A 56086-nucleotide genomic window follows, 5' to 3' on the forward strand; every position below is an offset into this window, starting at 1 on the left:
ACCGGCGTACCGGTGAGTACTTCCACACCCAGTTTTTCGAGCTGGCGGCGCGCCTTCAACGACAGCACCTCGGGGAAGGTCGACAGCACGCGCGGGCCGGCTTCCACCAGACGCACCTTGGCGCTGGCCGGATCGATGTGGCGGAACTCGTTGCGCAGGGTATGCCGGGCGATCTCGGCCAGGGTGCCGGCCAGTTCCACGCCCGTGGGGCCGCCGCCGACCACCGCGAAGCTGAGCCAGGCGGCCTTGCGGGCGGGATCGGGCTCGGCCTCGGCGCGCTCGAACGCGAGCAGCAGCTTGCGGCGCAGCGCGATGGCATCGTCCAGGGTTTTCAGCCCGGGCGCATCGGCGGCCCATTCGTCGTGGCCGAAGTAGGCGTGGGTGGCGCCGGTGCAGAGCATCAGCGTGTCGTAGCCCAGGTGGCTGCCATCGGCCAACGTGATCTGCCGGGCCTGCTTGTCGATCGAGGTCACTTCGCCCAGGCGCACTTCCACGTTGCGCTGGTCGCCCAGGATGTGGCGCAGGGGCGCGGCGATATCCGGCGCCGACAGCCCGGCGGTAGCCACCTGATACAGCAGCGGCTGGAACAGATGGTGGTTGCGGCGGTCTACCAGGGTGATGCGCACGCGCGCGCTGGCCAATGCCCGGGTGGCCCAGAGGCCGGCGAAGCCTCCACCGATGATCACCAGGTGGGGCAGGGTATCGCGGGTCATGCAGGGACTCCTTGGCGGGGGCCGGCCGTCCGGCCCATGGGTTCATGGTCGACGCGGCATATCGTCGCACGTGAAGCACGATGTTCACGCGGATGACAGATACTGGGTTCAGGGGCCGTCGCGCTGGCGCATGGCCGTGGTCGCATCGCTGTGGAGGCTGACATGACCGAACCGGAAAAGCGCATCGCCCTGCTGATCGATGCCGACAACGCGCCGTCGTCGAAGATCGACGTGGTGCTGGCCGAGGTGGCGCGCTATGGCGTGGCCAACGTGCGCCGTGCCTATGGCAACTGGAAGAGCCCGGCGCTGAAAGGCTGGGAATCGGTGCTGCATGCCTACGCCATCCGCCCGATCCAGCAGTTCGCCTACAGCCGGGGCAAGAACGCCTCGGACATGGCCATGGTGATCGATGGCATGGACCTGCTGTACGCACGCAACCTGGATGGGTTTGCGATCGTCTCCAGCGATGCCGACTTCACCCCGCTGGTGATGCGCCTGCTTACCGACGGGGTCAAGGTGTACGGATTCGGAGAGAAGAAAACCCCCGAGCCGTTCGTCAATGCCTGCTCCAAGTTCACCTACCTGGAAGCGCTGGGACAGGACCTGGCCGCCGACCCCGAGGTGGAGCACGGCAACGAGGAAACCCGGCCGCGCAAGAGCGGCCCCGAGCTGCGCAGCGACACCCGTCTGGTGCAGATGCTGCGCAGCGCGGTGGCCTCGGCCGAAGCCGACGATGGCTGGTCGCACCTGGGCCCGGTGGGCAGCCAGATCGGCAACCAGGCCTCGTTCGATTCGCGCAACTACGGCTACGGCAAGCTCAGCGAACTGCTGGCCGCCACCGGCTTGTTCGAGATGAAGAAGGACGGCAAATCCACCTACGTGCGCGCGCTGCCGAAGAAGGGCGCGGCCAAGGCGGCCAAGTGATGCAGGGCGAGGTGCCGGTCAGTGCGTGGCGTGCACCACTGACAGCGTGCGCGCGTCGGACTGCTGGTAGCCGTCGATGACGCCGCGGCCAAAATCCTGCAGCGTGCCGAACGACATCAGCACCAGCGCGGCGGCCAGCATCAGGTTGCGATGATGACGGCGGTAGCCCACGACCAGCAGCACGATACCCAGGCACAACAGACTGACTTCGAGGATCTGCGCAAACATTGCATTTCGTCCATGAGGTGACGGCCACGCCGCCGACCGGCGTATCGTAGCGCCACTGCGCGGTGCTGTGGCACCGCTTCTGTCCGAACCGGGAAACCAACCATGCTGAAGATCTGGGGCCGCCACAATTCGAGCAACGTGCGCAAAGTCCTCTGGTGTGCCGAGGAAATCGCCGTGCCCTACGAGTCGATCCAGGTCGGCGGTGCGTTTGGCGGCACCCAGTCGCCGGAGTACCGGGCGATGAATCCCAACGGCCTGGTCCCGTTGATCGAAGACCATGGCCTGCCGCTGTGGGAATCCAACACCATCGTGCGTTACCTGGCCGCGCGCTATGCGCTGGGCACGCTGTACCCCGAAGACGTGGTGGCGCGCGCGCAGTCGGAGAAGTGGATGGACTGGACCACCTCCGCCTTCTCCGGCGTATTCCGCGACCTGTTCTGGGGCACCCTGCGTACCGCCCCGGCCGACCGCGATGAAGCGCGCATCGCTACCGCGCTGGTGCGCTCGGGCGACCTGCTGGCCATGGCTGACGACGCGTTGTCGCGGCAGCCGTGGCTGTCCGGCGATGACTTCGCCATGGGCGATATCCCGCTGGGCGCCTTCATCTATGCCTGGTTCGAAATGCCGATCCAGCGCCCGCAGTTGCCGCACCTGGCGGCCTGGTACGAGCGCCTCAAGCAGCGCCCGGCGTACCAGCGCGGCGTCATGACCGCGTTGACCTGACGCACCATGCCGACCAGCGGTCGGCGGCGGTAAGTGGTAGGTGCGGACCGTTGGTCCGCACGTGGCCCGCGCATGCGATGCAACGAAGGCGGACACGGCGCACCGACCCGGTCGGAGGCGGTACGTGATAGGTGTGGACCGTTGGTCCGCACATGGCCGTCGCATGCGCGATGGCGAACGCGCCGTGCCCACCAGCGGTCGGCACCTACCTAGTAGAGATCCGTCGGATCCACATCCAGCGACCAGCGCACCTTGCGTGCCTGCGGCAGCGCGTGGATCTGCGGGGTGATCAGGTCCAGTACGCCGTGCAGCGGTCGGCGTGCGGGCGCTGACAACAACAGCTGCGTGCGCTGGTACCCGGCGCGGCGCGGCATGGGGGCCGGCATCGGGCCGTAACGCTCCACCGCGGCATCGTCGGGAATCAACCCGCGCACCGCGCTGAGCATCGCGTTGGCATGCTCCACCTGCTGCGACTCGGCGCGCAGCAGCGCCAGGTGCGCGAACGGCGGAAAGCCGGCCGCTTCGCGCTGCTGCAACTCCGCTTCGGCAAAGGCGTGGTAGCCACCATTGACCAGCGTTTCCAGCAACGGGTGCCCGGGGTGGTGGGTCTGCAGCCATACCTCGCCCGGATCGGTGGCGCGCCCGGCACGCCCGGCCACCTGGATCAACTGCTGGGCCAGCTTCTCGCTGGCGCGGAAATCGGCCGAGAACAGGCCCTCATCGATACCCACCACTACCACCAGCGTCAGCTTGGGCAGGTCGTGGCCCTTGGCCAAAATCTGCGTGCCCACCAGGATCCCGGCGCGGTCGCCCAGCGCCGCCAGTTGGGTTTCCAGCGCGTCGCGGCGGCTGGTGGTGCCACGGTCGATGCGGATCACCGGGTAATCGGCGAAGGCCTCGACCAGATGTTCTTCCAGGCGCTCGGTGCCAATGCCCTGCGGCTGCAGCGCCAGGCTGCCGCAATCGGGGCAGGCCAACGGCGCGGACTGGCGCGCGCCGCAGTGGTGGCACTGCAGGCGCCGGCCGCCGGCGTGCACGGTCATCGGTGCGTCGCAGCGCTGGCACGGCGCGGTCCAGCCACAGTCGTGGCACAGCAGCACCGGCGCATAGCCGCGGCGGTTCTTGAACACCAGTACCTGGTGGCCGGCCTGCAGGTGCTCGGCAATGCCCTGCAGCACCTCCGGCGACAGCCCATCACGCAGCGGCCGCTTGCGCACGTCCAGCACGCGCACCCGCGGCGGGCGCGCATCGCCGGCGCGTACCTTCAGGCGCAGGTGGGTGTAACGGCCGGCTTGCGCGTTGTGCAGCGATTCCAGCGACGGCGTGGCGCTGCCCAGCACCACCGGCACATCCAGCGCCTTGGCCCGCACCAGGGCGAAATCGCGCGCGTGGTAGCGGATGCCATCCTGCTGCTTGTAGCTGCCGTCGTGTTCTTCATCCACCACGATCAGCCCGGCGTTGGGCAACGGGGTGAAGATCGCCGAGCGCGTGCCCACGATCACCTGCGCCTCGCCGCGCGCGGCCGCGGCCCATACGCGTGCGCGTTCGTTGTCGTTCAAACCGGAATGCAGCACGTGTACCGGAATGCCCAGGCGGGTGCGGAAGCGCGACAGGGTCTGCGGGGTCAGGCCGATTTCCGGCACCAGCACCAGCGCCTGTCTGCCGCGTGCCAGGCAGTCCACGATCGCCTGCAGGTACACCTCGGTCTTGCCGCTGCCGGTCACCCCGTCCAGCAGATAGGCGCCGAAGCCACGGGCACCGGTGATCGCCGCAATCGCGGCGGCCTGCTCGGGGTTGGGCGGCGGTCCGTCGCTGGCCTGCGCAACGGGCACCTGATGGTCCAGCGCGATCCGTTCGACCACGCCGCGCTTGGCCAGGGCACGGGCCGCGCTGCGCCAGTCCTCCATGCGGGCGTCCAGCACGTCTTCATCCACCACGCCCTCGGCCAGCAGCGCGCCCAACCGCTGCGGGCGGGTGCCGGCACGCAGGCGCGCGCGCTGCGCGTGGCCGTCGGCGGTCAGCTGCCAGCCCCAGCGGTGGGTGGCGGGTACCGCCTCGCCACGCCGCAGCGGTGCCGGCAGGGCGGTGCTGACCACCTCGCCGAGCGGGGCATGGGTGTAGCGCGCCAGCCACTGCAACGAGGTCCACACCTCGCCGCCCAGCAGCGGTTCGGCATCGATCCAGTCCAGCGCGGTGCGCAGCGTGCCGCCATCGGCCACCACGCCGATGCCCGCGACTACCCCGACCAGCTCGCGCGAACCGAACGGCACCCGCACCCGGCGCCCGACCATGCCGGCATGCGGCGGCTCGCCCGGCGGCGGGGCGTAATCGAACCACTGGGGCAGGGGCAGTGGCAGCGCAACCTGCACGGTCGGCGCATTCAGCTGGGGAGCGGGGCCACCGGTCAGCGACAGGGTGGGGGCCGGATCGGAACTGGGCATCGCAGCAGTGTAGCGGCCCGCCCACGCCCCGGCAGCGACCGTGAACACGCTTGCGGATCTCTCGGCGCGAACCTAAATAGCGGCTAAATATCTGTCCCGTCGAGAGATTCAGGCTTATCCACATCTTCTGTGGATAAGTCTGTGCGCCACTCTTGATCTCCGGGCCGTGCGTCAGGAAGTTCCGACCTCTCCCTCAACTTGGTCAAAAAATAGCCACACAACAATATCCATTAAATTCAACTAGATAGCTGTGAAACAAAGCTGAAACATGCATCTCATGGCTATCACACCCCGTTGTACCCGGGTTTTCCTTGATGCTGTGCACAACCTGCGCCCATGACAGCGGCAATCTGGCTGCCCCGTCTTCACACGCTGCCCATATCGGCACGCCGGATCGGCCGCGCAATCGCTATCATTTCCGCAAATGATGGAGTTGCTATGACGGCTGCGACGGCCCCCCTCTCTTCTACCGCAGCCGGCGCGCTGTCGGCGTTCCTGCGCGGCGTTGAACGCCGTGCCCTGGTGGTGGCCGAGCTGCAGTGCGGTGACCCGGCCGTGGCCGAACAGGCCCTGGTGGCCGTGATGCGGGCATTCGCCGGTATCGCCAGCGACGTGCCGATGGCGCAATGGCCCGACCGTTTCTGGATCCTGCTGGCCCACCGCACCCCCATCCGCATGCCGGCCGAGGGCGGGCGCTGGGAGGCAGGGCTTGGCCACCTGCAGGCCCTGCCGCCGCCAGCACGGCTTGCGCTGCTGCTGCGCATCGGCGGTGGGCTGGACGAAGCGGCTGCCGCGCAGATCCTCGACCTGCCCGTGGCCGACTACCAGCAGGCACTGGCCGACGCCTGCCCGCGCGATGCGCACGGCCATCCCGACGCGGCCGGCTGGCGCGCGCTGGCCGAACAGGTGCAGCAGCGCCTGCGCGACCTGCCGCTGTCACGCCTGCAGAAGCTGCAGCAGCCGGTGGCCGCGCCGCCCCCGGCCAACCACGATGCCGCCTCCTGGCGCACCCCGCACAAGGCCGACGCCACGCCGGCCCGTGCCCGTGCGCGCCGCAAGGGCGGGCGCCGGCTCCCTTGGAAGGGGCTGTTGATCGTGGCGGTCACCGCCGGCGTACTGCTGGGCGGGGCAGCCTGGTGGAAACATGCCCGCACCGCGACCGACCCGGCCGCCAGCGCACCCGACGGCGCTGTTGCAGACGCCGGCCCGGTGCAGGTGGAAGCCCTGCCGGCCGACGACGTGCCCGTGACCGCGCCGGCCGACCCGGCCCATGCCGCCACCGACGCGGCCATGCTGGCCGACCCGGACCTGCCGCTGGCGCGCGATGCCGACCTGTATGCCTGGTCGGCCGCTGGCGGCCCGGTGCCGGTGGATGAATCACAGCCGCAGCCCAGCCGCCCGGAAGCGGCGGCGGCCGGGTTGGAGACCAGCACCGATGAATAAACTCCTCCTGCGCGTGGCGCTGCTGCTGGCCTTGCCCGCGTTGGCCAACGCCGCCTCGCAACCGCTGCCGTTGCCCGACCGCGACACGGCGGCGCCGGCCGTCGCCACGCCAGCCACCGCGCCGGCCATTCCGACCACCCGCGCCGCGCTCGACCCGGCCCAGCTGCAGGAGCTGCGCCGTCGCTACGCCGCCTGGCAGGGCCTGCCGGCGGCGGAGCGGGCGCGCATCCGCGATGCCGCGCAGCGCATGGCCGCCTTGCCACCGGCCCAGCAACAGGCGTTGCGCGCGCGTTTCGACGCGCAGGACCAGCGCTTCCGCGACGGCTGGCTGCTGGGACCGCAACTGGGCCAGGCCTTCCCCAAGCTGCAGGGATTGTTCGGCTACCTGCCGGCCGAGCAGCGCGAACCGGCGTTGGCCATCCTGCGCCAGCTCAGCCTGGACCAGCTGGCCCAGCTCAGCCTGGTGGCCCAGCGCACGCCGCCGCAGGAGCGCGACCAGGTCCGCAGCCAGTTCCTCGCGCTCGCCCCCGGCGCCCGCGACGCGTGGTTGAAGCAGAACGTCGGGCATTGAGCGCATTCCCGCCGCCGCGCATCGCCAGGTGCGAGCGTGGCGGCGGCGCCATCGTGTCGCAAACCGCACATTCACCCCCGGTCGTGGGTTTTGCCGTGCCACGCGCGTAAGATGACCGGCCGCAACCCGGTGCCTGTGCCCTCCGCGCGCTGCCGCAGTTGCCGTACGTGATCCCCATGTCCATCGCTTCTCCTACGCCGCGCCTTTCCCAGGAAGTGCGCGCCACCGGCCTGCTCGCGCTGCCGCTGGTGCTGGGCCATGTTTCCACCGGCCTGATCTCCTTCGTCGACAACGTCATCGCCGGCCACCACGGCACCCAGACGCTGGCTGCCGTCACCATCGGCACCGCGCTGCTGTGGCTGCCGATGCTGATCCCGATCGGCACCCTGATCTCGCTCACCGCCTCGGTGTCGCAGCTGCATGGCGCTGGGCGTGAGCGCGAGATCGGCCCGCTGTTCCGCCAGGCACTGTGGCTGGCGCTCGGCCTGGGCCTGATCATGTTCACCTTCCTCACGGTGGTGCCGCCGCTGCTGCCGGCCTTCGGCATCGCCCCGGACATCGTGCCCGGTGCCACCGCGTTCCTGCATGCCGTGCGTTGGGGCGGTCCGGCGCTGACGCTGTACTTCTGCATGCGCTACCTCAGCGAGGGCATGCACTGGACGCTGCCGACCATGATCCTGGGCTTCGGCGGCCTGGTGATCCTGGCGCCGCTGGGTTACATCCTCTGTTACGGCAAGTTCGGCTTCCCGGAAATGGGCGCCGAAGGGCTGGGCATCGCCTCGGCAACCATGATGTGGATCCAGGCGCTGTGCTTTGCCGGCTACCTGTGGAAAACCAAGCGGTTCGCGCACCTGCACCTGTTCTCGCACTTCGAGCCGCCGCGCTGGGCCGCGATCTGGGACCTGCTGCGCACCGGCCTGCCGATCGGCATCACCGTGCTGATGGAAGGCGGGCTGTTCATCGTCACCGCGCTGCTGATCGGTCGCCTGGGGGCCACCGAAGCGGCCTCGCACCAGATCGCCATCAACGTGGCGCAGCTGTGCTTCATGATCCCGATGGGCGTGGCCGAAGCCACCACCGTGCGCGTGGGCCATGCGGTGGGCAGCGGCAACGGGCTGGGCGTGCGCCGGGCGGCGATTGCCGGGCTGGTGATCATCCTGGGCACCCAGACGCTGTCGGCCCTGGTGCTGCTGTTCGGCCATGACGCCATCGTCGGGGTGTACACCGCCGACATGGGCGTGGCCGCGCTGGCCTCCACGCTGCTGCTGTACGCCGCGGCGTTCCAGTTCCCCGATGGCGTGCAGGTGCTCTCGGCCGGCGCGCTGCGCGGGCTCAAGGACACCCGCGTGCCGATGTTCATCGCCATGTTCTCGTACTGGGGCCTGGGCATGCCGCTCGGTGCCGGTCTGGGCCTTGGCCTGGGCATGGGACCGCAGGGCATGTGGCTGGGCCTGATCCTGGGCCTGACCGCCGCCGCCATCCTGATGGCCTGGCGCCTGCGCGTCAGCAGCCGCCGGGTCGGCCTGGCGTTGCCGCCCGCCGCCTGACGACCCCCTTACTTGTGTCCGATGCCGGTCTGCCCGGCACCGGCTATGCTGGCATTACGGCAAGAAGCCAACTGGAGTTTTCCCCATGAACCAACCCGCGCGTCGCAATCCCGTCGCCAGCTTCTTCATCGGGCTGTGGGATGTGATGAACTTTACCCGCAGGCTGATCCTCAACCTGGTCTTCTTCGGCCTGCTGTTGTTGATCCTGATCCTGTTCGTCGTGGCGATGGGCAAGGGCGCCAGCTCTGGCAACGCATTGCAGGACCGCACCACCCTGGTGATCGCGCCGGAAGGCCGGCTGGTCGAGCAGTTCAGCGCCGACCCGGTCAGCCGCGCGCTGTCCAAGGCGATCGGTGACAACAGCGCCGAGGAAGTGCAGCTGCGCGACCTGATCCGCGCCCTCGACGCGGCCCGCACCGACAAGAAGATCGAGCGCGTGGTGCTGGAGCTGGACAAGCTGCAGCCCAGCGGCTTTGCCTCGATGCGTGAAGTGGCTGGCGCACTGCAGGAACTGCGCGCCGCCGGCAAGCAGGTGGTGGCCTTCAGCGAGAACATGAGCCAGTCGCAGTACCTGCTGGCCGCGCAGGCCGATGAGGTCTACCTGGACCCGATGGGCGGCGTGGTGCTGGAAGGCCTTGGCCGTTACCGCCAGTACTTCCGCACCGGCCTGCAGGACAAGCTCGGTGTGGACGTGCATCTGTTCAAGGTGGGCGAATACAAGTCCGCCGCCGAGCCGTACGTGCTCGACGCCGCCTCGCCGCAGGCCAAGGAAGCCGACCTGTTCTGGATGAACGATGTGTGGCAGCGCTACCTGGCCGACATCGCCAAGGCGCGCAAGCTTGATGCCGCGCAGCTGGCCGCCGGCATCGACACCATGCCCGAAGGGATCGCCGCCGCCGGTGGCGACCTGGCCAAGTTCGCCCTGCAGCAGAAGCTGGTGGACGGGCTGAAGACGCGCGAGGAAGTGGAAGACCTGCTTACCGATCGCGGCGTTGCTGACGAAGACGCGGATGGCGGCTTCCGCAGCGTGAACCTCGATGCCTACCTGTCCGCGCTGGACAGCCGCCGCTCGCCGGTGGATTCGCGTCCGCAGGTAGCGGTGATCGTGGCCGCCGGTGAAATCGCCGGTGGCGACCTGCCGGCCGGTCGCGTGGGTGGCGTGTCGACCTCGGCCCTGTTGCGCGAAGCCCGCGACGACAAGGACGTGAAGGCGGTGGTGCTGCGCGTGGATTCGCCCGGCGGTGAAGTGTTCGCCTCCGAGCAGATCCGCCGCGAAGTGGTGGCGCTGAAGGCGGCCGGCAAGCCGGTGGTGGTGTCGATGGGCGACCTGGCTGCCTCCGGTGGTTACTGGATCAGCATGAACGCCGATCGCATCTACGCCGATCCGTCGACCATCACCGGGTCGATCGGCATCTTCGGCATGATCCCGAACGTGGCCCGTTCGCTGGACAAGATCGGCGTGCACACCGATGGCGTGGGCACCACGCGCTTCGCCGGCGCGTTCGACATGACCCGTCCGATGGACCCGGCCGTGGGCCAGGTGATCCAGTCGGTGATCAACAAGGGCTACGCCGATTTCACCGGCAAGGTGGCCGATGCACGCAACAAGCCGGTCGAGGCGGTCGATGAAGTCGCCCGCGGTCGCGTGTGGAGCGGTGCGCAGGCCAAGGAACGCGGTCTGGTCGACGAATTCGGTGGGCTCAAGGCTGCCGTCGCCGATGCGGCCAAGCGCGCCAAGCTGGGCGAGGTGGACAAGGTCCGCGTGCGCTACATCGAGAAGGGCGCCACGCCGTTCGCGCAGTTCATGAGCGGCTTTGCCGGCAGCCACGCCGGTGCGTGGATGCTGGGCGAGTCGGGCATGGCGCGGCTGATGCTGGCCCGTTCGATGCCGGAGCTGGATACCCAGCTGCGCTTCGTCGAAGACGCGGCCCGCGATCCGCGCGGCAGCGCACCGGTGAAGGCACTGGCGTACTGCTTCTGCGGCTTCTGATGCGCTGACGCGCACGCGATGAAAAAACCCGGCCAAGGCCGGGTTTTTTTTTGGTTCCAGACCCGGTAGAGCCACCCCATGGGTGGCTGCTCTCCGATCCGGCGCCACGCGCAGCCACCCATGGGGTGGCTCTACCGGTGTGATGCAGCGCCATGGGCAGCCACCCGTGGGGTGGCTCTACCGGTCGGCGGGGGTGTCGTCGCTGGCGGCTTCGTCGGCGGCGCGGGTGTCTGGCGCCTTTTCCAGCAGGTCGCGTGCGGCCTTGGCCTTGTCCAGCGGCTGCTGGATGGTGTCGCGCAGTGCAGTGGCCTGCGGCTCCGGGGGTTTGTCCGGCGCCGGTGGAACCGGTCGGTTGCAGCCCGCCAGGGCCAGCAGCGCGGTCAGCGGCAGGACGACACGGATGTTCATGGCAAGCGCACCTTGATGGGCCGGGGAGGACAGTGTCGCACCGTCGCCGCCGGCGTGCATGCAGGGCGGACCGCGTGCAGGGGCTGCGCTATCCTGCGTCCAGCGCACCGCATGGTGCAGTGCGCAGCATCACGGGGCAGGGTCCCCCGCAGGAGAAACAGGTGAGCGCGCAACGTTGGCGATTGGATGGGCAGACCGCCTTGATTACCGGTGCAAGTGCCGGCATCGGACTGGCGATTGCCCGGGAGCTGGCCGGTTTCGGCGCGGACCTGTTGATCGTCGGGCGCGATCCCGACGCGCTGGAAATGGCCCGCGATGAACTGGTGGATGCCTTCCCCGACCGCGAGATCCATGGATTGGCCGCCGACGTCTCCGACGACGAAGACCGCCGCGAGATCCTCGACTGGGTCGAAGACCACAGCGATGGCCTGCACCTGCTGATCAACAACGCCGGCGGCAACATCACCAAGCCGGCCACCGAATACACCGAAGACGAATGGCGCGGCATCTTCGAGACCAACCTGTTCTCGGCCTTCGAGCTGTCGCGCTACGCGCACCCGTTGCTGGCCCGGCACGCCGCCTCGGCGATCGTCAACGTGGGCAGCGTGTCCGGCCTGACCCACGTGCGCAGCGGCGCGGTGTACGGCATGACCAAGGCGGCCATGCACCAGATGACCCGCAACCTGGCCGTGGAATGGGCCGAAGACGGTATCCGGGTCAACGCGGTGGCGCCGTGGTACATCCGCACCCGGCGCACGTCGGGGCCGTTGTCCGATCCGGACTACTACGAAGAAGTGATCGACCGCACCCCGATGCGCCGCATCGGCGAGCCCGAGGAAGTGGCGGCCGCGGTGGGGTTCCTGTGTCTGCCGGCGTCCAGTTATGTCACCGGCGAATGCATCGCGGTGGACGGCGGGTTCCTGCGGTACGGGTTTTGAGGCCGATTCACGGGCGATAGTGCAGCCGACCAACGGTCGGCTCTACCGGGATGGGGTAGCGCAGCCGACAAACGGTTACGGGATGGGGCACTCGCTGCTGGCGAGGATGGCCTGCAGGCGTTCGCGTTCGGCCGCTGCCAGGGCCGCGTTTGCCGGCGTGGCGAAGCGCTCCCGTCCGCGCGCATCGCGGAAGCGCTGCTGCCAGCTGTTGCAGCGCTGTGCGTCGGCGATGGGCTCGCACGTGTCGCGGATCACTTCGCAACCGGCCGCGTTGAGCGGTGTGTTGCCGCCCAGGCCGGTGACGGTCATCAGTTCGCAGTGCGGCGGCGCCGGTTCGCGTTCGTGCAGGTAGCCGCCGCCGTCACGGCCCTGGCAGGCGTAGATCTCCGGCAGCGGCTGTTTGGCCACGGCGTCTGCTTCGGCCTGCTGCTCGGCCTGGCGGCGTACCACGTCGCTGTCCAGGATGGCCGTGCCCTCGGCCTCCACCGAGGTCTGCACATCGCCGGCCTGCAGCACTGGCAGCGGCGCGTGTGCCAGGGTGCCGGTGGCAATGGCCGGATCGGCGCTGGCTGGCACTGCGGCCGCCACCGGGGCGGGGGGCGGGGCCGCCGGTACGGCGTTGCTGGCCGGCGCGACGAAGCGCTGGATGCGCTGCTGGGTGCCCGGCGGGCAGGGTGCGTTCTGCACGGTGAGGCCGCCATCGGCGGCGGTGCACCGGAACAGCACCACGTCCTCGGCGTGCGCCGGGGCGGGCAGGCACAGCCACACCGCTAGCAGTGCCACGCCGCCGCGCGGCGCGACACGGCGCATCAAGGACGAAAGGGGCAGGGAATCGATGTGCATCAGGTCGTGGCAGCAAGCGGCAAGGCGTAGCGAAGTGCGCATTGAAGCACGTGCTAGCGGCAGTCGCGTTCCAGCCGTGCATCCACGCTGCGCTGCTCACGGTTGAGCGCGTCGCGTTGGCCCTGCAGCGCACTGTTGTACTGGCGCACCAGTTCCCAGTGACGGTCCTGCAGGCGCGCACAGACCTCCTGCTGCGGCAGGGCGTTGCACGCGTCGCGCACCAGCACGTTGCCGGTGGGCACCACGGTGTCGGTGTAGGTGCCGGGGTAGGCCTCGCGGTTGCCTTCCCAGTGCGTGCTGCCACTGCCCACGCTGAGGCTGCCGCCCACGTGCGGGCCGCCGCCGGAGATCGACAGCGAGCCGCCGCTGGCGCTCACCGAGCCCGATCCCGTGCCGGCCCCCATCGGGGCGATCGGCGGCAGGGGACGGGGCGGACGGCCGCCCCCGGGTGGGCGATGGCCGCCGCCATATGGCAGGTACACGCTGGTCCAGATCGGGACCCAGCGCGGATTGCCCTCGCCGCTGTCGCTGGTATAGCGGCTGCCGTCGTCGCGCACGCACTCGTACAGCGGCTGTGGCGGCTGCACGTAGACGTGGCGCACCTCGCGCTGCGGCGCGGCCGGTGCAGGCGTGGCAGTAGGATCGCGGTCGCTGCGCACCACGCGCGGGGCGGGGTCGCGCGGACGTTGCATGTCGCGCACTTCCTGGCGCCCGTCGCGGCAGGGCGCATCCTGCAGCGACACCGCGCCGTTGCTCCCCACGCACCGGTACACGCGCACATTGCCGGCGTCCTGCGCGGCCAGTGGCGCGCTGGCGCAGCACAACAGCAGGGTCAGGCGCAGGGCGGTTGTTCGGTGCATGGGGCCAGTGTGCGGCTTTACCGGCAGCGGCGCAAAACAGCGGGCATGGGGGCTGCTCAGCTGCGCAGGATCTGCCCGCTGAGCGCGTCGCGGATCGGGGTGGGCTGGGCCAGGCCGCCGGTGTCGCCGTCGATCAGGCCATCCAGCAGTGGCAGCAGCGCGGGGTCCAGTTCGGTCCGGGTCCGCGCCGGTGGCTTGCCGGCCACGTTGGCGCTGGTGGACACCAGCGGGCCGCCCCAGGCGCGGCACAACGCGGCCACCAACGGGTGCGCGCTGATGCGTACGGCAATGCCGCTGTGTGCGCCGGTGATCCAGCGCGGCGCGCGCGGGCCGGCCGGCAGGATCCAGGTGTTCGCGCCAGGCCAGCTGGCCAGCACCACGGCCTGGCGTTGTGCCGGCAAGGCCTGCAGGCGCACCCAGTCGTCGAGCTGGGCCAGATCGGCCGCTACCAGGATCATGCCTTTCTCGACCGGGCGCTGCTTGAGCTGCAGCAGCTTCATCACCGCCGCCTCGTGGGCCGGATCACAGCCCAGGCCCCAGACCGCTTCGGTGGGGTAAGCCACGACTCCGCCCGCGCGGAGCACGGGCAGGGCGGTATCCAGGGTGAGTTCGTTCATGGCGGCAACAGCGGGCGTGGACATAGGCCCACATTATCCGCCCGCGGCGTGGCAACTGGGTGATCCCCGCGCAGATCCACGCATGGCGTGGGCCTGCGCCGGTGGAGGCCCTCAGGCCTTCTTGGCGACCGTCTTCTTGGCAACCTTCTTGGTGGCCGCTTTCTTGGTCGCGGTCTTCTTCGTTGCCGCCTTCTTGGTGGCTGCCTTCTTGGCCGGTGCCTTCTTGGCGGCGGCCTTCTTCGGCGCGGCCTCCTTCTTCACCGTGGCCTTCTTGGCGACCACTTTCTTGGCCGCCTTCTTGCCGAAGCCCTTGCGCACCGGCTTGCCGGTTTCTTCCATCAGCTGCTGCACTTCGGCCAGGGTCAGCGACGCCGGCTCACGATCCTTGGGGATCTTGCCGTTCATCCTGCCATCGCTGATGTACGGGCCGAAGCGGCCGTTCAACACCTGGATGTCGCTGCCCTCGAATTCCTTGATGATCCGGTTGCGCGCGATCTCTTCCTTCTCTTCGATCAGGAACACCGCACGGGCCAGGTCGATCGTATAGGGGTCGTCTTCCTTCTTCAGCGAGGCATAGGTGCTGCCTCGCTTGGCGAACGGACCGAACCGGCCAATGCCGACGCTGACATCCTCGTCCTTGTCCTGGCCGAGCGCACGCGGCATCAGGAACAGCTCCAGCGCGTCTTCCAGGGAAATGGTGTGCATCGACTGGCCCGGGCGCAGCGAGGCGAACTTGGGCTTGTCTTCGGCATCCTCGGCGGTGCTGCCGATGGCCGCGTACGGCCCGAAGCGGCCCAGCCGCACGCTGACCGGCTTGCCGGTCTTGGGGTCGGTGCCGAGCTCGCGCGCGCCACTGGCTTCGGCGCGGTCGACCGACTCGTTCTTCTCTTCGACCAGCTTGCTGAAGGGGTCCCAGAAGCGGGCCATCAGCGGAATCCAGTCTTCCTCGCCACGCGACACCGCATCGAGCTCGTCTTCCAGCTTGGCGGTGAAGTCGTAATCCACGTACTGGGTGAAGTGGCTGGACAGGAACTTGGACACCGCACGGCCGACGTCGGACGGGCGGAAGCTGCGGCCTTCCATTTCCACGTACTTGCGGAACAGCAGGGTCTGGATGATCGAGGCGTAGGTCGACGGGCGGCCGATGCCATATTCTTCCAGTGCCTTGACCAGCGCCGCTTCGGTGAAGCGCGGCGGCGGCTGGGTGAAGTGCTGGTCGGCCACGATGCGGTCGAGCGGCACGCGGTCGCCGGGCTTCATCGCCGGCAGCTTGCGGCCTTCGTCGTCATCCTCGGCGCTCTTGGTGTCCTTGCCTTCTTCGTACACGGCCAGGAAGCCGGGCACCACCACGGTGGTGCCGCTGGCGCGGAACACGTGTTCGCTGCCGGCCGACAGGTCCACGCTCACGGTGTTGAGCGTGGCCGGGATCATCTGGCAGGCCACGGCCCGCTTCCAGATCAGTTCGTAGAGCTTGCGCTCGTCGTCGGTCAGGAAGCGCGCCACCTGCGCCGGGGTCCGCAGGGCCGAGGTCGGGCGCACCGCTTCATGCGCTTCCTGGGCGTTCTTGGACTTGGTCTGGTAGGTGTTGGGCTGGTCGGGCAGCGAGGCGATGCCGTAATCGCGGGCGATCACGTCGCGGATCTCGGCCAGCGCATCCTGGGACAGGTTGACCGAGTCGGTACGCATGTACGAGATCAGGCCGACGGTGCCTTCTTCCTCGCCGATGGCCACACCTTCGTACAGCTTCTGCGCCACCTGCATGGTCTTGCGGGTGGTGAAGCCCAGCTTGCGCGAGGCCTCCTGCTGCAGCGTGGAGGTGGTGAACGGCGGGGCCGGGCGGCGCTTGCGCTCCTTGCTGGCCACGTCGGTGACATGCAGCGCGCCCTGCGCGGCCTGCTGGATGCGCAGGCGTGCGGCCTCGGCGGTATCGCCGTCGGTCACGGTGAACTGTTCGAACTTCTTGCCGTCCAGCTTGGTCAGGCGCGCGGTGAACGGCTGCGAGGGATGCGCACAGGCGGCATCGATGCTCCAGTACTCGCGGGCGATGAACGCTTCGATCTCTTCCTCGCGCTCGACGATCATGCGCAGCGCCGGGCTCTGCACGCGGCCGGCGGACAGGCCGCGCTGCACCTTGCGCCACAGCACCGGGGAGAGGTTGAAGCCCACCAGGTAGTCCAGCGCGCGGCGTGCCTGCTGCGCATCGACCAGGTCGCCGGCGATCTCGCGCGGGTGGCCCATGGCTTCCTTGATGGCGCGCGGGGTGATCTCGGTGAAGACCACGCGCTGCATCGGCTTGTCCTTGACCAGCCCGCGTTCCTTCAGGATTTCGGCAATGTGCCAGCTGATCGCCTCACCCTCGCGATCCGGATCGGTGGCCAGGAAGATGTCGTCGGCGCCCTTGGCAGCCTTGACGATGGCATCGACGTGCTTTTCGTTCTTCTCGATGAGGTCGTACCGCATCGCGAAGTTGTTGTCGGGATCGACCGCGCCTTCCTTCGGCACCAGGTCGCGCACATGCCCATACGAGGCCAGGACGGTGTAGTCCTTGCCGAGGTATTTGTTGATCGTCTTGGCCTTGGCGGGCGATTCGACGATGAGCAGGTGCTTGGGCATGTCAGATTATTTCTGTGGGCAGCAGCCCGGGAGAGGGCGCTAGGGTGGAGCAAATGGCCGCATTAGTGAAGGGCAGCGGGCGATTTCCATAAACTGAACGCCCGGGTATGCGCCGGGCGTTCAGCTTTTCCTCTTATTAGAGGAATCACGACCGAGCCGCCCGTGTCAAGCGGCCCGGTGTGAGGGTGGGGTCAGGACATGGACGAGGCGATGACCCCGATCATGGCAATGCCGACGCCGATGGCGGCCACGGTGAGCAGGCCGGAAACCACCAGAATCACGATGGTGACGGTGCCCAGGGTCGGCTGCTGCAGGTGCTCGTTTTCGGTGTAGGCCCATTTGTCGACCACCACGGTGTCGCAGATCATGTCGTGCAGGGCCTGCTTGCGCTCGGTGAAGGCGGCCATGATGAAACCGATCATCAGGGTCAGGCTGCTCAGCAGGAAGCCGAAGTAGCGCCCGATGCCGCGGCCCAAGGTGAGCCGTTCGCCATTGCCGCGCACCACCTTGATGCCCACGGCCATCTTGCCCAGGGTGGCGCCACCGGCCGAGGCATGGAAGCCGGCGTAGTAGGCCACGCCCAGCGCCAGGCCGGCCACCATCGCCAGCAGGCTCATCACCAGCGCCACCGACTCGTTGCCCGACACCGCGCCGATGCCGTTGAAGATCAGGCTGATCGGAATGTTGACCACGCTCACCACCACCGAGTCGAGGAAGTAGCTGGCATAGCGCTTCCAGAACCCGGCGTAGACCACGTTGCCGCCACCGACCACTGCCGCGTTGGCATAGCCGCCGGCGGCCGGCGCGGTGTACGGCGAATGGGTGCCGCCACCGGTGCCCGGCAGCGGCGCGGTGCCGTTGTCGATGGCCGTGTAATCGCCGCGCAGGTCGAAGCCGCTGCCCAGGTTCTCCGCAGCGCTGCTCAGGTTCTGCAGCTGCAGTTCGTCGACCGCTTCGGACAGCGGTTTCCACTGCGCAAAGCCCTCACGCCAGACCAGCGTGGTCAGGCTGATCTGCGCGCGCTGGAAACGCAGGCGCATCTCGTCGGCGGTCAACGGGCCCTGGCGTTCCTGGCCATCGGCGAAATACCACTCAGTCATTGCTTCAATCCCCTTTGGGTTCATCCATGGACATGCGTCCGTTGTCAGCCGCGGCAGTGCTGCGGCAGGTACTTGTCATCCGGCTCGCCGGTGCATTCCCACTGGTGCAGCTCCGGGTCGAAATCCAGCCACAGCAGTTTGCCGTCCAGGGCCACCTTGGCGGGCACCGACAGCTCGGCTTCGATGCCGCAGTGGCTGTTGTCGAAGCGGCCGATCCGCACCGCCGACAGGTCGCCGCTGGCATAGCTTTCGGCCGGCTGGAACCCGTCGTCGTCATTGACCGGGCAGCGTCCGTGGGTCTGCACGAACTCGCTGACCTGCACCTTGATCGGGTCCAGTTCGGTGATGGCCTGCGCGGTCTTGGAGCGCAGCACATACTCCTGATAGGCGGGCAGGGCGATCGCGGCAAGAATGCCGATGAGCACCACCAGCAGCACGCCGACGATGCCGGCCACGATGCCGGCGATGGCGCAGCCGGACAGGCCCTGGCGTGGCGGTACCGGCGCGGCGGCCATCGCGGGCGCGGCAGCGGCCGTCACCGGTGGGGAAGTCACGGGCGGCACTGGGTCGGATGCGGGGCTGTCCAGGGGAATCTGCGGCGGCAGCGCAACGGCGGGCGTGTCGGTTTCGGCGGGTGGGTCGGTCACGGGTGCCGGCGGCGCAGCCAGTACCAGGCCGATCTCGTCGGCCACCTCGCGCAGCGGTTGCCACTGCGCCATGCCGTCGCGCCAGACCAGCGTATCGGCCGCAATGCGGCTGGACTGGTACAGCGCGATCAGTTCATCGGACGCCAGCGGCCCGCGCTGCTGGCGATTTCCTTCTGCATAGAACCACTGGCCCACGGCACGCTCCTGAATGCGCAAGGCACCCAGTGTACGGTCAGTGAAGCGGTTCCGGTTCGTCAATGAACATCTGCGTTTCCATCCAGGCGTAGGCGGCCTCGGACCCGGGCTGGTTGAACAGCACCATCAGCACCACCCATTTGAGGTCGTCCAGGTCCAGCTCGTCCTGGTCCAGGGCCATGGCGCGGTCCAGCACCAGCTCGCGCTGGTTGGCGTCCAGGATGCCGTGCTGCTCCAAGAACATCAGGAAGCCGCGGCCTTCAACGTCCAGCTTGTCCAGTTCCGGACCGTGGTAGATGCGCACCGGGCCATCGACCCGGGCCACGTTCACGGCCGGGCGCTGGTCGGCCAGGGCATCGAGCCAGTCGAACGCTTTCTTGATTTCGGTGGGGCTGAAGCCGGCCTGTATCAGGCTGTTCTGGAGGGTGTCGCGGTCACGGACGAGGTCCGGGTCCTCGCTGAAATAATGTTCGAACAGGTACAGCAGGACATCCAGAATGCTCTCTTTCATTGCCCCTCGGCCTGCGTCAACGACGCTGTGGAGGTGAAGAAACTAGGGTTTTCGACAGTAGCGGCCATAGGCGGCAACCACCTTTCCTTCCAGTTCCATGACCAGCAGCATGGCCGACAGCTGGGCCGTCGTCAATCCGCTGCGCTGGATCAGTGAATCCATACCCGTTGGGTTGTCATCCAGTGCCTGCCACAAGCGCTGGTAGTCCGGGTCGGGGAAGGAGGGGGCGCGCCGAGGCGCCGGTCGTGCCTGTTCAGTGGGGGCGTCCAGCCGGCTTCGCAAGGCCTGGCCCAGGGTGCCGGCCAGGGCGGTCAGCCCGGCGATCACTTCGTCGGGGTGCTCCACCAGCATCACGCCTTCGCGGATCAGGCGGTGGCAGCCGCGTGCCCGCGGGTTGCGCACCGAGCCGGGCAGGGCGAAGACCTCGCGCCCGGCCTCGGCCGCCAGCCGGGCGGTGATCAGCGCCCCGGACCGCAGCGCCGCCTCGATCACCACCGTGCCGAGGCTGAGCCCGGCGATCAGCCGGTTGCGCGCGGGGAACTGGCCGGCCCTGGCGGCGGTGCCGGGCGGGTACTCGCTGACCACGGCGCCGCGCTCTGCGATCCGCGCCTGCAGGGCCGCATGGCGCGGAGGGTAGGTGCGGTCCAGGCCGGTGGCCACCACCGCCACCGTCAGGCCGCCCGGCACCCGCAACGCCGCCTCGTGGGCGCGCGCGTCCACCCCCGCGGCCAGCCCGCTGACCACCGCCAGCCCGCTGCGCGCGAACGCGGCGGCAAATTCGGCGGCCAGCTCCGCGCCGCTGGGCGACGGCGTGCGGCTGCCCACCACGGCAACCCCGGGGTGCCACAGCGTGGCCGGGTCGCCCTGCACGAACAGCACCAGTGGCGCCTGGGGATGGTGGCGCAGCAGCATCGGGTAGTCGTCGCTGTGGATCGGCACCAGGTGATGGCCGGGGTGGGCCGCCCAGTGGTGGGCCAGCGCCAGGGCCACCGGGTCGGGGCAGGCCAGCCGCGCGCATTGCTCGGGGGTGCAGCCATTGGCGCGCCAGCTGGATGGTCCGGCACGCAGGGCGAGGGCGGGATCGGCGTGGGCCTGCAGCAGGCGCCGCCGCGGTGGCAGCGGGCCGCCGGCCAGGACCAGGCGGAGCAGGGCGTCGCGGGTGTCAAGCGGGAGGGTTTCGCACATCCGCCAAGGCTAGGCCGCATACAGCGACGGCGCCCTGGGGCGCCGTCGGAGTAGTGCGTAGGGGTTTGCGCTTACTGAGCGTCAGGGTGCTTTGCCGCGTACCCGACCAGCACCGGCTTGACCCCCTGCATCACCAGGGCATAGCTGACCTTGTCGTAGGTGCGGAACACCATCGCATGGGCAGCGTACTCGTCGGGCAGGGAGAAGCGCCCGGCGCCGTCGGTGAGCGAGTCGTCCATCCGCGACGAACCGGGGTACTTCATCTTGTTGGCCACGTGCCGGCCCTGGCGCCACAGCGACACGACGGTGCCGTTGTCGATTCCGTCGGTGCTGCCGGCGGAAATGGCGATCACATCGCGCGGGCCACCGGACAGGAACATGTCGGTCACAGCCAGCACGCGGATATCCAGGCCTTCGGTCTGGGCAGCCGGAACGTGCGGGAAGAACTGCAGGTCGTACGGGTTGGCCTGCACCGGCACCAGGCGGTCGCCGTTGCGCACTTCCACGCCGCCCACCCCGGTCTGCAGGGCAATGGTGGTCACATCCACATTGCCGGCGGCCACCTTGGTGACCGTGCCGACGTTGATCTGCGCCAACTCGTAGCCCAGCGTCTGGTTGCGCTTGCTGGGAACGAAGAAGTTCTTCCAGAGGTTGCCGCTGCCCGGGGTCACATCCCCGCTGGCGGTGAGGTCCTCGGTCGGCTTGGGCAGGGCGTAGCGCACGGTCGGGCGGACCACGGCCCAGCGCTGGCCCACTTCGGCGCCCTCAAGCCCGCGCACATAGGCGGTCTGGCCACTGGTGGCACGCAGGCGGTTGTCTTCCAGGCCCACCACGAACGGCAGCGACTTGACCTCGTCGACCACGCTCAGCTGCTTCAGGAAGGGTTCGACCTGGTCCAGTGGAATGCCGGTGACCGGCGCTTCCTGGCGCGGGCCGGGCTGGGCCACGACGCGATCCAGGTAGGCCAGGCTCAGCACGTCACCCGGGTAGATCAGGTGCGGGTTCTTGACCTGCGGATTGGCCTGCCAGATTTCCGGCCACAGCCACGGCTTCTTGAGGAAGCGCGCGGAAATGTCCCACAAAGTATCGCCCTTGCGGACGACGTAGGTATCCGGGTGCCCGCCATTCACTTCAACGGCGGTAGCATAGGTGGCAACGGTCAACATCGCCACGGCGACGACCGTACGAGTACGTTCAAACATAGGTGGTGCCTGATTCCCCAACAGGTTGCCGCACTATAGTCCAGAAACCGGGGCGCAGGGCAAGCGTTGGCGATAGAATTGCGACGTACGCCGCTTTGACCGGCGCCCCCTACCGGTATTTGCCATGGCTATCCTGCCCATTCTTGAGTTTCCCGATCCGCGCCTGCGCACCAAGGCCGCGTTGATCGACGCCGCCGAAGTGACCACGCCGGCGTTCCAGCAACTGCTCGACGACATGTTCCACACCATGTACGACGCCCCGGGCATCGGCCTGGCCGCCAGCCAGGTGGACGTGCACAAGCGCTTCATGGTCATCGACGTCAGTGAAGAGAAGGACACCCCGCGGGTGTTCATCAACCCGGAGATCGTCGCCAACGAGGGCGGCCAGGTCTACCAGGAAGGCTGCCTGTCGGTACCGGGCATCTTTGCCGACGTCACCCGTGCCAACCAGATCACCGTGCGCTTCCTGGATCGCCAGGGCCAGCCGCAGGAACTGACCACCGACGGCGTGCTGGCGGTGTGCATCCAGCATGAGATGGACCACCTGGACGGCAAGCTGTTCATCGATTACCTGTCCCCGCTGAAGCGCGAGATGGTGCGCAAGAAGCTGGCCAAGGCGCGCAAGCACGTTGCCTGAGATGCCCAAGGGCCGGGCCGCGCGGGCTGACCGCGGGCCGGGCCTGGTTGTGCGGCGCCGGCCACCGGCGCCGTTTTTCTTTCTGCAAGTGGGGTAGCCATGAAGATTGTCTTTGCCGGTACGCCGGAGTTCGCCGTGTCCTCGCTGCGCGTCGCCGCGCGCCACCATGAAGTGGTGGCCGTGTACACCCAGCCGGACCGCCCGGCCGGGCGTGGGCGCGGGCTGATGCCGTCGCCGGTGAAGCTGGAGGCGATCGCGCGTGGCATCCCGGTGTTCCAGCCCGAACACCTGAAAACCCCCGAAGCCCAGCAGCAGCTGCGCGACCTGCAGCCGGACCTGATGGTGGTGGTGGCCTACGGGCTGATCCTGCCCAAGGCCGTGCTGTCCATCCCCACCCACGGCTGCTGGAACGTGCATGCCTCGCTGCTGCCGCGCTGGCGCGGCGCCGCGCCGATCCAGCGTGCGATCCAGGCCGGCGACAGCGAAAGCGGCGTGTGCCTGATGCAGATGGAAGCGGGCCTGGACACCGGTCCGGTACTGCTCAAGCAGCACCTGGCCATCGGTGCCAACGACACCGGCGGCCAGCTGCATGACCGCCTGGCCGAGCTGGGCGCGCAGGTGCTGTCGGACGGGCTGGGCCTGTTGCGCGCCGGGATCAAGCCGATTGCCCAGCCGCAGCCGGAGGCGGGGGTGACCTACGCACACAAGCTGGACAAGGCCGAAGCCCGGCTGGACTGGGCGCAGGACGCGCAGGCACTGGAGCGCACCGTGCGCGCCTTCAACCCGTGGCCGATCGCCGAGGCCCTGCTGGCCGGCGAGCGCGTGCGCATCCACGGCGCGGTGGCGCTGCCGGACAACCAGGGCAAGGCCCCGGGCACCCTGCTGGCGGCCGCCCGCGAAGGCATCGACATCGCCTGCGGGCAGGGCGCACTGCGCCTGCGGGTACTGCAGCGCGAAGGCGGCAAGGCGATCACGGCCGCCGACTACCTCAACGCGCGCCGCGACCTGAGCGTGGGTGCCTGAGATGACCCAGCTCCAGCAGGACAAGCAGGCCCCGCAGCGCGCCGCCAGCGCCCCCGGCGTGCCCACCCGCGTACTGGCGGCCAAGGTGCTGGCCCAGGTAATCGGCCGCGGGCGCTCGCTCAAGGCCGAACTGGCCAAGGCACTGCCCACCCTGGACGACAGCCGCGACCGCGCCCTGCTGGAGGCGCTGTGCTTTGCGGTGCTGCGCCGCCGCGGTGCCTACGACGCTGCGTTGGCGCAGTGGATGCAACGCCCGCTCGGCGTGCGCGAAGACGAGCTGCGCGCGCTGTTGCTGGTGGGCTTTGCCCAGCTGGACGCGCTTGAACTGCCCGCCCATGCGGCGCTGTCGGCCACCGTGGACGCCGCCCGCGCCATGGGCCGCGACCGTCAGGCCGGCATGGTCAACGCGCTGCTGCGCCGCGCCCAGCGTGACGGCATTCCGGCCCAGCCGGCGCGCGCTGCGTTCCCGGATTGGCTGGCCGGCATGATCGAGCAGGACTGGCCGGAGCAGGCCGAGGACGTGTTCGCCGCCAGCCTGCAGCCCGCGCCGCTGTGGCTGCGGGTGAACCGTCAGCACGGCAGCCGCGAGGCGGTGCTGGAACAGCTGGCTGTGGCTGCCATCGAGGCCGAGGCGTCGCCGCTGTGCAGCGATGCGATCCGCCTGCCGGTGCCCGTGCCCGTGGCCGCGCTGCCGGGGTTCGCCGCCGGCGCGTTGTCGGTGCAGGACCTGTCGGCGCAGCAGGTGGCCGATGCGCTGGCCCCGCGCCCCGGCGCGCGCGTGCTGGACGCCTGCGCCGCGCCGGGCGGCAAGGCCGCGCACCTGCTGGAACGTGATCCCAGCCTGCAGCTGCTGGCACTGGACATCGACCCGCGGCGGCTCAAGCGCATCAGCGAGACCTTCGCCCGTACCGGCGTGGGCGCGCAGGCGCGGGTGCTGGCGGCCGACGCCGCCACGCCGGACAGCTGGTGGGACGGGCAGCCGTTCGACTGCATCCTGCTGGATGCGCCGTGCTCGGCCACCGGCATCATCCGCCGCCAGCCGGACGTGCTGGTGCACCGCCGCCCGGCCGATATCGAGGCCCTGGTGGCGCTGCAGGCGCGCCTGCTGGATGCCTGCTTCCGCATGCTCGCCCCCGGCGGCACCCTGCTGTATGCGACATGCTCGATCCTGCGTGAAGAGAACCAGTTCCAGATCGAGTCCTTCCTGCAGCGCACCCCCCGCGCAGGCTTCCTGCCGTTGGGTGAGGCCTTCGGCCACGACTCCTGGGCCGGCCGCCAGCGCCTGCCGGGTGAAGAGGGTGCAGACGGATTCTTCTATGCGCGTCTGCTAAAAAAGGGCTGATACCCCGCCGCTGGACCCGCGTCATATGTTGAAAAACCCTGCCAGACGCGAGTTCTGGCTGCTTGCCACGATGGCCCTGCTGGTGCTCGGCGCCGGCCTGGGCCTGCGCGACCCCTGGCCGTCGGACGAGCCGCGCTTTGCGCTGGTGGCCAAGCAGATGGTGCTCAGCGGCGATTGGCTGTTCCCGCACCGTGGCACCGAGTTGTACTCGGACAAGCCGCCGATGCTGATGTGGGCGCAGGCCGCGCTCTACAGCGTGTTCGGCAACTGGCGGGTGGCGTTCCTGCTGCCGTCGCTGCTGGCCGCACTGGGCACGCTGGCCTGCGTGTACGACCTGGGCCGCCGGTTGTGGACCCGCCGGGTGGGCCTGTACGCGGCCTGGGCGCTGTTGTTTGCGGTGCATTTCACCTTCCAGGCCAAGAAGGCGCAGATCGATCCGCTGGTAGTGTTCTTCATCACCCTGGCCAACTACGGCCTGCTGCGGCACCTGCTGTGCGGGCCGGCGTGGCGGTGGTGGTGGCTGGGCTGGTTCGCCGCCGGGCTGGGCGTGATCACCAAGGGCGTGGGCGTGCTGGCGCTGCTGATGGTGCTGCCGGCGGCCGTGGCCTCGCTGCTGGGCTGGCCGCGGGTTCGCCTGCACGTGCGCGACTGGCGCTTCTGGCTGGCCCCGCTGGCCTTCGTGCTGGCGGTGGCGCTGTGGCTGGTGCCGATGGTGCTGGCCGCCACGTCCAGCGGCTCGGTGGAGTACCGGGCCTACATGAACGACATCCTGTTCCGGCAGACCGCCAAGCGGTACGCGCAGTCGTGGGATCACCACCAGCCGTGGTGGTATTTCCTGGCCACCATGCCGTCGATGTGGCTCCCCGCGATCCTGGTGGTGCCCTGGGCGATCCCGGCCTGGTGGCGCCGGCTGCGCCGCCGCGATCCGCGCTACCTGGTGCTGCTGGGCTGGTGGCTGCTGATCGTACTGTTCTTCTCGATCCCGCACGGCAAGCGCGATGTGTACATCCTGCCGGCGCTGCCGATGTTCTGCCTGGCGCTGGCCCCGCTGCTGCCGGGCTTGCTGCGGCGGCGTGACGTGCAGTGGCTGCTGGGCGCGTTCAACGCCGTGCTGGTGCTGGCCCTGCTGGGCGCAGGCATTGCCATGCTGGTGGGCCAGCCGGGCTTTGAAAGCCGGTTGATCCTGCAGCGCGGCATCGACACGTCGGTGACCGCAGCGCTGGGCTGGATCGGCGTGGCGCTGGGCGCCTGGGGCATGGCCAGCCTGTGCTTCAGCGGCCCGCGGCGACGCCATGTGGCTGTGCTGTCCACCCTGGCGATGGTCTGGGTGGCGTACGGGCTGGTGGGCTACCCGCTGTTCAACGACTCCAGCTCGGCCCGTGGGTTGATGCAGCAGGCCGGGCAGCGCATCGGCGCCGACGCGCAGCTGGGGCTGGTGGGGTGGAAGGAACAGAACCTGCTCATGGCCGACCGCCCCGCGACCACCTTCGGCTTCAAACGCCGTTGGTACAGTCAGTTGCAGGACGGCGTGGCCTGGCAGGCGCAGGCGCCACAGCAGCGCTGGCTGCTGGTACAGGAAGCGGCCGTGCTGGACTGCATCGATCGCAGCCGTGCCGAACGGGTGGGCGTGGCCAATCGCCGTGGCTGGTGGCTGGTACCGGCCGACGCCGTGGTCGGCCCGTGCCGGCCCAGTGCCCGTGAACTGGCACGGATCACCCTTGAACAGGGCCGGGAAGCACCGGAGGAGTGATGGGACTCTCATGGATCATTACGGGACGATCAGCGACAATGCCGCCTGCTCGCCCGATCCTGGAATGGAGGCCGGTGAACCCGTTCCTCTTCCGTCATTACGCCGCATTGCCCAGATCGTGACCATGTCTCCACTCCGTCCTGCCCGCGCCAACCTTGCCTTGGCATGGGCCTTCACGATCGCGGTCGGGTTGTCCCCGGTGCTGCTGATGTCGACCCTGGACGGTGGCAGCGCGGGCTATTACCTGCTGGTCCTGCTGAGCATCATCGTGCTGTTCGTGGTGCGCCCGTCCGCGCCCGGGCAGGTCTGGTGCGACAACCGCCGCGAGTATGTGTGGATGGGCGTGGGCGTGGCGGTGATGCTGATCGGCGTGCTGACCAGCCTGCTGGTGCACGGCCTGTGGAAGGGCTCGGAGGTGGAAAAGGCCTCGCGTTTCCTGACCGTGCTGCTGATCCTGGCCGCCGCGCTGCGGATTCCGCGCCCGATTCTGGCCCATGGCCTGTTCGGCCTGTTGCTGGGCATCTGGTATGCGGTGATCAACGTCGGCTGGCTGGTGTTGAGCACCGGCGGACGCCCGGCCACCCGCCAGTTCAACACGGTGACCTACGGCAACCTGACGCTGCTGTTTTCGATGCTGGCGCTGCTGCTGCTGGGCTACCGCATTACCCGTTTCAAGCGCACCGAGTTCGCGCTGAAACTGATCACCGGCGTGGCCGGGCTGGGCGCGTTCCTGGCCACCCAGACCCGCGGCGGCCTGTTGGCGGTGCCGGTGCTGGTGTTCATCGCACTGCTGGTGCAGGGGCGCCGGCTCAACCGTTACAAGGCCTGGGCCGGTGCGTTGCTGCTCGGCGCGGTGGGCCTGATCGTGCTCAGCGACAGCACCCTGCGCGAGCGCATCCACCTGGGCGTGAACGAATTCGAAGAGTGCCAGGTGACCCACCTGGCCGATACGTCGGTGTGCATCCGGCTGCAGCTGTGGAGTGCGGCGGGGCACATGATCCAGAGCGAGCCGGTGTTCGGCATCGGCGGGGGTGACCGCTTCCGCGAAGAACTGCGCAGCCTGGCCGAAGCCCGCCAGGTGTCGCCCACCGTGGCGCGTGACTACGGCGAAACCCACAACGACCTGCTGTATTTCCTGGCCACCTACGGCGTGCTGGGCGGGTTGGGGCTGGTGCTGCTGTACGCCGCGCCGGGCTGGGTGCTGCTGCGCCGGCTGTGGCGCGAGGACGACGCCGGCCGCCTGTTCGCCGGTGCCGGGGTGATGATCTGCGCCAGCTACCTGGTGTTCGGCATCACCGAGATGATGTTCCGCGACATGCGCTCGGCGTCGTTCTACGCCACCTGGGTGGCGGTGTTCCTGGCCCTGTCCGACCCGGCGCGCAGGCGCCAGACGGACTGACCCCGGTTCAACCGCCCTGCAGGGCGGCGTCGTAGCTGGCTTCGGTCAGGCCAGTGAACGTGTCCAGGCCGAACTCGCGCACGGCACGCTGGCGCGCGGCCACGCCGATCCGGGCCAGGTCGTGGCGCTGTGCATACAGCCGGGCCACCTGGGCGGCGATCGCGGGAATGTTGCGCACCGGCACGATCCAGCCATCCTGGTCGTGGTCGATGTTCTCCGGCAGGCCGGCGTAGTCGCTGACCATCACCGGCTTGCCCATCGCCATCATTTCGCGGCAGGCGAAGGAGATGGTCTCCACGTCGTGGGACAGCACGAAGCCCGCATCACCGCTGGCCACGAACGGCCGGATGTCCTCCAGCAGGCCGGGCAGGTGGACCTGCGCGCCCAGGCCCAGCGCGGCCACCCGTGCCAGCAGCCGCGGCTCCGCGTCGCGGCCGGCCACGGCCACGTGGATGTGGCTGCGGATCGGCTCGGGCAGCGTGGCCACGGCCTCGACCAGATCGATCCAGCCCTTGTGACCGTCGGTGCCGGCATTGCTCACCATCACCAGCGCATCGGGATCGGTGGTCCAGCGGGCACGCAGTGCCGCGCCGGCGGACGCATCGACCGGCGCGAAGCGCGCCAGGTCCACGCCATTGCGCACCACGTCGATCGGGCAGCGCCGGTAGGGGCTGTCCAGCAGCATCTGGCGGGTATGGGCGGACACCGCGATCACCCGGTCGGTACCCCAGCGTGCACGCAGGGTATTGCCGAACGTGTTGCTGGGCTTGCTGTTGTGCTTGGTGAACACCAGCTTGGGCCGACGGGCCAGGCCAGCCACCGCTTCCATCATCACCCGATGGTCGCGCGCGCCGTTGGCATGCACGATGTCGATCCGGTGCTGCTGGACCAGGTGGCGCAGGCGGCGCATGTCGGCCCATTGCTGGGGCAGCGTGGGCAGGCCACTGCTGAAGGCGATGTCCAGCGGTTCGGCACTGCCTTCGTCGCGGACCACGCGCAGCACGCGGCTGTTGTCCGGAGCGGCCATGAACAGCTGGTGGCGCGCCGACAGCGCGCGTGCCAGTGACACCAGATAGGTGGTGTGGCCGCCGCCGTCTCCGGAATGGAAGTTGGTGTAGAGGATCTTCATGGAGGTCTTCGATCAAACGCGCATGAAGTCTGCCACAGCAGCGCTCATGCGGCGTCGCTGCGGCGCGGCGGGTCGCTTACCGGCTGTCCGTGCTGCAGCATCCACAACATGATCGTCTTCTGGCGCACGTAGTTGGCGCGCACGTAGGCATACACCAGCCCGTGCCAGCCATCGCGGAAGCCGCCGCGCAGCAGCAGCCCGCGCCAGAACCGCCACGCCGGGGCCAGGACCAGCTTGGCCAGGGTGGCGCGCTTGCCGCGTGCGAACTCGTGCTCGGCCATCATCCGCGCGTAGCGCTGGGTCTTGCTCAACTGCTGTTCCAGCGAGCGGTACGGGTAGTGGATCAGGTCGCCGCGCAGCACGCCCACGCTGCCGTCGACGCTGGCCGCTTCGTGGATCTCGCGCTTGCCGCGCCAGCCGCCGTGGCGGCGGTCGAACAGGCGCAGCACGCGGTCCGGATAGGCATTGCCATGGCGCAGGAATTTGCCGAAATACTCCGACAGGCGCGCGAAACGGTAGCCATGGTGGCCGGCAAAGCCGCTCGCCTGGGCGGCCAGGATGGCCGCGCGCAGGTCGTCGCTGATGCGTTCGTCGGCATCCAGGCACAGCACCCAGTCGTGGCTGGCCTGTTCAACGCAGAACGCCTTCTGGCTGCGGAAGCCGTCGAACGCGCGCTGCAGCACGGTGGCTCCGGCGGCGCGGGCGATGGCCACCGTGGCATCGGTGGAATGGGAGTCCACGACGATGATCTCGTCGCAGAAGGCCAGCGAGGCCAGGCAGTCGCCGATGCGGTCGGCTTCATTGAACGCGATAATGCAGGCCGAGATGCGAGGCCGTTCAGTGGGAGCGGTCGTGGAGGACATGATGGCCGAGTACCTGCTGTTTGCGACGGAGCGTTATGCGCTGCCCATTCTCGCCCCTCTGGCCCAGGCGTTGCACGCGTCCGGGCAATCGGTGTCGGCCTGGTTCGCCGATGGCGCCGCCGGGGGCAGCCTGCCGGGGGTGCCCAACGTGGACCTCACGCAGGCGCTGGCGCTGCGCCCGCGTGCGGTGTTCAGCGCCGCCAACTGGGTGCCGCCGTTCATCGCCGGGGCCAAGGTGCAGGTCTTCCATGGCTTCAATGTGCAGAAGCGCGACAGCGCGCGCGGCCATTTCCGCGTGCGGGGCCTGTTCGACCTGTACTGCACGCAGGGGCCGGCGACGACGGAGCCGTTCCGTGACCTGGCCGCACGCCAGGGTCATTTCGCCGTGGCGCAGACCGGCTGGCCGAAGCTGGACCCGCTGTTCCGCGACGACGGTGGCGCCAGCGCGGCGCTGCGGGCGCCCGCCGCTGGCCGCCCGGTGATCCTGTTCGGCTCCACCTTCACCGAACGCCTGAGTGCGGCGCCGCATCTGTACGAGCACATCGCCGCCGACATCGCGCGCGGTGAGCGCTACTGGCTGCTGACCCTGCATCCCAAGTGCAGCGAAGAAATGTTTGCACGCTACCGCGCGCTGGCCGGCGACAACGCCGCCTTCATCGAACCCGAGCAGGTGATGGCCGCGCAGCGTGCCGCCGACGTGCTGGTGTCGGACACCTCCTCGATCGTGTCCGAGTTCGTGGTGCAGTACAAACCGGTGGTGACCTTCCGCAACCGCGTGCCGCAGCCGCACATGATCGACTTCGACGACGCCACCCAGCTACCGGCGATGCTGGACCGCGCGCTGTCGCCCGAGCCGGCACTGGTGGCGCAGATCCAGCAGTACGCCGACAGCATCCACCCGTACCGCGACGGGTATTCCAGTGAGCGGGTGATCGCGGCCACCGAGGACTTCCTGGCCGGGGAGTTGGGCACGCTCAAGCGCAAACCGTTCGGCGCGTGGACGCGCGGCCTGCAGATCCGGCGTGACCTGGGCTATTGGGGACCGTCGAAGCGGTAGAGCCAACCGTTGGTCGGCTGCGTCGGTTACCAGCGCAGGCGGCGCTGCGCCAACGCCGCGCTCAACCGCGCATGCACCGCGCGCGCCTCGGCGTCAGGCAGGTAGCGCAGGCACAAGGCCACGCTGCCGCTGGCACCGGCGGTATCCAGCCACACGCTGGCGGTCCCCAGCAGGCGGTCCAGCGGCGAACGGCTCAGGCGCAGCACCTGCAGTTTGTCCAGCTCGGCGAACCGCCACCAACGCTGCCACCAGCCCCCGCGCACGGCCACGTACTGGTCGTCCAGGTGATAGCCCATACGTGCCATCTGGCGATGCGCGCGGAAGGCCGACCACGGCAGCCACAGCAGGATCACGGCCGCCCACGGCACCTCGTTCCACACGCCTGCCGCGGCCACCAGCGGTACCCACACCGCGGTACCCAGGCTCAGCCGCCACCAGCCGCGCTGCTGCACCGGTTGCCAGTGTGCGGGCGGCCACTGCACCTGCGGCAGCAGGTGCTGCACCAGGGCGTCGGCCGCCTCTGGGGTGGCCAGTGGGGCCAGTTCGCGCAGGTCGCGGCGCTGGTTCTCTTCGGACACCCCGGCGGCAATGTCGATGCGCAGATGGCGGCGCCCGGCCCAGCGCTGCAAGGGGCTTTCGCGCAGCGTCCAGGCCTGGATGCGACGCCGCGCCACGCTGCTGCGCAGGCGCGTGAGCAGGCCGCTGACCACGGTGAGCCGACGTTCCTGTTCGCTCAACTGGAAGCCGTGATAACGCAACAGCGCCAGCACCACCGAAAACACGCGCAGCAGCACCCAGAACGCGGCCGCGGCCACCAGCGCCGCCACCGCCCACACCCAGGTGGCCGGGTGCAGACCATTGGCGTAGCCCAGCGCCTGACGCCCGCCTTCTTCAATCGCGTCGGTCACGGTGCCATCGGGGAACAGCTGGAACGAGGCGCCCACGGCGGCGAGCACCACCACCCAGCCGCGGTTGGACAGCAGGCCGATGCGCACCACCTCGGGTGTGCTCAGCTGCAGCAGCACGCCATCGTCCACCGGCGGCGTGACCGCCTCTGCATCCAGATCGGCATCCGTGGTCGCCGGGGGCGCCACGACCGCCTGGCCGCGGTGCCGCACCAGCTGTTCCAGCGCCAACGCCTGGGACAGCTTGAGCACGCGCATTTCCGCCTCGGGCCGGGCGCCGCCGGCCGATTCCAGGCGCAGTTCGGCCACCCCGAACAGGCGATGCAGCGGGTTCTGGTGCACCACCACGTTGTGGATGCGCGCGAACGGAATCTCGCGCCGGTTGCGCGACACCACCCCGCTGCGCACGCTGATGGCGTCGCGGCCGATCCGGTAACGGTAGGTCAGGTACTGCAGCACCGAGGTGCCCACTAGCACCACGATCACCACCAATGCGGCCAGGTAGGACCACATCTGATCGCGATCGCCGCGGTTGCCGAACACCAGCAGCGCCACCAGCGGCAGCAGGAACTGGCGCAGCTGCATCAGCAGCACGAACAGCCATGACCACCGATGCAGGCGCTGCTCTGGCGGCGCCTCGTTCAACGCGGCCTCTGTCGGGGACGGGCGGCTCACAGGGCGTCGTCGTCGCGGTCGAGCTGGTGGGCCAGGGTGTCGCGCAGGCGTTCGGCATCCTCGCCATCCAGCCCGCTCAGGCTCACCGCGCTGAAGCGGCTGCCGGCGGTGTGCACCACCAGCGTGGCCAGCCGTGCGCTGCGTTCGATCGGCCCCCGGCGCAGGTCCAGGTGCTGCACGCGCGAGATCGGCACGCGGGTCTCCTGCTGCCACATCAGGTCGCGGCGCACGCCCAGGCCCTGTGCGTCGAGCCGCCAGAACGTGCGGCGCTGGCGGCGGTAACCAATGGCCGCGCCGATGGCCGCACCCAGCACCAGCATGCCGGCCACGCCCAGCCAGCGCAGCGGCAGGTCCAGCAGCACCCAGGCCGTGCCGAGCCCGCCACCAATCAGGACGGTGCCGGTGATGGCCCCGGCCACCGCCGCGATGGCGGCGGCACGCCGGGGCAACGCCTGCCAGTCAGGGCTGGACGGCAGCGGCGGCAGCGGCGGCGGAGAGGGAATGGCAGGGGTGTCGATGGCGTCGGACAAGGCAGGGCGCTCGGCAAGGGAGATGCCGGGCGTGCTGCTGCTGGCGGTGCGCCCGTCGCGCAGACGGTAGCAGGTTGCCGCGCGCTATTGCGCGGCCTGGATCAGCGCGTCGACGTCGAGCAGGTGGCCGGCCCGTTCGGCCTTGGTGCGCAGGTACTGTTCGTTCTCGGCGGTGATATCGCCGGTGACCGGCACGCAGTCCACCACGTCGATGCCGGCGTTGCGCAGCCGCTGCGCCTTGGTGGGGTTGTTGCTGAGCAGCTGCACGCGGTGCACGCCCAGCCCCTGCAGCATCGCCACTGCGCTGCCGTAGCGGCGCTCATCGGCGCCGAAGCCCAGCTGCGCATCCGCGTCAATGGTGTCCAGGCCGTCGTGCTGGTAGCCGTAGGCGCGCATCTTGGCGGCGATGCCGGTGCCGCGGCCTTCCTGGTCCAGGTACAGCAGCACGCCACCGCCCAGTTCCTTGAGCTTGCGCAGGCCGCGCCGCAGCTGGTCGCCGCAGTCGCACTTGAGCGAGCCGAACAGGTCGCCGGTGAGGCAGGACGAATGCACGCGCACCGGCACCACCCCGGACAGGTCCGGGCTGCCGACGATGATGGCTACCTGGTCACGCTGGGCCACGCCGCCGCGGAACACGGCAAATTCGGTCATGCCCACCTCGCGCAGCGGCACCGGCGAGCGGGTGACCAGTTCGTAGGCGTGGGCGGCCTGCTCGGCCCCTTGGTGCAGGTCGCACAGCGATACCTGCGCGCAATCATCGAAGCGGTGGTCCGCCGGCTCCAGCAGCACGCCCACCATGGCTGGCAGCAGCAGGCCCAGGCGGGCGATTTCCACCGCACCATCGTCCAGCGCCTGCCCGGCCGACCAGCCCGCCGGCATCACTTCCGGTTCGCGGCGGTAGCTCAGCGAGGGCAGGGCGTCGAAGTCGATGCCGGCCAGCGGTACGCGGGCGCCGTGTTCGGCGGCCACCCCCAGCACCCGCGCACGGGTGGCGGTGAGGAACAGGTAGTGGCGGTCGGCGGCGGCCTGGGCAAACGCGCTGAAGCTGCTGCGGGTGCTGCTGTCCAGGGCGATGAAGGCCAGCCGCTGGCCGTGGCCGTCGTCGATCACCACCGGGCGGCCCGCGCGCAGTTCGGCCACCGCCCGTTCGCAGCGGATCGCGGCCGGGTCGCCGAACAGGGAAGAAGCAGCATCAGACATGGCAGGGGCCGTGGGGGACATCGTGGGTTCCACAGTGGGGACGGAAGGCGCCGTTTCCAATCGTGCCAGGGGCGCGACGCTGCGTCGCAGTCAGTGGGGGTGTTCCTCGGTGGCATAGGGGTCCACCTCGTCGCTGCCCGGCGGGCGCAACGTGTAACGCTTGTAAGTCCACTGGTACTGGGTGGGGTCGCGCCGGGCAATCCGCTCCAGCCCGGCGTTGAGCGCGGTTGCCGCCGTGCGCGGATCCGGGTCGGCCACGGCCGGGTCGGCCGGCTCGACATGCAGGGCGAACTGCATGCCCGGGCCCACGCGCTCGCACCAGCCGTACAGCACGGTGGCCCCGGTCCGTTCAGCCAGCCGGTTGACCAGGGTCATGGTCAGCGCCTCCACCCCGAAGAACGGGGCGAACACGCCGTCGCCGGCCTTGGGCTGCTGGTCGGGCAGGATGCCGGTGGCGCCGCCGTCCTTGAGCACCTTGAACAGCTGGCGCACCGCCGGGCCCTCGGCCCGCACCTGCTGCACGTTGTCGCCGCCACGCACCAGCTGCAGGAACGCATCGCCCACGGCTTCGTCGGGGGCCTTGTAGACGATGGCGATCGGCCCGCGCGAGGCCAGCCACTGGTTCAGCAGCTCCCAGTTGCCATGGTGGGGGGCGGCCACGATCACGCCCTTGTCGGCGGCCAGCGCCGCGTCATACAGCGCCTCGCCATGGCGCTCCACCAGGCAGGCCAGGTTCTGCTCGCGCGGGCGTGTCCACAGGCGCAGGGTTTCCAGCGCCTGCAGCGCGGTGGAGCGCAGCACCTGGCGGTGCATCTGCACCCGCTGGGCGTCGGTCAGTTCGGGGAAGGCCAGTTCCAGGTTGCGCCGGGTCACCCGGCTCTCGCGCGCATTGAGACGGATCCACAGCCACGCCAGCAGGTTGGCGAAGCCGCGCAGCCAGGACCAGGGCAGGCGGGTGAACAGGGCGGCGGCGCGGTAGGCCAGGCGGGCGGTGGTATGCGGTTTCATCACGGGGAAGTCTAGCCGCTGGGACAATCGGCGTGGACCGGCGGGCGCGTTAAGGTAGGCGGCCCCCACCCCGGAAGCCCCGCCCATGCTTGTTCTCATCCAGCGCGTCACCCAGGCCAGCGTGCATGTCGATGACGTGGCGGTGGGCCGGATCGGCCCGGGATTGCTGGCGCTGGTGGGCATGGAACCCGGCGACAGCGAGGCCCAGATCGTGCGGATGGCCGATCGCCTGCTCGGTTACCGTGTGTTTGCCGATGAAGGGGGAAAGATGAACCGGTCGCTGGCTGATACCGGCGGCGGGCTGCTGCTTGTGAGCCAGTTCACCCTGGCTGCCGACACCGGCAGTGGCATGCGCCCGGGCTTCAGCACGGCCGCCGCGCCGGCCGAGGCTGAACGTGGATTCAACCGGTTGGTGGACATCTGCAGGCAAAAACACGCCCCGGGGGTGGAAACGGGCCAGTTTGGTGCCCATATGGTTGTCAGCCTGGTCAACGATGGTCCGGTGACCTTCCTGCTCAGACCCTGACCCCCGGGACCACCGCCCGGGCGGTGGGGCGCCAGGCTGGTATAATGCTAGGTCCTATTCCTCTCCCTGCCGGTGGCGCGAGCACTACATGGCCAACGAACGTCCTGCCCAGCAAAACGACATCAAGCTTCTGATCAGCAAGGGCCTGGAACAGGGCTACCTGACCTACGCCGAAGTCAATGATCACCTGCCCGACGACATCGTCGACCCGGAGCAGATTGAAGACATCATCGGCATGATCAACGGCATGGGCATCGATGTCCATGAAGTTGCTCCCGATGCAGAAACCCTGTTGCTCAACGATGGCAACACCGGCAACCGCGAAGTCGATGACACCGCGGCCGAAGAAGCTGCCGCCGCGCTGAGCGCGCTCGACACCGAAGGTGGTCGCACCACCGACCCGGTGCGCATGTACATGCGCGAAATGGGTACCGTCGAGCTGCTGACCCGCGAAGGCGAAATCGCCATCGCCAAGCGCATCGAAGAAGGCCTGGGCCAGGTCCAGGCCGCACTCGGCACCTTCCCGGTGTCGGTGGAATCGCTGCTGGCCGACTACGACGCGCACAAGGAAGGCAAGAAGCGCCTGGCCGAAGTGATCGTCGGCTTCAACGACCTGGTCGAAGAAGTGCCGGCCCCGGCCGTGGCCGAAGACACCAGCGACGACGCAGAAGACGACGCCGACGACGAAGACGACGGCGACGACGTTGAAGAAGAAGCCGGCCCGACCGGTCCGGACCCGGAAGAAGTTGCCCGCCGCATGCAGGCCCTGAGCGATGCGTACAGCGCGTTCAAGAAGGCTGCCGCCAAGGGCGACCGCAAGCCGCTGGCCAAGCTGCGCGACGACATGGCCGCCGTGTTCGTGACCCTGAAGCTGCCGCTGCCGCTGACCGACGTGCTGGTCAAGCAGCTGCGCGACGTCATGGCCGAGATCAAGTCCCACGAGCGCCGCGTGCTGAACCTGGCCACCGTGACCGCCCGCATGCCGCGCAAGGACTTCATCCGTTCCTGGGAAGGCAACCAGACCAACCTGGAGTGGGTGGAAGACGCACTGAAGCGCAAGCAGAAGTGGTCCTCGGCCCTGCGTGACGTGAAGGACCAGATCATCGCCGAGCAGCAGGCCACGCTCGACATCGAAAAGACCACCTGGCTGGAACTGGACGAGCTGAAGGAAATCAGCCGTGCCATGGCCTACGGTGAGGCGCGCGCGCGCAAGGCCAAGAAGGAAATGGTCGAAGCCAACCTGCGCCTGGTGATCTCGATCGCCAAGAAGTACACCAACCGCGGCCTGCAGTTCCTCGACCTCATCCAGGAAGGCAACATCGGCCTGATGAAGGCCGTGGACAAGTTCGAATACCGCCGTGGTTACAAGTTCTCCACGTATGCCACCTGGTGGATCCGCCAGGCCATCACCCGTTCGATCGCCGATCAGGCGCGCACCATCCGTATCCCGGTGCACATGATCGAAACGATCAACAAGTTGAACCGCATTTCCCGCCAGATGCTCCAGCAGTACGGCCGCGAGGCCACGCCGGAGGAGCTGGCCAAGGAAATGGACATGCCGGAAGACAAGATCCGCAAGGTGATGAAGATCGCCAAGGAGCCGATCTCGATGGAAACCCCGATCGGCGACGACGAGGATTCGCATCTGGGCGACTTCATCGAGGACACCAACGTGGAGTCCCCGATCGAGAACACCACCAACATCAACTTGTCTGAAACCGTGCGCGACGTGCTGGCCGGCCTCACCCCGAGGGAAGCCAAGGTGCTGCGCATGCGCTTCGGCATCGACATGAACACCGACCACACCCTTGAGGAAGTGGGCAAGCAGTTCGACGTCACCCGCGAGCGTATCCGCCAGATCGAAGCCAAGGCGCTGCGCAAGCTGCGTCATCCGAGCCGGTCCGAGCAGCTGCGCAGCTTCCTGGATATCGATTGATCGATCCGGCAGTCCGCGTTGAAGCATCAACAGACCCCGCGCAAGCGGGGTTTGTTTTTTGGGGCGGCAGGTGTCCCTGCGTGTGCAGCGGGCGCGAATGCAGATACGGTAGGATGCGCGTCGCTTTACACCTGTGGATCAATGGAATGACGATGAAAAAAGCCTTGCTTGTCCTTGCTCTGTGCCCCTTCGCCGCGCTGGCTGCGGAGCCGCAGCAGCCTGCCTGCAACGCAGCTGATTTCTTCCAGACCCAGCCCGACCTCACGGTCGGCCGCGTCGTGGATGCCGGCAACGTTGAGCTGATGGGTGAGCGCGCCGGCTGCCTGGACACGCCGCAGGACGGATGCCACAGCGGTGATGAGGTCGAACCGGGCAGCAGCCTGGTGATCGGCAGCCGCTGGAACAACTACTACTGCGTGCAGGTCCTGCCACCTGGCAAAGCGGTGGTGGGCTGGGCGCCGGAACAGCGCGTCATGAAGACCGGCCACATGGCCGACACCGACTTCAGCAGCTGGCTGGGTCAGTGGGACGGCAGCGCCGGGCGCGTGCTGGAGATCCTAGCCAAGGGCGACACGCTGCATCTGCGCATGCTGCCATCGAGCGGCAAAGGCGAGGGCACGCTGATCGGCAGCGCCGAGCCGACGGGCGATGAGCTGTTCCTGGGCGAGGAACCATGCGCAACGCGGGCCTCGCTGCAGGGGGCGAAGCTGGTGGTCACCGACAACGGACAGTGCGCGATCGGCAGCGCCAGCCCGGGGGGTGTGTACTCGAGCCGGGCGGCGGCGCAGCGGATGGAGCGAATGATCGAGGGCCTGGGGAATCGCTAGACGGAACGCGTGATTTCGTTGCGCGTTTCGTAACTTAATTGCGGGTGTTCTCTCAATGCTATTCGGCGCGATGCTATTTTAATCAATGGATTATGGGTGGCGTGAGGTTGCGATTCGCCGAAGATTGGCGTATAGATTCGTAACTTAATTCGTCCCGAAACTCAGGCCATGGCCCGTCCCCGTACCGTCCAGCTCCAGACGCTGTTCGACAACCTGCCTGCCGGCGAGGTCGTACCAGCTGCCGATCTCGTCGATCGCCTGGGGGTTACCCGGACAACGTTGAGTCGTCTTGTCGCCGAGGCCGGGGACCGCGTGGTGCGACTTGGCCGCACCCGCACCACGGCCTATGCCGTCCGCCAGCAGACCGCCGCGGGCAGCGAGTGGCCGCTGTTCCGGCTGGGGCCGGACGCCACCCTGGAAGAACTGGGCACGGTCGTGGCACTCACGGGCGAGACCTTCCACGTGGCGACCACCGCCGCACGCCCCAATCTGACCCGTTCGCCAGACGAGACCGTCGACGGCCACTTCCCGGGGCTGCCGTGGTACCTGGACGACCTGCGCCCGCAGGGCTTCCTCGGTCGCACCTTCGCGCATCGTCGCGGCCGGGATCTGGGCGTTCCCGACGACCTCAATCGATGGCAGCTGGCCGATACCCTGCAGGCACTCGTCCGTGCAGGCGGAACTGAAATCGGTGATCTCCTGCTCGGAGGCGATGCGGTGCAGATGGCGCTGCGCGGGCTGGACGCGCCCGGTGACCGGGTTCCAGCAGGGGAGCGTGCACGCCGCTATCCCGAGCGTGCCGCGGCAGCGCTGGAAGGCGAAGACGTCGGCTCGTCGCCCGGTGGCGAGCAACCGAAGTTCACCGCGACGGTCGAGCATGACGGCGGCCGCTACGCCGCGCTGGTCAAGTTCGCGCAGCCCACCGCAGGGCAAGCCGCAGAGCGCTGGGCCGATCTGCTGGTCTGCGAGCACCTGGCCCTGCAGTGCCTGCGCGACGCCGGTATGCAGGCAGCCGCTTCAGAGGTCCTCCAGACCGACACGCACACCTTCCTGGAGGTGCAGCGCTTCGACCGCACCGTTGACGTGCTCGGTCGGCGTGGTTTCGTCTCGTTGCTGGCGTTGTCATCGGCCTTCGTTGGCGATGTGACCCTGGACTGGGGAGCGGCCGGCGACGCGTTGCGGGCGCAGGGCTGGGTCGATCGCGACGCGCAGGCCACCATGGGCAGGCTGCACGCGTTCGGCCGGCTCATCGGCAACAGCGACATGCACCAGGGCAATCTGGGTTTCCACCTGGTGGATCGCGGCCCGCTGGCGCTGGCACCGGTCTACGACATGCTGCCGATGTCACTGGCGCCTTCGCGCACCGGGGTCGTGCGCGCGCCCACGCCGCTGGCATCCGTCGCCCCGGAGCGCAGTGGCCAGCTTGCGCACCTGCACTGGGCGGCACCGCTGGCGGTGGACTACTGGCAGCGCGTGGCGGGCTCGGCGCTGCTGCGTTCGGCCGAACTGCGCGACCTGGCGGCGGAGAATGCCCGCCGGGTGCAGGCGATGGGGCAGCGTTTTGGATGATGCTTGGGTGTGTAGTGGAAAGCGTGCAGGGGGCTCCACTACACTGTGCAGCTGCGGGGGCCTATAGCTCAACGGTTAGAGCAGAGGACTCATAATCCTTTGGTTCCAGGTTCGAATCCTGGTGGGCCCACCACTTCAACATCCCGTGTTGCCACATGTGCGGGCGAAGAGCATAGGTTGGCCGTTCTAGGGCCCCTCCAAGTCCGGAAGCGAAGCGCGTTGGGTGATGCTCATTGCATCCTGACGTAGCTATCGACCGCCGCTCAATGGCGGCGGCTTCGCGGCCATGGTTAGCCGCGCCAGGTCGGTCTAACATCACGCGACAGCCGTCACTTCCAAAGCCCCCGGTCCTTCGCTTCTTTCACGATGTCCACCATGATTCTGCGTTCTCCAAGCTGGGCCAGGAACATCAGGTGCTCGACGGCGTTGACCTTTTTCAAGTGATCGAGGCGGCACGACCCGCCTACAGCTAGTGCGGGGACGAAGCCATACATTTCGTCGTGGGCCAGCGGGCCAAGAAGCTTCTTTGCTCGATCAAAGAGAGGTACCTCCCTCTCATCAGTTTGATCCAGGCTGTCGGACTGCATCCCGGACAGCCACGTTGAAATCAAAAAGTCCCCTTTCCCTTCACTTATCCACGAAGAGTTATCGTCCGGAAAGAGCATTGCCCACGGACAATCGATGGTAAGGCTGGGGCCGGTCTTTGTCCCCCATAGCGTCAGATCACCGAACGCGCTACGGCCGATGACGTAGTAGGTGTCTGTTCCGTAGAACTCGGTTCCGTAGAGCCAGGCATTGAGTACCTCGGAGTAATCATCCGGATCGGTCATCCAGAATCGGCCGCCGCCGTAACCTGCGAAGCCGTACGCCTCCCAATACTCCAGCAGCCTATCTGGCACTTTCCCCCTGTAGTGGTCCAACTTGGATGTCGGCACCGGCTGAGCGTCAACCGCCGGTCCGAATCCCTTTTTTTTCATAGAAGTATTCGAAATCTTCATCGAGCATCTTGATCATCTGCAACGCTCCAGTCCGCGCCCCAAGGTACTCCTCAACGCTCCATATCATTGAGCCCTTGCTCCTGCCCCTTCAACTGCCGATCCATTTCCTTGTACTTGGACGCTGGCAGCTTCTGCGTACTGAAGCACGGTAACGCTTTGCTCGGCATCCGCTTGGGCAGCCATCAGGCGTTCGGTTCCCATCACCCTGGCGCCGCTTGCGTGCGCGCAATGCCTTTGCCAAACCCGCTAGTTCAAGGTGCGCGTGATGCGGATCGCGCCGACGGTTGATTCGGAAAGCTCCTACTCATCATTACGGGATTTATGAAGTCAGTCGAACAGCGAAAATGGGGTGGTCGCGGACCCTTGTGCTGTTTGGCAGCAGCCAGAAGCGAAACAGCATCTGGCGCGACTTATCCCCGTAATGTGCGAGCGGTTGCGCACGGTGGTGGGGCTGCATTCGTTGACGAGCGCGCGCACCTGGTCGGTGCGCTCCAATGAATGCCCATACACGCGCAAACCGCCCAGACTCATGGCGTCAGCCCATGCAGTTCGCGATAGAACTGCTCCAGCGCCTTCAGCTCGCCCTCGTAGTCGACGTCTGCATTCTCCCGCTCCTTCAACAGTTCCAGCACGTCGAAGTGAAGTCCATCCGCGCCGCCACGATTCCACGCGGCTTGCAGCACACGGTCCGTGTGCTTGCCCATCAGCAGTTCAAAGCGAGCGCGATTCAGCGAGGCGTGAACGTTGCGGCTTGCGCCCAGTAGGAGGTGGCCACTTTCGCGATCACGGATGGCATAGATGCCCATGGGCGGGAAGGCGTCGCGCGCTTGGCGTGCGGCCGCCCGTCGTGCCGCGCGCGACACCGGTGTGTTGTCAGCGTCCATCGCTTCTTTCCTTGTGACGGTAGTAGAGGCCATGCAGCACCAGCATGGTCAGGAATGCGGCAGGAACGGCCCAGAACAGGCCTGCCAGGCCGAAGCGCTCTTCCAGCGCCGCAGCGACCGGCAACTCGACGCAAAGGATCGCGGCCATGCTCAGGAGCGCCGGGATCAGCGCCGCACCGCTCGCGCGCATCGCGCCCACCAGGACGTTGCTCCATCCGAGCAGCAGCACGCTCCAGGCCAACGTGCGCACGATGGTGACCGACAGTTCCAGGACGGGCCCGGGTTCCAGGAAGACGCACAGCGCCAACGGCGCGAGCAGGTGCGCGGCAACCACGAACAGCGGGGTGACCATGGCGTTCACGCGCAGTCCCGTAGCCACGATGGCCGGCAGACGTTCCCGTCGTCCCGCGCCGACGGCATGCGCGCTGAAGATGGCGGCGGCAATACCCAGGCTCATCGCGGGGAACTGCACCCAGCTCAGCACCTGCGTCGCTGCGCCGTAGGCGGCGGTCGCGGTTGAGCCGTGACGGTTCACCAGGCTCAGCAGCACTATTTCGGCAAGCGCCATTGCCAGCATCTGCAGGGCGGCAGGCAGTCCGATCTGCAGCATGCGTTTGGCAACGGCTGCACTGGGCCTGCAGTGCTGCCAGCCCGCGCGAGGGGCTAGCGGATGGCCGTTGCGCCGCCAGCAATGCATCAACACGGCCAGCGCAGCACCCTGTGCGAAGAGTGCGGATACGGCGACGCCGGTCGCGCCCAGCGATGAGTAGGCCACCAGCAGCGGCGTGCACACCGCACCCACCAACGTAGCCGCCAACAGAGACCACATCGGCGAGGTCGCATCGCCGGTGCCGCGACTCAGCGACATGCCAGCCCACGTGACAAACACGCAGGGCATCACCAACAGCATGACGCGCGCATAGTCGATCGCGGCGGGCAGGATGTCCGGCGGGGTGCCCAGCGCTTGCATCAACCACGGCGCACACCACGCGCCAGCCAGTGCGACCGCAAGCCCGACACCAAGCGCTGCCGCCCAGGCCGTCGCTGCCACGCGCCGCAGTTGCGTGGCATCGCCCGCCCCCATTGCCTGGCCCGCCAGAACGGTGGCACCGGCACCCAGGCCGATGATCAGCGACAGCAGCAGGAAGAACACCGGAAAGAACGATGCCGCCGTCGCGATGCCGCGCACGCCCAGCAGGCGTCCGAGCCAGAAGCCATCAAGCAGCCCGCCCGCGCTTTGCATCGCGTGGGTCAGGATCAACGGCGCCAGCAATGCGAGATAGCGCGCACGCAGCGTCGGCGCCGGTGCGGTGGGAGGGGGTGCGTCAGACACGTTCATGCGGCCTTCCTGGCAAACGGGCATGCGGGGTCCCACAGCGCAGCGGCCCGAGGCCGCGCGCGGGTTGGAAAGAAAAGGAAAAAGGCCCGGCTTAGGCGGGTGCAGGCTCAGCGAGCTGCATGACGTACGCCCGCACGTCGTGCGGCCAGCCGAGCATCAGCGCCATCAGCCGCTCGTGGTCGCCGGCGAACAGTGCCCGCGATGCTTCCTCGAAGCCGGGCAGGTCGCCGGCCAGCGTGGACATTGCGTTGTAGGCACGGTCGCGCGCCTGGCGTGCGCGGTCGTGGGCACCGCCTTGGCGCCGCGCGTCGTGTACGAGTTTGCGCAAGGCCACCGAGGCGCCGCCCGGCTGCGCCGCGAGCCAGTCCCAGTGCTCCGGCAGAAGCGTCACTTCCCGCGCTACGACACCGAGTTTGGGCCGGCCACGTCCTTTGGGAGGTTGGGGCGGCACCACCACGGTGTAGCGTGCTGCAACCCCATCCTCGCCGCCGCGCAGATCCAGATCCACCGTCTGGCCGGTGGCATCGTTCAAGACCAGCGGGTGCGTGTCGGGCTGCGTCTGCTGCGCGCGCAGTACGGCCGCAGCTACCTCGTGCAAAGGGCCGCAGATGAGGCGGCGCGTCTCTACGAAGGCGGTATAGGTGGTGGGCGTGGCGTGGTCCATGCCGTAATATTGCCCGGGTAAAACGCTGCCGTCAATAACACCCGGGTAAATTTATGCTACTCACCGGAAGGGGCCGTACGCGCGGACCGCAGGTGCAAGCTTCGGATCTGCTCAGGCGCCCAGCACACCCGGTCCACGACCAAATTTGCTATAAAACTTCACTAGACTTTATAGTTCCTTGCCATGAAGATCCCTGTCGATCCACCCAAGCTGAATGAAATCATGGAGCAGGATGCGCCTAGCCTTCTGCAGTGGTTGGCCACGGGTGCCTCCCAGCCAGATTTGAAGGGTGAGTACATCCACTGGGACACACTCCGGCACAAAACGCCTCCAGAGGGTCTCACTTCCCGGACGTGGTGGGCCTCCATCAAGTTCGCTCGCCTTGGCCTGAAGCGGCCGTTGCCCTTGCGGGACAAGTACGGCGTGCCGTTCAGTGTTTCAGTCACCGACAGTCTGCAGAAGAGCCTGCACTACATCGATCGAGAGGCCGCCGGCGCGATCCAGGGAATGGAGCGTTCAGGAGGGCAGGGCCGCTTCCTGATCCGCTCGTTGATCGAAGAGTCGATGACGTCCTCCCAGCTGGAAGGTGCGGCGACCACACGCGTGGTTGCTAAAGAGATGCTGAGCACGGGCAGGCAGCCTCGCGATCAAAGCGAGAGGATGATCTACAACAACCACGTCACGATGAAGGTCATTCGGGAGCGAGGAAAGCGGGCGTTCACCGTTGACGAGATTCTTGAGCTGCACGCCATGCTTACCGCAGGGACGCTGGAGTCGGAAGATGATTGTGGGAAGCTCAGAACTGCCGAAGACAACGTGCTGATCTTTGATCGGAGTACAGACAGGGTTCTACATACGCCGCCGCCGGCAATCGAGGTGCGCGACAGGCTCCAGGCGCTGTGTGATTTTGCCAACGGCAAAGATGAAGAGCCCTTCGTTCACCCGGTGATCAAGGCAATCGCCATCCACTTTCAGCTCGGGTACGACCATCCGTTCTGCGACGGCAACGGACGAACTGCGCGCGTGCTTTTCTACTGGGCAATGATGAATGCCGGGTACTGGCTGACCGAGTACCTGTCGATCTCGAGCGTTCTCAAGAAATCACCCGGCAAGTACATGCGCGCCTACCTCTACGCCGAGCACGATGATGCGGATATGACGTACTTCATTGCTCAACAGCTGGATGTGATTCTGGAGTCGATCGCGGCGCTGCACGCCTACATCATTCGAAAGAACGAACAGGATCGTCGGGCAAGGCGTGTGCTGCGTGAGGCACAGGTTGCGGGCATCGAGCTCAACCATCGCCAACGGGCGCTTCTTGCCAATGCAATCCGGGACCCCGACAGGGCCTATACCGTGGCAACGCATCAAGGCGCGCATCAGATCTCCTATCCGACGGCCCTGTCCGATCTGACTGCACTCGTGGAAGCAGGTCTTCTGGAGCGGCACCGGGTGGGGCGCGCGCATGAATTTGTCGCGGTCCCTGCCATGGCGATGCTTCTTCAATAGAAGATCAGGCGACGCACGTCCGTGGTGAGGCAAGTGGGCTGCAGCGCCGATAACGGGAATAGGCAATGAACCTGCGCAGGAAATCCCTGGCCGAGCTTCGCATCGAGCACGACGTCCTTCAGGCGGAGATGGCGGCCCATGCTGCACGCCTTGCGGCTCGGCAGGCACCGGCCGAGCAGTTCGCGCCGGCACTGATGCCCCAGGCGGAGCGTCTGGTGGCGTTACGGGCGCAGATCCTGCGCAGAACGCCCGCCCGTGCATTGATGGCGCGCTACCGCCTGCTTGAAAAGCAGGCCGGAGATGCTTCTGCGCGGACCGCAGACGAGCAACGCACGCTGGACGCGGAGCTGCTTGACCTGCAGCTGCATTTCGCGAACCCTCGGCACCGGCCATTGACCCTGAAGACGTTCCTGATCCTGGCGGCCGTGGTGGCCGCGATGCTCTACCTGCCGAAGCTGATCGTTGCGCTGTTGCCGTAAGCACCGCCTGCCGGGGGCACTGCGCCCGTCCAGGCGACCAGACGGAAGCGGGCGCCAGGGCTGGTCAGTGCACGTTGCAGATGCACTGCCCCACCCATGGCGCCCGCTGGTTTCCCGAAGAATCAGGTCGGCGCGAAACCGCGTGCGCTCTTCTTTTCATTCTTCTCTGCCTTCTTTTCCTTGGCAGTCTTGGCAGGCTTCTTCTTCTGCTCTTTCTGCTTGTCCATACCCTTGGCCATTGCAGTGTTCTCCGGTGGTTGTGGGGCGGAGCATGGCACATCTGGCGGCGCCCACGTACGTTGTCGTGGCCGGGTGCGGGGGGGCGGTGGGGCTTCGCCCGTGCCCGGCCACCGACGGCCCAGCGCGGCGCGCCCCGGATGGGTGCAGAATGGCCCCCTATCGTCGAGCGCCGCGTCCATGACCATCCCCCAGATGGATGATGTTTTTCACCAGATCGTCGAACTGTCCTTGGACTCCATCAAGGAAGTCTCACTGGACGGCACGGTCAGGTTCGTCAACGCCCACGGGCTGGCCCGGGTGGCGGCGGAGAATGCCGAGCATGTGATCGGCGCGCCGTGGGCGTCGCTGTGGCCGCCCGAGGAGGGTCACAAGGTGGCCGATGCCCTGGCCGCTGCCGCGCGCGGCGAGCGCCGCCAGTTCGAGGCCCAATGCCTGACGCCCGCCGGCGAGCACCGGTTCTGGCTGGTGTCCACCAGCCCGCTGCGCGACGCGCAGGGCGCGGTGCGCGGGCTGCTCGCGGTCAACCGCGATGTCACCGCCCGGCATCGCGCCGAGGCCGCGCTGCGCACCCTCACCGCCGCGTTGCGCGACCACGCCCCGTCGATGGTGGGGACGGTGTTCACCGAGGAGCTCAACGAACAGTTGGCCACCGCCCAGCAGCGCAGCAGTGAGCTGCAGGGGGAGCTGGACATCGCACGGGTTGCCCAGCGCGTGGCCGAGACCGTGGCCGCGCAGGCACAGAAGGGCGACGCGGTCGGGCAGCTGCTGGCCGGCACGGTGCACGACCTCAACAACGTGCTGCACGTGGCCGGTACCGCCATCGAGATGGTGCGCACGCACGGGGAGCTGGTGGAGCGCGATGCCAGCCTGCTGCAGATGGCCGACCGGGCGGTGCAGCAGGGCGCGGCGATGTCGCAGCGGTTGCTGGGGTTCGCCCGCCACCACCCTTATCGGCCGCAATTGGTGGACGTGGCGCGGATGATGGAGGAGCTGTTGCCGCTGCTGCAGCAGGCCGCCGGCGCCCACATTGCGCTGGCCTACCACCCGCAGGTCTCACATGCACTGGTCCAGGCAGACCCGCACAGCCTGGAACGGGCGGTGATGAACCTGGTCATCAACGCGCGCGATGCCTGTGGCGAGCGCGGCGAGGTCACCCTGATGCTGGGCGAGCGGCAGGTGGATGAGGTGCCCGTGGACGAGCCGCATGCGCCGGGCGCGTACATCGTGTTGAGCGTGCAGGACGACGGGCCGGGCATCGCGCCGGAGGTGCGCAAGCGCCTGTTCGAAGCCTACTTCACCACCAAGCCGGCCGGCACGGGCACCGGCCTGGGGTTGGCCCAGATTCGCGGCGCGGTGCGCCAGGCCGACGGATTCGTCGAGATCGACTCGGTACCGGGCGAGGGTGCCCGCTTCACCCTGGGGTTCCCGCGGGCGCTGCGCGCGTGAGATCCGGGCCGCCGTGAGCGGCCCGTGGTGTGCATGGTGCCAGCGGTACGTAGGCGCCTAGTTGGGGCGCTGCAGGTGCGCGGCATCCACGCCCGCGTCCAACGCCTGGGCGATCTCCGCTGCGGCGGGTATCAGGCCATGTTGCACGCGCCGCACAAAGTCGGCGAAGCGCGCGCCGGAAATGGCTTGGCGGTTGGTGCACCGGTCGCAGGTGAGCACGGCCGCACCATGGGCCACGTTGACCAGGCCCGGTGGGCCGGACAGGCTGAGGATGGCGTGGCAGTGCAGACATTGCGCACGCACGAACGCCAATCGGTTCAGCGCCTGCGGATCCTCCTGGCTGGCGTCACCGATCACGTCCAGCAGGTAGAACAGGCCTGTGTTGGGCATCCACTTGGTTCCTCGACGATGCACCTTGAGGGTACTGCCGGTGCCGATCAAGGTGCGGTGAATTCCCGCGCTGCTGCCACGCGGGCCACCGCTTCTCCGCGTGGTGCATTCAGAACCGATAGCCCACCTCTGCACCGATGATCCGCGGCCGGTCCACCGGCCCGTAGACATTGCCGTCGCGGCCGAAGGCCAGGTTGTCGAAGATGAGTCCGTTGATGCGGCGCTTGTTGGTGAGGTTGTCGACGTACACGCGCGTGGTCCACGGTCCGGTCTCGTAGCCCAGTTGCACCCCGATGATGGCCACGGCCGGTTGGAACGCGCGGTTGCGTTCGTCCAGCGCCATGCGCCCGTTGAACGCCGATTCCACCCGCGCGAACACGCCGGAGCGGTGCTGGTAACGCGCGGCGAGGTAAGCGGTGTACTGCGGGGTGAGCTTGACCTTGTTGCCGGCCAGGCTCTGGTTGTCGCCGACCAGCAGTTTGCGGTACTGCGCATCCACGTAGCCGGCGTTGGCGGTCAGCGTCAGCCCGGGCAGGGGCTGCAGCACGCCTTCCAGTTCCACCCCGCGCGAGCGGATGGACGCATCCGAGCCCACGTAGTCCGACGAGATCGGGCGACCGTTGGCATCGGTGGCCAACTGGATTTCCTGCCAGTTGTTGGACGCGATCTGGAACACCGCACCGCCGATGTGCCCGCGCCCGCCCAGCACGTTCATCTTGAACCCTGCCTCATGGCTCCACATCATTTCCGATTCGTAGCGCAGCACCTTGTCGTTGACCACGTCGTTCTGCGCGGCGGCCAGGTTGAAGCCGCCGGGAATGTACCCCTTGGCCGAGGCCGCGTAGAACGACAGCGTGTCCGAGGCGTCGTAACGCAGCGACACCCGGGGCAGGGTGGCGGTGAAGGTATGCGACAGTTCGGCGTCGCGGTAAAACACCAGGCCGCCCGGGCCCAGGTCCAGTTCGCCCGCGCTCTGGCGGGTGGAACGTCTGGCCTGTTCGTAGCGCAGGCCAAGACTGGCGGTAAGTTTTGGCAGGGCCGGCGGGGTATAGCTGAGCGTGCCGAACACGCTGTAGTCCTGCCCGTCCGACCCCTGCAGCGGCGCCAGCACGTAGCTTTCCAGCCCGCGCGGCGGTGGCCCGACCCGCGTGCCCAGCACCGAATCCTTGTTCACCCGGTAGGTGGACACGCCGCCGATCCAGGTCAACGGCTGGTCATCGAGCGAGCTGAAGCGCAGTTCGCCATTCCAGTTGCGCTGGGCGTCGTGGATGCGGCCGGCCAGCGCCGGGGTGTGGGTCATGTCGAAGTCGTAGCCGCCGGACGTGTCGCGCTGCTCGCGGTAGGACACCGCCGCGTCCACCGTGACGCGCGCCAGCTGCCACTGCGCGCTGGCACCGGCCACGTTCTCGGTCTTGCTGGTGCGCTTGGGCGCGTCGTTGATGTAGGTGAAGTCGCCGGCGTGGCGGCCGCCGTTGTACAGGTCGGCGTAGCGTTGGTTGTACAGGCCCACGTCCAGCGGCAGGTATTCGTATTCGAACATCCCCGGCGCGCGCGTGCCCAGGTGGTAGGCGATGGCGTTGATGGACAGCGTGTCGGTGGGTTCCCAACGCAGCTTGCCCTGCAGGTAGGTTTCCTTGACCTTGCCCGCGATGCCGTCGAACGGGGTCAGGTTCTTCAGGTGGCTGTCCTCGTCGGAGGCCATGAACGCCAGCGAGCCGAACAGGCGGTTGCTGCTGCCCAGTGCACCGCCCAGAAAGCCATCCACGCTGGTGCCGTGGCCATTGCCGAAGTGGGTGGCACGCAGGTTGACCTCGCCTTCGGTAGTGGCCGACGGCGCGCGCGTGCGCACCAGCACCAGCCCCGATTCGCTGTTGGCACCGTACAGCGTGCCTTGTGGCCCGCGCAGAATCTCGACGGACTCGACGTGGTTGAGCACCGCGTTGCTGAGTTCGCGGAACGGGATGCCGTCGATGTAGACCGAGGCCCGGTTGACCAGGAACGGATTGGACTCGATGCCGCGGATGGAAATGAACATGTCGCTGAGCTGGCCCATCACGTTGAACTTCACGTTGGGGGCGAGCTTGTCCAGGTCGCGGAACTCGGTGACGTTGGCCTGCTGCAGGGCGTCGCGGTCCAGCACGGTCACCGAGATGTCACTGCGCAGGTACGGCGTATCGCGCTTGCTGCCGGTGACCACGATGCCGTCCAGCTCGGTGGCCCTGGCGGTGGTGGGCGCGTCCTGCGCGTGGGCAGGGCTGGCCTGCAGGGACGGGAGTGCCGCAGCGAGGGCGGCGGCAAGTACGGCGTGCTTCACACAGAACCCCTGGATGGCGGTGACGGGCACCGCGATGCGAATGATCCGGTAATGTTATGGTGTAACAATTGGCCGCCGCCGCTCCATTCCTGCGCGGACTGCTCCAGAACCGGATCCCCTGCCGATGTCGTCGTTGCGCGCTGCCGCCGAACCCATTCCCCCGCGCCTTCTCGAGGACGACGGCGGGCTGCGGCCGGACGCGTGTATCCGCAACGCCGACGGCAGCGTCCTGCTGGTCCGCCAGCCCTTTGCCGCTGCCGAGGGACGCATGGGCGAGGGCAGCGGCGTCCGCATCGGGCTGCTGGTGGGTGGGGGTGGCCTGCTCCACCAGCGCACCGCGCTGGGAACCATCGACGGTCGCTGGCGGGTGGGCGACACCAACGTGGCCTTGCCGGGCTGCCCCGGCGAGTACCGCAGCCCGGCGCTGGACCTGCTTGGGCTGGTGGTGGACTTGCCGCGTTTCAGGCCCGACGCTGCCGCGCCGTTGATGGCCGGCCTTGAGCACGCCGCCGCACGCCTGCATGCCGACCCGGTGGTGGCCGCAGTGCTGCATGCGTTGTGGCAGTGCGCCGAGGCGAACGCCTGTTCGACGGCGTTTTTCGACCACGGGGTGGACATCGTGCTGCGCCGGCTGGCCAGTGTCGGCGCGCCGTTGCCTGCGCGTCGCCCACCGGCACGCCCGTTGCCCCGCGCGGATATGGCGCGCGTGCAGGCGTTCATCGAACATCACCTGGGCGAGGACATCAGCGTGGCCCGCATGGCCCGCGAAGTGGCGCGGGATGCAAGCGGCTTCAGCCGTGGCTTCACCCGGGCCAGTGGCATGACGCCCTACGCCTACCTCACCTGGCGTCGCATGGAAGCGGCCAAGCAGATGCTGCAGGCCGGGCAGCCGGTGACCGGCATTGCCTTGGCGGTGGGCTACGCCAACCCGGGCAAGTTCGCCGCCGCGTTCCGGCGGGTGGTGGGCCAGGCACCCAGCGCGTGGCGGCGCTAGCCCGCTTCGTCGGCAGGCGATCCAGCGCGGCAGGCGGCCACCAGGTGGGCAACCGCCTCAGCCAGCATCGGCCGGGCCAGGTGGTACCCCTGTGCTTCGTCGCATCCCCACAGGCGCAGCAGCGACAGCTCCGCCTCGTTCTCCACGCCTTCGGCCACCGTGCGGTAGCCCAGTTGCCGGGCCAGCTTGATGATCGCCTCCACTTTCAGCCGCGCGGTGCGTGACTGGGCCATGCCGGTGACCAGGCTGCGATCGATCTTGATCAGCGAAATGGGCAGTTCGCTGAGGTAACTGAAGTTGCTGTAGCCGCTGCCGAAGTCGTCGATGGCGATGCGGATGCCGGCCGCGGCCATCGCGCGCAGTTGCGGCAACGCCGACGGGTGGCCCTGCAGCCATTCGCCTTCGGTGATTTCCACTTCCAGCAACGACGCCGGCACGTGGTGTGCGGCCAGCTGCGAGGACAGCATGTCCCACAGGCCGGCATCATCGAAGTCACGCGCCGACAGGTTCAGCGACAGGCAGAAGCCGGGCAACGTGTGTTGCCAGCGCGCCAGCTGGGCCAGGGCATGGTCCACCACCCAGCGGCTCATCGCCGGCATCAGCGCGGTGCGCTCCAGCACGGGAATGAACTCGCCCGGCCCTACCGGCCCCAGCATCGGGTGCACCCAGCGCAGCAGCGCTTCGGCGGCTACGGGCAGGCCGTCGCACAGCGCGAAGCGGGGTTGGTAGACCAGGTTGAATTGATGCTGCGCCAGGCCGCGCGCCGCGTCGGAGGCCAGACGGTAGCGGCGGCGCAGGCGTGTATCGCGGTCTGCCGAATACCAGCAGCGGCCCGCATCGGTCTGGATGGCGTGGTTCATTGCCACCAGGCATTTGCGGATCACATCGCCGGTGTCCACCGGCGTGGCCTGGAAATCGCAGACGCCGGCATGGAACTGCGGCGACATCGGAATGCTGCCGGCCAGCAACGGACGCCGCAGGCGCTCACGCAGGCGGTCGAGCAGCGCGTCCACCTGCGCGTGGTCCTGGCCGCTGAGCACGAACGCGAAGCGGCTCACGCCCACGTGGTAGGCCGCCGCCTGGTCCTGCAATACGTGCTGCACGCGCAGGGCGGCCTGCCGCAGCAGGGTTTCCACCGGCTTCATGCCCAACGCCTGGCCGGCATCGTTGGCGCTGTGCACGTCGAACACATCCAGCATCACAGCGGTGAAGCGTCCGCCGTCGCCGCGCCGCGTCAGCAGGTCCAGATCGGCCTGGAACTGCTGGCGGTTGGGCAGCCCGGTGACCTGCTCGCGGCGGCCCATCGACACCTTCAGTTCCATCTGCGCCATCACCACGCGCGCCAGGGTCTGCAGTTGCTGGGTTTCCAGGGACGACAGCACCCGCGGCGCACGGTCCATCAGGCACAGCGTGCCCAGCGCCAGCCCGGCCTTGGTCACCAACGGTGCGCCGGCATAGAAGCGCAGCTGCTCTGGCCCGGTAACCAACGGGTGGGTGGCAAAGCGCGGATCTTCGCGCAGGTCGGCCACCTGCATCACCTGGTCGGACTGGATCGCCCAGGCGCACACCGAGGCATGCCGGTCGGTGCGATCCAGCGCCAGCCCGACGCGTGAAATGAAGCGCTGGCTGTCGGCATCGATAATGGAGATCAGCGCGATTGGAACGCCGAAGGTGAAGGCCGCAAGCTCGGTGATCGGGTCCAGTGATTTCCCCAGCGCCGGGTCCATCACGTTCAGGGCTTCGATCAACGCCACCCGATCACTATCGTCGCTTCTGTCCCACATGCACTGCGCCTGTCGTCCCCTGCCTTGCAGCTACTATCCCGCGCGGCGTGCGCAACGCCCGTGAAGTGCAGCGCATTGCGGCGCGCAAGCATGAAGCGTTCACGATGGATCACCCCCGCATGGCCCGCGCCAGCACCTCGAACACACGCGTGTCCTGTGCCTGCGCGGCATTGAAACGCAGGAAGCCGGTCGCACCCAGCGACGGGCTGAACGCATTGCCGGGCGCCAGCACCACGCCGTCGGCCAGGCTGCGCTGCGCGATGGCTGCAGCGTCCAGGCCATCGGGCAAACGGCACCACAGCAACATGCCCGCCTGCGGCACGATCCAGGGCTGGATGCCGAGCGTGGCAAGGCGGTCCAGGGTGACGTCGCGCGCGGCGGCCAGGCGCGTGCGCACGGTCTCCACGTGGCGGCGGTAGCCGCTGTCGGTGAGTGCGGTGAGCAGGATGTCGGCGGCCAGGCGACCGCCGCCGAAACTGGTGGCGATCTTCAGGTCGGCAAGCGCGTCGATCCACTCCGGTCGCGCGGCGATGAAACCGCATCGCACCGCGGCAGACAGCGTCTTGGAAAAGCTGCCGATCTGGATCACCCGCGACAACCCGTCGAAGGCGGCCAGCCGCGGCGCGGGGCTGTGTTCGAAATCCGCAAACAGGTCGTCTTCGACGATCACCAGGTCGCTGCCTTCGGCCAACGTCAGCAGGCGGTGTGCGGTCACCGGCGAGAGCACCGCCCCGGTCGGGTTGTGCAGGCCCGAATTGGTGATGTACAGCCGCGGCGAATGCGCCTGCAGCGCCGCACCGAACGCCGCCACGTCGGGCCCGTTGGGCGTGTACGGAATGCCCACCACCTGCACCCGGTGGGCCTTGAGCAGGGCCAGGAAATTGAAATAGCAGGGGTCATCGACCAGCACGGTGTCGCCGGGCTGCAGCAGGAAGCGGCAGATCAGGTCGATGGCATGCGAGCCCGACTCGGCCAGCAGGATCTGCTCCGGTGCTGCGTCCACCCCCTGGCCGGCCAGCCGCCGTGCCAGCAGCTGGCGCAGCGGCGGCAGGCCCAACGGGCTGGCGTAGTCGGCCAGGGACGTGGCCGATGCGCGGGCCGCGCTGCGCAGGCCACGGCGAATGCCCTCGACGTACATCCAGTCTTCGGGCAACCAACCGCAGCCGGGCTTGAGCACGCGCGCATCGTGTTCCAGCGATTGCCGGGCCAGCCAGAGCGGGTCGACCTGGCGGTCGCGGGGCGGGTCGATGCCGCTCAGCGCCAGCGGTGCCACCGGTCCGTTGACGTGGAATCCCGCGCCGGGGCGTGAGCTGATGACGCCTTCGGCCACCAGCCGTGCGTACGCTTCCACCACCGTGGACACAGACACCTGCAGGGCCTTGGCCTGGGCACGCACCGACGGCAGGCGCATGCCCGGCACGTAGCTGCGGGCGTTGATGCGGGCGCGCACGCTGGCCATCACGGCGGCGATGCGGGTAGGGGGAAGATCCATGCCACGGGGTCCGTACTGGGGGTGTGGGCATAACAGTTCAGTGAAAGTGTACTGGACTGTGTCTGGGGGCGGCAGGCGCCGCGTGGTCCACTGGTGGCCACTCTCAGGAACACCAGAATGGACACCACCACCCGGGGCTGGATCAACGGATTCATCGGCGTACTGATCTTCGCCGGCTCACTGCCCGCCACGCGCGTGGCGGTCGCCGACATCGATCCGACCTTGCTGACCGCCGCGCGCGCCAGCATCGCCGCCCTGATCGCCGCGGCGATGCTGCTGGTGCTGCGCCAACCGCGCCCGGCACGCACCGCGGTGGCGTCATTGCTGGTGGTGGCGCTGGGCGTGGTGGTGGGGTTCCCGCTGCTCACCGCGTTGGCCCTGCAGCATGTGTCCTCGGCGCACTCGATCGTGTTCCTGGGCCTGCTGCCGCTGAGCACGGCGGTGTTCGGCGTGCTGCGCGGCGGCGAACGGCTGCGCCCGGCGTTCTGGGGTTTTTCGCTGCTGGGCAGTGCCTCGGTTGCCGGCTACGCGCTGCTCGGCGGCGGTGCTGCGTCGTTGCAGGGCGACCTGCTGATGCTGGCGGCGGTGGTGGTGTGCGGGCTGGGCTATGCCGAAGGGGCGCGGCTGTCGCGCACGCTGGGTGGGTGGCAGGTGATCAGCTGGGCGCTGCTGCTGGCGTTGCCGCTGATGGTGCCGCTGATGTGGGTGCGCTGGCCGCCCACGTTGGCCACCATCGGCGCGCCGGCCTGGTGGAGCCTGGCCTACGTGTCGGTGTTCAGCATGCTGGTCGGCTTCATGTTCTGGTATCGCGGGCTGGCCCAGGGAGGCATCGCCGCGGTGGGCCAGCTGCAGTTGCTGCAGCCGTTCTTCGGGCTGGGCCTGGCCGCCCTGCTGCTGCACGAACAGGTGAGCTGGACGATGCTGGCGGTCACCGTGTGTGCGGTGAGCTGCGTGGCCGGGGCCCGGCGGTTTGCCCGCTGAGCTGCGACCGGGCGTAGGGCTCTAAAGACCCACGCCACCCACCGGCTCGGTCTCGAAGCGTTCGCCGAACCCGGTGATGTGCGGCCGGGCCTTGGCGATCGCGGCCTGTACCGCAGGCAGTGCCAGCGACGCGCGATGGTGGTCCTGGCTGTCCCACACCTCGGTGATCCAGAGCGCATCGGCATCGGTGGGATCGCGGGCCACCACGTAGCTGCGGCAACCGGGCATGGCATCGGTGCCTTCCTGCAGGATCGCGATGACCGCGTCGCGCTGCCCGGGTGCGATCAACATCCTGCCAATCAAGCCGTACATGCCTGCCACCTGCCACGAGGAATCAGCGGGCATCGTGCGCGCGGCGCGCGGCGGTGGTCAACCGGCGTTTGAGCCGGCCCCACCGCTGCGCTATCCTGCGCGCCGCCTTTGCCCGCCCCGCTGGATTGTGATGACCCCACCCTGATACCGCGTTCACCACGCGCCCGTGCCACTGCCGGGTTCCA

Annotated in this window: 50 protein-coding genes and 1 tRNA gene (1 of these 51 only partly in view); 23 read left to right on the forward strand and 28 right to left on the reverse strand. The window is 68.2% G+C overall.

Going from position 1 to position 56086, the window contains the following annotated elements; genetic code table 11:
- On the reverse strand, nt 1-713 hold the 5' portion of the coding sequence (locus tag AC6CHL_RS15190) for an NAD(P)/FAD-dependent oxidoreductase (protein WP_498295153.1). Its footprint begins 589 nt before the window's first position; the window shows 713 of its 1302 coding nt (coding positions 1-713); its start codon is at nt 711-713; the stop codon falls past the left edge of the window.
- Nucleotides 714-875: 162 nt separating this feature from the next.
- On the opposite strand from AC6CHL_RS15190, the gene AC6CHL_RS15195 reads away from it, so the two are divergent.
- Nucleotides 876-1637, forward strand: a complete 762-nt coding sequence (locus AC6CHL_RS15195; protein WP_038685954.1) for an NYN domain-containing protein — start codon at nt 876-878, stop codon at nt 1635-1637.
- 18 nt (nt 1638-1655) lie between these two features.
- Here AC6CHL_RS15195 and AC6CHL_RS15200 read toward each other — a convergent pair whose 3' ends face one another.
- Nucleotides 1656-1865, reverse strand: a complete 210-nt coding sequence (locus tag AC6CHL_RS15200) for a hypothetical protein (RefSeq protein WP_498295155.1) — start codon at nt 1863-1865, stop codon at nt 1656-1658.
- Between the two features lie 102 nt (nt 1866-1967).
- On the opposite strand from AC6CHL_RS15200, the gene AC6CHL_RS15205 reads away from it, so the two are divergent.
- Nucleotides 1968-2588, forward strand: a complete 621-nt coding sequence (locus AC6CHL_RS15205) for a glutathione S-transferase family protein (protein ID WP_038685958.1) — start codon at nt 1968-1970, stop codon at nt 2586-2588.
- A gap of 209 nt (nt 2589-2797) precedes the next feature.
- Here AC6CHL_RS15205 and AC6CHL_RS15210 read toward each other — a convergent pair whose 3' ends face one another.
- Complete coding sequence (locus tag AC6CHL_RS15210) at nt 2798-4972, reverse strand: primosomal protein N' (protein ID WP_463602112.1); 2175 nt, start codon at nt 4970-4972, stop codon at nt 2798-2800.
- A 495-nt stretch (nt 4973-5467) separates the two neighbouring features.
- On the opposite strand from AC6CHL_RS15210, the gene AC6CHL_RS15215 reads away from it, so the two are divergent.
- The 4 genes from AC6CHL_RS15215 (at nt 5468) to sppA (ending at nt 10580) form a co-directional block, all read left to right on the forward strand.
- Entirely contained in the window at nt 5468-6472 is a 1005-nt protein-coding gene (locus AC6CHL_RS15215) for a hypothetical protein (protein ID WP_448136576.1), read from the forward strand.
- The gene (locus AC6CHL_RS15220; protein ID WP_498295157.1) at nt 6465-7043 is read left to right on the forward strand and encodes a DUF3106 domain-containing protein; all 579 of its coding nucleotides are present in this window, start codon (nt 6465-6467) and stop codon (nt 7041-7043) included. The genes AC6CHL_RS15215 and AC6CHL_RS15220 overlap by 8 nt, the downstream gene beginning before the upstream one ends.
- A gap of 176 nt (nt 7044-7219) precedes the next feature.
- On the forward strand, nt 7220-8590 hold the full coding sequence (locus AC6CHL_RS15225; RefSeq protein WP_498295159.1) for an MATE family efflux transporter: 1371 nt from the start codon (nt 7220-7222) through the stop codon (nt 8588-8590).
- Between the two features lie 85 nt (nt 8591-8675).
- A complete protein-coding gene (gene sppA, locus AC6CHL_RS15230) occupies nt 8676-10580 on the forward strand; it encodes a signal peptide peptidase SppA (RefSeq protein ID WP_447595852.1) in 1905 nt (634 codons plus the stop codon).
- 177 nt (nt 10581-10757) lie between these two features.
- On the opposite strand, the gene AC6CHL_RS15235 is transcribed toward sppA, so the two are convergent.
- Nucleotides 10758-10988 (reverse strand): hypothetical protein, encoded by a 231-nt coding sequence (locus tag AC6CHL_RS15235; RefSeq protein ID WP_038685968.1) that lies wholly within the window; start codon nt 10986-10988, stop codon nt 10758-10760.
- 161 nt (nt 10989-11149) lie between these two features.
- Here AC6CHL_RS15235 and AC6CHL_RS15240 point away from each other — a divergent pair, with 161 nt between their 5' ends.
- On the forward strand, nt 11150-11926 hold the full coding sequence (locus tag AC6CHL_RS15240; RefSeq protein WP_038691757.1) for an SDR family oxidoreductase: 777 nt from the start codon (nt 11150-11152) through the stop codon (nt 11924-11926).
- Between the two features lie 75 nt (nt 11927-12001).
- Here AC6CHL_RS15240 and AC6CHL_RS15245 read toward each other — a convergent pair whose 3' ends face one another.
- The 9 genes from AC6CHL_RS15245 to AC6CHL_RS15285 form a co-directional block, all read right to left on the reverse strand.
- Nucleotides 12002-12769: a hypothetical protein gene (locus AC6CHL_RS15245; RefSeq protein ID WP_244880166.1), complete on the reverse strand. Its 768-nt coding sequence runs from the start codon at nt 12767-12769 to the stop codon at nt 12002-12004.
- Nucleotides 12770-12822: 53 nt separating this feature from the next.
- Nucleotides 12823-13629, reverse strand: coding sequence for a DUF4124 domain-containing protein (locus AC6CHL_RS15250; RefSeq protein ID WP_244880167.1), 807 nt, complete (start codon nt 13627-13629; stop codon nt 12823-12825).
- A gap of 56 nt (nt 13630-13685) precedes the next feature.
- Nucleotides 13686-14246, reverse strand: a complete 561-nt coding sequence (gene tsaC / locus AC6CHL_RS15255; RefSeq protein WP_498295256.1) for an L-threonylcarbamoyladenylate synthase type 1 TsaC — start codon at nt 14244-14246, stop codon at nt 13686-13688.
- A 111-nt stretch (nt 14247-14357) separates the two neighbouring features.
- Complete coding sequence (locus tag AC6CHL_RS15260; RefSeq protein ID WP_137190493.1) at nt 14358-16859, reverse strand: DNA topoisomerase I; 2502 nt, start codon at nt 16857-16859, stop codon at nt 14358-14360.
- 191 nt (nt 16860-17050) lie between these two features.
- Nucleotides 17051-17959, reverse strand: coding sequence for an RDD family protein (locus AC6CHL_RS15265; protein WP_038685973.1), 909 nt, complete (start codon nt 17957-17959; stop codon nt 17051-17053).
- 44 nt (nt 17960-18003) lie between these two features.
- Complete coding sequence (locus AC6CHL_RS15270) at nt 18004-18801, reverse strand: GYF domain-containing protein (RefSeq protein WP_498295162.1); 798 nt, start codon at nt 18799-18801, stop codon at nt 18004-18006.
- A 37-nt stretch (nt 18802-18838) separates the two neighbouring features.
- Nucleotides 18839-19312: a DUF494 family protein gene (locus AC6CHL_RS15275; RefSeq protein WP_038685975.1), complete on the reverse strand. Its 474-nt coding sequence runs from the start codon at nt 19310-19312 to the stop codon at nt 18839-18841.
- A gap of 42 nt (nt 19313-19354) precedes the next feature.
- Nucleotides 19355-20497 carry a DNA-processing protein DprA gene (gene dprA, locus AC6CHL_RS15280; RefSeq protein ID WP_448134520.1) on the reverse strand — a complete coding sequence of 381 codons (1143 nt, stop codon included), beginning with the start codon at nt 20495-20497 and terminating at the stop codon, nt 19355-19357.
- Nucleotides 20498-20568: 71 nt separating this feature from the next.
- Entirely contained in the window at nt 20569-21699 is a 1131-nt protein-coding gene (locus AC6CHL_RS15285) for a LysM peptidoglycan-binding domain-containing protein (protein ID WP_038685979.1), read from the reverse strand.
- A gap of 124 nt (nt 21700-21823) precedes the next feature.
- On the opposite strand from AC6CHL_RS15285, the gene def reads away from it, so the two are divergent.
- The 5 genes from def to AC6CHL_RS15310 all read left to right on the forward strand — a co-directional run bounded on the left by def (nt 21824) and on the right by AC6CHL_RS15310 (nt 27850).
- The gene (gene def, locus AC6CHL_RS15290) at nt 21824-22336 is read left to right on the forward strand and encodes a peptide deformylase (RefSeq protein ID WP_038685981.1); all 513 of its coding nucleotides are present in this window, start codon (nt 21824-21826) and stop codon (nt 22334-22336) included.
- A 99-nt stretch (nt 22337-22435) separates the two neighbouring features.
- Nucleotides 22436-23359 (forward strand): methionyl-tRNA formyltransferase, encoded by a 924-nt coding sequence (fmt, locus tag AC6CHL_RS15295; protein ID WP_038685982.1) that lies wholly within the window; start codon nt 22436-22438, stop codon nt 23357-23359.
- A 1-nt stretch (nt 23360) separates the two neighbouring features.
- Nucleotides 23361-24701 carry a 16S rRNA (cytosine(967)-C(5))-methyltransferase RsmB gene (rsmB, locus tag AC6CHL_RS15300; protein ID WP_498295165.1) on the forward strand — a complete coding sequence of 447 codons (1341 nt, stop codon included), beginning with the start codon at nt 23361-23363 and terminating at the stop codon, nt 24699-24701.
- A 25-nt stretch (nt 24702-24726) separates the two neighbouring features.
- Nucleotides 24727-26451 (forward strand): ArnT family glycosyltransferase, encoded by a 1725-nt coding sequence (locus tag AC6CHL_RS15305; protein WP_498295167.1) that lies wholly within the window; start codon nt 24727-24729, stop codon nt 26449-26451.
- A 124-nt stretch (nt 26452-26575) separates the two neighbouring features.
- Nucleotides 26576-27850 carry an O-antigen ligase family protein gene (locus AC6CHL_RS15310; protein WP_498295169.1) on the forward strand — a complete coding sequence of 425 codons (1275 nt, stop codon included), beginning with the start codon at nt 26576-26578 and terminating at the stop codon, nt 27848-27850.
- Nucleotides 27851-27857: 7 nt separating this feature from the next.
- Here AC6CHL_RS15310 and AC6CHL_RS15315 read toward each other — a convergent pair whose 3' ends face one another.
- Both AC6CHL_RS15315 and AC6CHL_RS15320 read right to left on the reverse strand, forming a co-directional pair.
- Entirely contained in the window at nt 27858-28979 is a 1122-nt protein-coding gene (locus AC6CHL_RS15315; protein WP_498295171.1) for a glycosyltransferase, read from the reverse strand.
- A 44-nt stretch (nt 28980-29023) separates the two neighbouring features.
- Entirely contained in the window at nt 29024-29842 is an 819-nt protein-coding gene (locus AC6CHL_RS15320) for a glycosyltransferase family 2 protein (protein ID WP_498295173.1), read from the reverse strand.
- On the opposite strand from AC6CHL_RS15320, the gene AC6CHL_RS15325 reads away from it, so the two are divergent.
- Nucleotides 29841-30899, forward strand: coding sequence for a CDP-glycerol glycerophosphotransferase family protein (locus AC6CHL_RS15325; protein WP_498295258.1), 1059 nt, complete (start codon nt 29841-29843; stop codon nt 30897-30899). The genes AC6CHL_RS15320 and AC6CHL_RS15325 overlap by 2 nt on opposite strands.
- A gap of 26 nt (nt 30900-30925) precedes the next feature.
- On the opposite strand, the gene AC6CHL_RS15330 is transcribed toward AC6CHL_RS15325, so the two are convergent.
- The 4 genes from AC6CHL_RS15330 to AC6CHL_RS15345 form a co-directional block, all read right to left on the reverse strand.
- A complete protein-coding gene (locus tag AC6CHL_RS15330) occupies nt 30926-32479 on the reverse strand; it encodes a PH domain-containing protein (protein WP_498295175.1) in 1554 nt (517 codons plus the stop codon).
- Nucleotides 32476-33009, reverse strand: a complete 534-nt coding sequence (locus AC6CHL_RS15335) for a PH domain-containing protein (protein WP_081797123.1) — start codon at nt 33007-33009, stop codon at nt 32476-32478. The genes AC6CHL_RS15330 and AC6CHL_RS15335 overlap by 4 nt, the downstream gene beginning before the upstream one ends.
- An 84-nt stretch (nt 33010-33093) precedes the next feature.
- Nucleotides 33094-34230, reverse strand: a complete 1137-nt coding sequence (gene ribA / locus AC6CHL_RS15340) for a GTP cyclohydrolase II RibA (protein WP_038685995.1) — start codon at nt 34228-34230, stop codon at nt 33094-33096.
- A 69-nt stretch (nt 34231-34299) separates the two neighbouring features.
- Complete coding sequence (locus tag AC6CHL_RS15345) at nt 34300-35217, reverse strand: lauroyl acyltransferase (RefSeq protein ID WP_498295177.1); 918 nt, start codon at nt 35215-35217, stop codon at nt 34300-34302.
- A gap of 85 nt (nt 35218-35302) precedes the next feature.
- Here AC6CHL_RS15345 and dtd point away from each other — a divergent pair, with 85 nt between their 5' ends.
- From dtd to AC6CHL_RS15370, 5 genes are all read left to right on the forward strand, one after another.
- On the forward strand, nt 35303-35743 hold the full coding sequence (gene dtd / locus AC6CHL_RS15350) for a D-aminoacyl-tRNA deacylase (RefSeq protein WP_038686000.1): 441 nt from the start codon (nt 35303-35305) through the stop codon (nt 35741-35743).
- Between the two features lie 88 nt (nt 35744-35831).
- Nucleotides 35832-37679 carry an RNA polymerase sigma factor RpoD gene (rpoD, locus tag AC6CHL_RS15355; protein ID WP_038686002.1) on the forward strand — a complete coding sequence of 616 codons (1848 nt, stop codon included), beginning with the start codon at nt 35832-35834 and terminating at the stop codon, nt 37677-37679.
- 146 nt (nt 37680-37825) lie between these two features.
- Nucleotides 37826-38506 carry a hypothetical protein gene (locus AC6CHL_RS15360; protein WP_498295179.1) on the forward strand — a complete coding sequence of 227 codons (681 nt, stop codon included), beginning with the start codon at nt 37826-37828 and terminating at the stop codon, nt 38504-38506.
- A 168-nt stretch (nt 38507-38674) separates the two neighbouring features.
- Nucleotides 38675-40075 carry a type II toxin-antitoxin system HipA family toxin YjjJ gene (gene yjjJ / locus AC6CHL_RS15365; protein WP_498295180.1) on the forward strand — a complete coding sequence of 467 codons (1401 nt, stop codon included), beginning with the start codon at nt 38675-38677 and terminating at the stop codon, nt 40073-40075.
- A gap of 57 nt (nt 40076-40132) precedes the next feature.
- Nucleotides 40133-40208, forward strand: a tRNA-Ile gene (locus AC6CHL_RS15370).
- A gap of 196 nt (nt 40209-40404) precedes the next feature.
- Here the strand turns inward: AC6CHL_RS15370 and AC6CHL_RS15375 are convergent.
- From AC6CHL_RS15375 to AC6CHL_RS15390, 4 genes are all read right to left on the reverse strand, one after another.
- Nucleotides 40405-41073: a GAD-like domain-containing protein gene (locus AC6CHL_RS15375; protein WP_498295182.1), complete on the reverse strand. Its 669-nt coding sequence runs from the start codon at nt 41071-41073 to the stop codon at nt 40405-40407.
- Nucleotides 41074-41600: 527 nt separating this feature from the next.
- On the reverse strand, nt 41601-41957 hold the full coding sequence (locus AC6CHL_RS15380; protein ID WP_498295184.1) for a GIY-YIG nuclease family protein: 357 nt from the start codon (nt 41955-41957) through the stop codon (nt 41601-41603).
- Entirely contained in the window at nt 41947-43296 is a 1350-nt protein-coding gene (locus AC6CHL_RS15385) for an MATE family efflux transporter (protein WP_498295185.1), read from the reverse strand. Before AC6CHL_RS15385 ends, AC6CHL_RS15380 begins: the two co-directional genes overlap by 11 nt.
- A 91-nt stretch (nt 43297-43387) precedes the next feature.
- Entirely contained in the window at nt 43388-43960 is a 573-nt protein-coding gene (locus AC6CHL_RS15390) for a DUF2239 family protein (RefSeq protein WP_498295187.1), read from the reverse strand.
- Between the two features lie 183 nt (nt 43961-44143).
- Here AC6CHL_RS15390 and AC6CHL_RS15395 point away from each other — a divergent pair, with 183 nt between their 5' ends.
- The 3 genes from AC6CHL_RS15395 to AC6CHL_RS15405 all read left to right on the forward strand — a co-directional run bounded on the left by AC6CHL_RS15395 (nt 44144) and on the right by AC6CHL_RS15405 (nt 47634).
- A complete protein-coding gene (locus AC6CHL_RS15395) occupies nt 44144-45469 on the forward strand; it encodes a Fic family protein (protein ID WP_448134488.1) in 1326 nt (441 codons plus the stop codon).
- A gap of 65 nt (nt 45470-45534) precedes the next feature.
- On the forward strand, nt 45535-45948 hold the full coding sequence (locus tag AC6CHL_RS15400) for a hypothetical protein (protein ID WP_498295189.1): 414 nt from the start codon (nt 45535-45537) through the stop codon (nt 45946-45948).
- Between the two features lie 417 nt (nt 45949-46365).
- A complete protein-coding gene (locus AC6CHL_RS15405) occupies nt 46366-47634 on the forward strand; it encodes a two-component system sensor histidine kinase NtrB (RefSeq protein ID WP_448134486.1) in 1269 nt (422 codons plus the stop codon).
- 57 nt (nt 47635-47691) lie between these two features.
- On the opposite strand, the gene AC6CHL_RS15410 is transcribed toward AC6CHL_RS15405, so the two are convergent.
- Both AC6CHL_RS15410 and AC6CHL_RS15415 read right to left on the reverse strand, forming a co-directional pair.
- Nucleotides 47692-48024, reverse strand: coding sequence for a hypothetical protein (locus AC6CHL_RS15410; RefSeq protein WP_498295191.1), 333 nt, complete (start codon nt 48022-48024; stop codon nt 47692-47694).
- A gap of 109 nt (nt 48025-48133) precedes the next feature.
- Nucleotides 48134-50338 carry a TonB-dependent receptor gene (locus AC6CHL_RS15415; RefSeq protein WP_498295193.1) on the reverse strand — a complete coding sequence of 735 codons (2205 nt, stop codon included), beginning with the start codon at nt 50336-50338 and terminating at the stop codon, nt 48134-48136.
- 124 nt (nt 50339-50462) lie between these two features.
- On the opposite strand from AC6CHL_RS15415, the gene AC6CHL_RS15420 reads away from it, so the two are divergent.
- A complete protein-coding gene (locus AC6CHL_RS15420) occupies nt 50463-51332 on the forward strand; it encodes a helix-turn-helix transcriptional regulator (protein WP_498295195.1) in 870 nt (289 codons plus the stop codon).
- Here the strand turns inward: AC6CHL_RS15420 and AC6CHL_RS15425 are convergent.
- Both AC6CHL_RS15425 and AC6CHL_RS15430 read right to left on the reverse strand, forming a co-directional pair.
- Complete coding sequence (locus AC6CHL_RS15425; RefSeq protein ID WP_498295197.1) at nt 51329-53116, reverse strand: EAL domain-containing protein; 1788 nt, start codon at nt 53114-53116, stop codon at nt 51329-51331. The two genes, AC6CHL_RS15420 and AC6CHL_RS15425, sit on opposite strands and share 4 nt — an antisense overlap.
- Before the next feature lie 109 nt (nt 53117-53225).
- A complete protein-coding gene (locus AC6CHL_RS15430) occupies nt 53226-54608 on the reverse strand; it encodes an aminotransferase-like domain-containing protein (protein WP_498295199.1) in 1383 nt (460 codons plus the stop codon).
- 117 nt (nt 54609-54725) lie between these two features.
- Here AC6CHL_RS15430 and AC6CHL_RS15435 point away from each other — a divergent pair, with 117 nt between their 5' ends.
- The gene (locus AC6CHL_RS15435) at nt 54726-55589 is read left to right on the forward strand and encodes a DMT family transporter (RefSeq protein ID WP_448134480.1); all 864 of its coding nucleotides are present in this window, start codon (nt 54726-54728) and stop codon (nt 55587-55589) included.
- Between the two features lie 21 nt (nt 55590-55610).
- Here the strand turns inward: AC6CHL_RS15435 and AC6CHL_RS15440 are convergent, their stop codons facing one another.
- A complete protein-coding gene (locus tag AC6CHL_RS15440) occupies nt 55611-55934 on the reverse strand; it encodes a putative quinol monooxygenase (protein ID WP_498295201.1) in 324 nt (107 codons plus the stop codon).
- Nucleotides 55935-56086 lie beyond the last annotated feature (152 nt).

Source organism: Stenotrophomonas sp. GQ19, assembly GCF_059758695.1.

What these genes read in the sequence shown, in the direction of transcription:
- AC6CHL_RS15195 (WP_038685954.1), top strand. Translation starts at nt 876, where the DNA reads ATGACCGAACCGGAAAAGCGCATCGCCCTGCTGATCGATGCCGACAAC.
- AC6CHL_RS15200 (WP_498295155.1), bottom strand. Translation starts at nt 1,865, where the DNA reads ATGTTTGCGCAGATCCTCGAAGTCAGTCTGTTGTGCCTGGGTATCGTG.
- AC6CHL_RS15205 (WP_038685958.1), top strand. Translation starts at nt 1,968, where the DNA reads ATGCTGAAGATCTGGGGCCGCCACAATTCGAGCAACGTGCGCAAAGTC.
- AC6CHL_RS15215 (WP_448136576.1), top strand. Translation starts at nt 5,468, where the DNA reads ATGACGGCTGCGACGGCCCCCCTCTCTTCTACCGCAGCCGGCGCGCTG.
- AC6CHL_RS15220 (WP_498295157.1), top strand. Translation starts at nt 6,465, where the DNA reads ATGAATAAACTCCTCCTGCGCGTGGCGCTGCTGCTGGCCTTGCCCGCG.
- AC6CHL_RS15225 (WP_498295159.1), top strand. Translation starts at nt 7,220, where the DNA reads ATGTCCATCGCTTCTCCTACGCCGCGCCTTTCCCAGGAAGTGCGCGCC.
- sppA (WP_447595852.1), top strand. Translation starts at nt 8,676, where the DNA reads ATGAACCAACCCGCGCGTCGCAATCCCGTCGCCAGCTTCTTCATCGGG.
- AC6CHL_RS15235 (WP_038685968.1), bottom strand. Translation starts at nt 10,988, where the DNA reads ATGAACATCCGTGTCGTCCTGCCGCTGACCGCGCTGCTGGCCCTGGCG.
- AC6CHL_RS15245 (WP_244880166.1), bottom strand. Translation starts at nt 12,769, where the DNA reads ATGCACATCGATTCCCTGCCCCTTTCGTCCTTGATGCGCCGTGTCGCG.
- AC6CHL_RS15250 (WP_244880167.1), bottom strand. Translation starts at nt 13,629, where the DNA reads ATGCACCGAACAACCGCCCTGCGCCTGACCCTGCTGTTGTGCTGCGCC.
- tsaC (WP_498295256.1), bottom strand. Translation starts at nt 14,246, where the DNA reads ATGAACGAACTCACCCTGGATACCGCCCTGCCCGTGCTCCGCGCGGGC.
- AC6CHL_RS15260 (WP_137190493.1), bottom strand. Translation starts at nt 16,859, where the DNA reads ATGCCCAAGCACCTGCTCATCGTCGAATCGCCCGCCAAGGCCAAGACG.
- AC6CHL_RS15265 (WP_038685973.1), bottom strand. Translation starts at nt 17,959, where the DNA reads ATGACTGAGTGGTATTTCGCCGATGGCCAGGAACGCCAGGGCCCGTTG.
- AC6CHL_RS15275 (WP_038685975.1), bottom strand. Translation starts at nt 19,312, where the DNA reads ATGAAAGAGAGCATTCTGGATGTCCTGCTGTACCTGTTCGAACATTAT.
- dprA (WP_448134520.1), bottom strand. Translation starts at nt 20,497, where the DNA reads ATGTGCGAAACCCTCCCGCTTGACACCCGCGACGCCCTGCTCCGCCTG.
- AC6CHL_RS15285 (WP_038685979.1), bottom strand. Translation starts at nt 21,699, where the DNA reads ATGTTTGAACGTACTCGTACGGTCGTCGCCGTGGCGATGTTGACCGTT.
- def (WP_038685981.1), top strand. Translation starts at nt 21,824, where the DNA reads ATGGCTATCCTGCCCATTCTTGAGTTTCCCGATCCGCGCCTGCGCACC.
- fmt (WP_038685982.1), top strand. Translation starts at nt 22,436, where the DNA reads ATGAAGATTGTCTTTGCCGGTACGCCGGAGTTCGCCGTGTCCTCGCTG.
- rsmB (WP_498295165.1), top strand. Translation starts at nt 23,361, where the DNA reads ATGACCCAGCTCCAGCAGGACAAGCAGGCCCCGCAGCGCGCCGCCAGC.
- AC6CHL_RS15305 (WP_498295167.1), top strand. Translation starts at nt 24,727, where the DNA reads ATGTTGAAAAACCCTGCCAGACGCGAGTTCTGGCTGCTTGCCACGATG.
- AC6CHL_RS15310 (WP_498295169.1), top strand. Translation starts at nt 26,576, where the DNA reads ATGTCTCCACTCCGTCCTGCCCGCGCCAACCTTGCCTTGGCATGGGCC.
- AC6CHL_RS15315 (WP_498295171.1), bottom strand. Translation starts at nt 28,979, where the DNA reads ATGAAGATCCTCTACACCAACTTCCATTCCGGAGACGGCGGCGGCCAC.
- AC6CHL_RS15325 (WP_498295258.1), top strand. Translation starts at nt 29,841, where the DNA reads ATGATGGCCGAGTACCTGCTGTTTGCGACGGAGCGTTATGCGCTGCCC.
- AC6CHL_RS15320 (WP_498295173.1), bottom strand. Translation starts at nt 29,842, where the DNA reads ATGTCCTCCACGACCGCTCCCACTGAACGGCCTCGCATCTCGGCCTGC.
- ribA (WP_038685995.1), bottom strand. Translation starts at nt 34,230, where the DNA reads ATGTCCCCCACGGCCCCTGCCATGTCTGATGCTGCTTCTTCCCTGTTC.
- AC6CHL_RS15345 (WP_498295177.1), bottom strand. Translation starts at nt 35,217, where the DNA reads ATGAAACCGCATACCACCGCCCGCCTGGCCTACCGCGCCGCCGCCCTG.
- dtd (WP_038686000.1), top strand. Translation starts at nt 35,303, where the DNA reads ATGCTTGTTCTCATCCAGCGCGTCACCCAGGCCAGCGTGCATGTCGAT.
- rpoD (WP_038686002.1), top strand. Translation starts at nt 35,832, where the DNA reads ATGGCCAACGAACGTCCTGCCCAGCAAAACGACATCAAGCTTCTGATC.
- AC6CHL_RS15360 (WP_498295179.1), top strand. Translation starts at nt 37,826, where the DNA reads ATGACGATGAAAAAAGCCTTGCTTGTCCTTGCTCTGTGCCCCTTCGCC.
- yjjJ (WP_498295180.1), top strand. Translation starts at nt 38,675, where the DNA reads ATGGCCCGTCCCCGTACCGTCCAGCTCCAGACGCTGTTCGACAACCTG.
- AC6CHL_RS15375 (WP_498295182.1), bottom strand. Translation starts at nt 41,073, where the DNA reads ATGAAGATTTCGAATACTTCTATGAAAAAAAAGGGATTCGGACCGGCG.
- AC6CHL_RS15380 (WP_498295184.1), bottom strand. Translation starts at nt 41,957, where the DNA reads ATGGACGCTGACAACACACCGGTGTCGCGCGCGGCACGACGGGCGGCC.
- AC6CHL_RS15385 (WP_498295185.1), bottom strand. Translation starts at nt 43,296, where the DNA reads ATGAACGTGTCTGACGCACCCCCTCCCACCGCACCGGCGCCGACGCTG.
- AC6CHL_RS15390 (WP_498295187.1), bottom strand. Translation starts at nt 43,960, where the DNA reads ATGGACCACGCCACGCCCACCACCTATACCGCCTTCGTAGAGACGCGC.
- AC6CHL_RS15395 (WP_448134488.1), top strand. Translation starts at nt 44,144, where the DNA reads ATGAAGATCCCTGTCGATCCACCCAAGCTGAATGAAATCATGGAGCAG.
- AC6CHL_RS15400 (WP_498295189.1), top strand. Translation starts at nt 45,535, where the DNA reads ATGAACCTGCGCAGGAAATCCCTGGCCGAGCTTCGCATCGAGCACGAC.
- AC6CHL_RS15405 (WP_448134486.1), top strand. Translation starts at nt 46,366, where the DNA reads ATGACCATCCCCCAGATGGATGATGTTTTTCACCAGATCGTCGAACTG.
- AC6CHL_RS15410 (WP_498295191.1), bottom strand. Translation starts at nt 48,024, where the DNA reads ATGCCCAACACAGGCCTGTTCTACCTGCTGGACGTGATCGGTGACGCC.
- AC6CHL_RS15420 (WP_498295195.1), top strand. Translation starts at nt 50,463, where the DNA reads ATGTCGTCGTTGCGCGCTGCCGCCGAACCCATTCCCCCGCGCCTTCTC.
- AC6CHL_RS15425 (WP_498295197.1), bottom strand. Translation starts at nt 53,116, where the DNA reads ATGTGGGACAGAAGCGACGATAGTGATCGGGTGGCGTTGATCGAAGCC.
- AC6CHL_RS15430 (WP_498295199.1), bottom strand. Translation starts at nt 54,608, where the DNA reads ATGGATCTTCCCCCTACCCGCATCGCCGCCGTGATGGCCAGCGTGCGC.
- AC6CHL_RS15435 (WP_448134480.1), top strand. Translation starts at nt 54,726, where the DNA reads ATGGACACCACCACCCGGGGCTGGATCAACGGATTCATCGGCGTACTG.
- AC6CHL_RS15440 (WP_498295201.1), bottom strand. Translation starts at nt 55,934, where the DNA reads ATGCCCGCTGATTCCTCGTGGCAGGTGGCAGGCATGTACGGCTTGATT.